Raw genomic sequence first — 57,017 nt, 5'->3', positions numbered from 1 at the left:
TTTTTTAGACCCATTGCCGACGCGTAAATTTCTTTAGGTTTTATAACTTCTACCGTTTTTGGCAGTGCGCCGCTGTGGTCCATTTCCGCGTGGTTAGATATTATTATTTCAATTTTGCTTGGGTCTATTACTGATTTAATGCGGCTCATCATCTCGTCATAAAAAGGCTCTTTAACAGTGTCTATAAGCGTGGGTTTAGCGCCCAGTACAAGGTACGCGTTATAGGTGGTGCCGCGCTTGGTTGAGTAGCCGTGAAAATCCTTTAAATTCCAATCTATAGCGCCTACCCAGTAAACTTTGTCCGTTATTTTAATAGCCTTCATATTTTTGTTACCCCTTAAATGAAATAAGGCCGGGGCGGTTTTGCCCCGGCCTTATATATCATTCTACTTAATTAGTTTTTAGCTGTCCAAAGTCCGTGCAGGTTGCAGTATTCTCTGGCGACAACATGCGTGGAGCGTGTGCAGAAAAACGCTTTTGGCTCGTCGTCAACCTTTAAGTATTTTCTCTGTGTTTTGCCGCATTCAATGCACTGCAGCTCTATCCACTCAATATGATGCTCCGGCGTCATAGGATGCTCTACGGCGCCTATTGTAACCATATAGCCGCCGTCTACTTTTTCAATAACGGGCACATGTTTTTCTTGGGCCGCGTCAACGGTGTTTTCAACCTGTAAAACCATGGGTTTGCCGCAGCAAACAAGCTCCCCTACAGATGCGTGCACAACTTCCACCATATTACCGCAAACACTGCATTTATAAATTTCGTCGATTTTTGTCATATCCTCTCCTCTAGTACCCCTAAACTAACGCTTCGGCCGCGTCTATGGCGGCTTTATAGTCAGGTTCTTTGCTGATGTCTTCAACAAATTCAATGTACTGTATTATCCCCTTATTATCCAGCACATATACCGCCCTTGTAAGCAATGCTGTTTCTTTAATTAATACGCCGTAATCCAGCCCAAAATCAGGGTTTCTGTAATCAGACAGTGTAATAAGGTCTTTAACGTCCTGCGCGGCGCACCAGCGGGCCTGGGCAAAGGGCAAATCTTTGCTAATGGTTAAAAACGTTACGTTTTTATGCTTGGTGGCCTCGTTATTAAAACGTCTTGTTTCTATACTGCACACCGGTGTGTCTACAGACGGCACAATTGACATAATTACAGGTTTGCCTATAAAATCCTGCAGTTTAGCTTCCGTCATATCGTTTTTTATAAGAACAAAGTCAGGCGCTTTGTCACCTGTTTTAAGCTCTTGCCCAAGTATTGTTATGGGTGTACCATTGCTTTTAATATCTCTTGACATAAGTTTAATTCCCCCTGTTTAAGACTAAACCGCCCCGCCATATGGCGGGGCGCATAAAAAAAACTACCAGTTTTCAGCCAATACTTCAAAATGCGCTTGCGGATGGTCGCACGCGGGACATTTTTGCGGCGCGGAGTCACCGGACTGAATGTAGCCGCAGTTAAGGCATCTCCACACTACTTTGCTGTCTTTTTTAAATACTTTACCGTCTAAGATATTCTGCCTTAAGGCTTTGTAGCGTTTAGAGTGCTGTTTTTCCGCAATGGCTATGTGTTCCATGGCGGAGGCTATTTCTTCAAAGCCCTCTTCTCTGGCTACTTTGGCAAAATCAGGGTACATATGTTCCCATTCTTCGTCTTCGCCATCGGCGGCTTCTTTAAGGTTGTCTTCTGTTTTAGAAATTACGCCCGCGGGGAAGCTCCACTTAACTTCTACCGCGCCGCCCTCTAAAAATTTAAACAAGCGTTTGGCGTGTTCTTTTTCCTGGTTGGCTGTTTCTTCAAAAATGTTGGATATTTGCACGTATCCTTCTTTTTTGGCTACGCTTGCGTAGTATGTATAGCGGTTTCTGGCCTGTGATTCACCGGCGAAAGCGGTAAGAATATTTTTTTCTGTTTGTGTTCCTTTAATAGACTTGGACATAAGTATCTCCTCTTATTTTACTGTGAGACTGCCAAATACCCCGCAGTATTTATCTCACCCCTATAGAGTATTATTTATAGCCCAAAAGTTCAAGTGTGTTAGGACCGTCAAACAATTTATTTTATAAAAACAAAATATTTGTGCACATCACCCTCTCCCGGCGCAAGCGCCGATCTCCCCCGTAAGAGGGGGAGGAAATACATAAGTGCCGTTATAGAAGTGAATTTCACAGGATTTTGAGTGGCTTTTTAACTTTTCAGATTCCGGCACACTTGGTGCGGGCACACGGTGGGTGTGGTGGAATCTGAAAAGTTAAAAAGACGCCAAAAGCCGACGAAATTTTATTCCGCTTATTGAAATTAGAGCGAACACAGAGAGCGACATGTTGGAAGACGCGAAGCGCAAACAAAAACCCCTCTCCAGAGGAGAGGGGAAATAAAAAGGCCGCCCAACCGGACGGCCGTATTAATAGGGGAATTTTGAAAGCTGTTATTTTGGCAAAGCCAAAATATTCAAAACCTTTTTTGCAGAGCAAAAAGCACACAAAACCTTGTGTGCGTATTAATAAGACAGATTTTGAAAAGTCGTTATTTTGACGAAGTCAAAATATTCAAAATCTTTTTTTGTGCAACAAAAAAAGGTGCGGGCGGGAATCGAACCCGCGAATAGCAGTTTTGCAGACTGCCGCCTTACCACTTGGCCACCGCACCGTAAATCAAATTGTATATACATTATAGCTTTTTTTATGATAGAGATAAATATCTTCTTATAAAAATAAAAAACTCCCGCAAGTTTTGCGGGAGTTTTTATATACTATTTCTTATAACAGTTCTTTGTTTTCAGGCTTTGTTTCGCAGGCGGCTTCTTCATCATCCTTAACTACGGGCGCTATTCTTGCTATTTTGTCGCCCTCGTCAAGTTTAACAAGCCTTACGCCTTGGGCGTTGCGCCCTACGGAGCGGATTTCCTCGCAGCGTATGCGTACGGCCATGCCGTTCTCGGTAATAACCATTAAGTCTTTGGTTTCGTCAACCAGCTTAATACCCACGACTTTGCCGTTACGTTCCGTTGTTTTAATGGTGATGGTGCCGCTGCCGCCGCGGTTTTGTTTGCGGTATTCCTCAAACTCCGTGCGTTTGCCGTAGCCGTTTTCACATACTGACAATACATCCGGGCCCGGCGCGTCTTTAGGCGCGTGTTCCATGCCTACAACAATGTCGCCTTCGCCCAGTCTTATGCCTCTTACGCCTTTAGCCTGGCGGCCCATAGCGCGGATTTGGCCTTCGTCAAACCTTATGGCTTTGCCGTCGCGTGTGGCTATAATAAGGTCGCTGGCGCCGTTGGTCATTTGTACAGAGGTTAAAATATCGCCCTCTTCAAGACCCATGGCTATAATGCCTGATTTGCGTATGTTGGCGAAATCAGCCAGTTCAACACGTTTTATTGAACCAAAGCGTGTGCACATGGTAAGGAATGTCTCGCCGCTGTTTTTGGGGTCAAAATCCTCAATAGATACGGCTGAGGTAATTTTTTCCTCGTTAGAAATTTGCAGCAGGTTAACAATAGCTTTACCTTTGCTCATACGGTTGCCTTCCGGTATTTCATAAGCGCGCAGGCTAAATACGCGGCCGCGGCTTGTGAACATAAGGATGGTAGCGTGGGTGGAGGTAACAAAAAGATGCTCAATAAAATCTTCTTCTTTTGTTTTGCCGCCTATTACGCCCTTGCCGCCGCGGTTTTGCGTGCGGTAAGTGTCTAACGGTATACGCTTGGCGTAGCCGTCGTTTGATAAGGTAATAACAACGTCTTCCTCTTCAATAAGGTCTTCCATCGTCATGTCTGAAAGTTCGGTAGAGCTGATTTCGGTCTTTCTGTCTGTGCCAAAATCTTTTTTAAGCTGTTTAAGCTCATCCACAATAATGTCTAAAACTTTCTGCGCGTCGCCCAAAATGCCCTGCAGCTCGGCTATTAAAGCAAGAAGTTCTTTCTGTTCTTTTTCAATACCGGCTGATGAAAGCTGCGTTAACTGGTGCAGCCTCATATCCAAAATAGCCTGGGACTGAGCTTCTGATAAAGCAAACTCTCTTATTAAAGAGAACTTGGCTTCTGTAGGGTCTTGCGCTTCGCGGATAATCTTGATAACTTTGTCCAGATTGGCGATAGCTATAAGCAAGCCCTGTAAAATATGTTCGCGTTTTTGCGCTTTGTTAAGGTCAAAGCGGGTGCGGGCGACAACAACTTCTTTTCTGTGTTTGACGTACGCCTTCATTACTTCCTTGATAGGAAGAATACGCGGGCGGCCGTCAACAATGGCAAGCATGTTTACGCTGAAGCTGGTTTGCAGCTGCGTATGCTTGTAAAGGTGGTTAAGCACCACTCTGGCGTCGCCGTCTCTTTTAACTTCTATTACCAGGCGCATGCCGCGGCGGTCGCTTTCGTCGCGGATATCGGCGATGTCCGTTACTTTTTTGTCTTTAACAAGGCCGACAATCGCTTCGATAAGATTGGTTTTGTTAACCTGGTACGGTATTTCTGTAACAACAATGGCGCTTCTGCCGCCTTTGCCGCCCTCTTCAATTTCCGCCCTGGCCTGTACTTTAACGGAACCTTTGCCCGTTTCAAAATAATCAAAAATACCTTTGCGGCCGCAGATAATGGCGCCTGTAGGAAAGTCCGGCCCTTTTATAATCTGCATAAGCTCTTTGGTTGTAACCGCGGGGTTTTTAATTGTTTCGACAATGGCGTCGCAAACCTCGCCCAGGTTATGGGTGGGGATGTTGGTGGCCATACCTACCGCGATACCGCTGGAACCGTTTACAAGCAGGTTAGGCATTTTGGCGGGCAGTACGGAGGGTTCCTGCATGGAGCCGTCGTAGTTGTCGTTAAATTTAACTGTATTTTTGTCGATATCGCCAAGCATTTCCTCGGCTATTTTATCAAGGCGGACTTCAGTATAACGCATAGCGGCAGCCATGTCGCCGTCAACAGAGCCAAAGTTACCCTGGCCGTCTACAAGCGTGTCTCTGAGCGAGAAATCCTGCGCCAAACGTACCAGCGAGTCATAAATAGCTGTGTCGCCGTGAGGATGGTATTTACCCATTACGTCGCCCACTACACGGGCGGATTTTTTGAAAGGTTTGTTATATTTTAAACCCATCTCGTTCATACCGTAAAGTAAGCGGCGGTGAATAGGTTTTAAACCGTCTCTGACGTCCGGCAGGGCGCGGCCTACGATAACGCTCATCGCGTAATCTATGTAGGAGCGTTTCATCTCCTCGCCGATGTCTCTTATTTTAATATCGCCAAACAAATCTGCGTTTGCAGGGGTTTGATTTTCTTTTTCACTCATATTCTAATTAACTCCCAAACCTAAATATCCAAGTTCTTAACTTCAAGAGCGTGTGTTTCGATAAACGCTCTTCTGGGTTCAACTTTATCGCCCATGAGGGTGGTAAAAATTTGTTCCGCGTCGGCCGCGTCCTGTATTTCTACTTTTAACAGGCTGCGTTTGGCGGGGTCCATGGTGGTTTCCCAAAGCTGCTCGGGGTTCATTTCACCGAGACCTTTGTAGCGCTGTATGCTGGCGCCGCTGGAACCGGCTTCTTTTACTTGTTTAAAAAGTTCCGAAAGACTGTAAACGATTGTCTGTGTTTTGCCTGTGTTTACTATAAACAGAGGGTCCTTTTTATCGGCTTCGTTTTCAATCTCGGCGTATTTCTCAAGACTGTAACCGAGCGCTTTAAGTTTGTTCTCATTGGCGAGTAATTTGCCAAATTCAAACAAGCTCTGGTGTTCGGGCGCCAAGTCCTCATCGTTTAATATGCTGATGTCGGTGCCTTCCGCGCTAAGCAGTTCTTTACGCTCAATAATATATTGGTTGGCGTAATCTTGGTATTCTTTGTCTGTGTAGAAATATTTGAACCCGCCGCTTTGCAACGGTATTCTGTACACAGGTATTTGCCCTGTGGAAACAAATGATAAGAAATCTTTAAGCGTAATATTCTTAACATCCATTTTGCCCAAAATTTCTTCCACGTCTTTTAATATTTTAAGGAAGTCTTTTAACTCAGCCGCGCTAAGTTCCGTTTTGTCGGCCTTAGATACGGTAATAGAGTTAATACCCTCTTTAGACAGCCAGTTAACCAGCTGCTCTTCAGTTTTTAAATACTGTTCATTTTTGCCTTTTTTAACTTTATATAAAGGCGGCTGCGCTATGTAAACGTGCCCGGCCTCAATAAGCGGTCTTAACTGGCGGTAGAAGAATGTAAGAAGCAAAGTTGTAATATGCTGGCCGTCAACGTCAGCGTCAGCCATAAGAACAATTTTGTGGTATCTGAGTTTGCCTATATCAAAACCGCCCTCACCCTCGCCAACGCCTGTGCCTAACGCGGAGAAAAGGGTTCTTATTTCCTCGTTAGATAAAATTTTGACAAGCTGCGCTTTTTCAACGTTAAGCACTTTACCTCTTAACGGTAAAATTGCCTGGAACACGCGGTCGCGGCCTTGTTTGGCCGAGCCGCCGGCTGAGTTACCTTCTACTATGAAAATTTCGCATCTTTCAGCGTTCTTTTCCTGACAGTCTGCCAGTTTACCCGGCAATCCGCCGCCCTCAAGGGCGCTTTTGCGTCTGGTAAGATCGCGCGCTTTTCTGGCGGCTTCACGCGCTATGGCGGCGTTTATGCTCTTTTCACAAACAGCTTTGGCTGTTTTGGGGTTTTCTTCAAAGAACGTTTTAAGAGCGTCGCCTACTATAGAGCGCACTACGCCTTCAATCTCGCTGTTGCCAAGCTTGGTTTTTGTTTGGCCTTCAAACTGCGGGTGCGGGATTTTAACGGATAATACCGTGGTTAAACCTTCTCTCATATCGTCGCCGGTAACGTTGATGTCTTTGTTTTTGAGCAGGTTATTATCTTTAATATATTCGTTAATAACACGGGTAAGAGCGGAGCGGAAACCGCTTAAATGCGTGCCGCCCTCAATGGTATTAATATTGTTAACAAATGTATAAATATTTTCTGAATAACTGTCGTTATACTGAATGGCGAAAGAAACATAATTATCAGAAACCTCTTTTGTTATGTAAATAGGTTCCGGGTGAAGAGGTGTTTTGTTGGCGTTAATATATTTAACAAACTGTGAGATGCCGCCCTCATAAAAGAATGTGTGGGTTTTGGCTTCGTCACCGCGTTCATCGGTTAAAATAATTTTTATGCCGGCGTTTAAGAAAGCAAGCTCTCTAAGACGGTTAGCGATAGTGTCGTAAGAGAAAGAAAGCTCGCCGAATATTTCTTTATCAGCGTGGAAAGTAACTGTTGTGCCGTGTTCTTTAGTAGTGCCTATTTCTTTAACTTTTTCTTCAGGTATACCGCGGCGGTAGCGCTGAAAATATTCTTTGCCGTCTTTTTTTACCACTACTTCCATAAGTTCTGACAAAGCGTTTACGCAAGACACGCCCACACCGTGTAAACCGCCGGACACTTTGTACGCGCCGGAGTCAAATTTACCGCCCGCGTGAAGCACTGTCATTACAACTTCAAGCGCGCTTTTGCCTTTAAGTTTAGGGTCTTTAGCGTTGACCATAGGGTCAACAGGTATGCCGCGTCCGTCGTCTACGATAGAGCACGTCATATCATCTTTAATTGTTACTGAAATTTTGGTTGCGCCGCCGGCTAAGATTTCGTCAACGGAGTTGTCCACAACTTCATACACTAAATGGTGCAAGCCGGGCGCGCCGGTTGAACCTATGTACATAGCGGGGCGTTTTCTAACAGCTTCAAGACCTTCTAAAACTTGAATTTTAGAAGAGTCATAATCCTTCTTAAGTTTAACATCTTCTGTCATTTTATCTTACCTCTTGCTCTTGGTATTTGCCTTGTAAACTTTGAAATAAACACATAGCAGAATGTGCTATTTTGACGCTTGCTGCTTGGGTTTACCTTGTAAACTTTGACGTAAACTTATAGCAGAAAGTACTATTTTTAGCGCTTATTCTTTTATAAATAATGCGGCCGGGTGCTGATTAAATTTACTACACAATATCTATTTTTTTTATCCAGGCTTTATCAAAATATTTGTTAAGCTCTTTTATTATATTTTGGCTTTGCCCGGCTAACTCATGCTTGGCGGCCGCTTTGGTTACTTTGACGTAAACGGTATCTTTACTAACCGCGTCTATAACCCAAAATTTTGCCCTTACACCCGCCACTTTTTGCCAAACGGTGCCCAGCACCATAAGCCTGTTTAATTTGGAGGTTAACGGATTAAAGGTGTTATTTAAATCTTTACTCGTATTCCAAATTTTACGGGGTTTGGCGCCTAACCTCACTACGACCTCACGGGCATAATAACGTATTTAAACTTATCTTCACCAACAGCTTCAACCAGGACCGGCTGGGCCGCGTTGATAAAGGAAAATTCCACTGAATCAGATGAAATATTTTTAAGCACCTCAAGCACGTATTGCGGGTTAAAAGATATTTCAAAAGGCTCTGCGGTATACTCAACTTTTACTTCATCCGAAAAATCCATTTTCTGCGAGTTAGACGTAATAGTAAGTAAATTATCTTTTAAAGCGTATTTTACCGTGCCGCCAAGGTCGCTTGCGCAGAGGCTGGCGCGCTTGGTGGAGGCAAAAATTTCTTTATTGTTTGACACAAAGCTCATAGTTTTCTTATTAGGTATAACCTGTTCGTAATTAGGAAAATTACCCTCTATTAAGCGTGATATATAGGTGGTTTGGTCAACATTAAAAGTAACCTGGTTTGAGGAAACGCTTACATTAATATCAGCGTCTTCACCGGGTTTATTAATGGAGAAAAACCTTAAAAGTTCGTTAAGTATTTTTGTAGGTATAATAATTTTAAAATCTTTAATATCACTCATAACAGAGCTGGAGGCTAAAGCCAAGCGTCTGCCGTCAGTGGCTACCACTTCTAACTTATCGCCCGTTTTTACCCATAAAAGGCCGTTAAGCACATATCTGGTTTCCTGCGTGGAAGCTGAAAAAATTGTATGCGATACCATTTGCTCTACGTCTTTTATTTTAAGCGTAAACTCGTTTGTTTTATCTATCTCAGGTATTAAAGGGTATTCTGATTTAGGCGTCCCTATAACCCAAAATTTACTTTTGCCTGATTTTATGTGCACTTTATTATCGCCGTCCACTGTTATATTTACTTCTTTATCATTAGGAAGGTTTTTTAAGATGTCCGACACTTCTTTTAAAGGAATAGTAATGGCCCCTTCTTCCAATATTTCGGCGTTTATGTAATGTATAGACGCCATCTCCATATCAGTGCGCATAAGCTTTATTTTGCCATTTTCAGCTTCCATAAGGAAGTTGTGTAAAATGGGTAAGGTTGCCCTTGAAGATACCCCGGACTGTACAACAGAAATCCCTTCCAAAAAAGTTTCTTTAGTAATATTAATCTTCATCTTATTATTCCTCTTACTATTATGTCCTGTGGATTGTGTTGATAATGTTGATACGCCAATACAAATTTTTTAAATAACTGTTAGTTAATGTGCACAGGTTGTCAGTATTATTAACAGTTTGTTTTAATTTGAGCCTTTTGTGGGTAACAGTTAATTGTTATCCACAGTTTTTTAACGTTTATCCACAGCTTTAATGTCAGCTATGATTTGGTTAATTTGGGCCGCAAAAAATGGGTCGTTCTCTACTTCTTCTTTAATTTTTTCCCTGGCGTGTACTACTGTGCTATGGTCACGCTCAAACTCACGCCCTATTTCCGGCAGTGACATATCCGTAAGCTCTGTGGATAAGTACATAGCTATCTGCCTGGGCCAGGCTATAGAGTGGTTTTTGCGTTTGGAATTAAAATCTATAATATCTATCTTAAAATGCTTTGCCACAACTTTTTTAATGGAGTTTACATTAATAAGCAGGCGGCGTTCTTCCATACTTATAATATCTGACAGTACCTCACGCGCTATAGGTATAGTGGCTGTAACCCCGTGTATATTACAATAGGTTGTGAGCCTAAACAGGCAGCCTTCTAACTCACGTATACTAGCCTGCACACCTTCCGCTATAAAGGCAATCACATCGTCCCCCACATCAAACCCGCTGGAATCGCGCTTTTGGCGCAGTATAGCTATTCTGGTTTCAAGGTCAGGGCGCTTAATTTCCGTGACTATACCCGAAAGCAGCCTGGAGCTTAACCTAGGGTCAATACCCAATTGCTGCGGCGTTCTATCCGATGTAAGAACAATCTGTTTTTTAGATTCAAATAAAGCGTTAAATGTATAAAAGAATTCCTGCACACTGGACTCTTTGCCCGCCACAAACTGTATATCGTCCATTAAAAAACAATCTAAAGAGCGGTGCTTCTTTCTAAAAGCCTCAGGGTTTCTGTTTTGTAAAGATTCTATGTATTCGCTGACAAATTCCTCGCCGGACATATATAAAATTTTAGCCGACGGGTTTTCTTTTAAAATACGGTTGCCTATGGCGTGCAGTAAATGGGTTTTGCCAAGGCCCGGGGTACTATATATAACAAGCGGGTTATTCTCACGCTCACCAAGTTTTTTTACCACAGCCTCAGCCGCTCTAAAAGCAAAACGGTTAGACGGGCCTTCAATAAAGCCCTCAAAAGTGTAATTAGGATTTAAACGGTTTGGAAACGCGCTGGCCGGGGTATGTATAGGTGTGGCCAAAATTTCCCTTATTTCATTTTGTTTTCTTTCATCATTATATATAGTATCTTCCGCTACATTATATTTAACGGTAAGCGCCGCGCCGGTCTCGGCCTCTAAAGAAGATTTTATGGCAGAGGTGTATCTGTCAGCAATAGTTTTAGACCAAAATTTATTTGGCAGCTGCACAGTCAACACACCCCCTTCAATAGTTAATTTGAGGGGTTTTAACCACATTTCGCAAGCCTCTTTGCCGAAAACGGTTTCCATTTCAGCTAAAATGCGGGAATTTAAATCTTCATTTATAATATTATCTGACACTATGTTAATCCAAAATGATTTTATATTAATATACTATATTTTAGCATATTTTGCCTAATTCTGCGTTTTTTTGCGTTTTTATTTTTTTTGGCTGGGTACCCATAGATTTGTTAATTAACCTAATTAAAGCAAAAAATTAAGCAAAAAGCTTAAAAAACAATAGTTTTTGGCTTTTTGCTTAATTTATAATTAGGCTATATATTTATTTACGTTTTCTAAGAGTTGCTGTATGGTGAAAGGTTTGGCGGCAAAGCCTTTTACCTGGCTTATGCCCTCAAACAAATGTTTTGACTCTTCCAAAGCGGAGGCTACAATTATAGGTATGTTTGCCGTATCAGATGAATTGTTTAAAGCTTTGGCAATTTCTATGCCGTCCATACCCGGTAACATAACATCAAGAATAATAAGATTAGGGTTTTCTCTTTTAACAACATCAAGGGCTTCCCTTCCGTTATCGCAGATAACAGCTTCAAAGCCGGAGCGTTCCAACATCATTTTAACCATCTCGGAAATTGACGGTTCATCTTCAATAATAAGAATTTTTTTCATAATATTATTATATACTATTTGCATGGAAAAAAAGCACTTTTTAAGCTCTGTATGGGCAAAATTTTATAATAATAACAAAAAACTCTTTAAAAGGGGCGACAGGGTGGTTGTTGGCGTAAGCGGCGGGGCGGACAGTGTGGTATTGTTGGATTTTTTGGCCAAACTGGCGCAAAAGAACCGTTTTAGCCTGTACGCGTGCCATGTTAACCACGGCCTTAGGGCGGCTGCCGTTAAAGATGAAAAATTTACACAAAGGTTTTGCGATTCTTTAGGCGTAGAGTGCTTTGTGGTGCGTAAAAACGTAAAAGAACTGGCAAAAAAAGAAAAACTAAGCATAGAACACGCCGCCAGAAAGGCCCGCTACCAAGCTTTTGAGGAAGTTTGCAAAAAGACCAAGGCTAATTATATTGCGGTTGCCCACCATTTGGATGACCATGTGGAAACCATACTATTAAATATTTTGCGGGGTACCAGGGCCAAAGGGCTTATGGGTATAGCACGGGAACGCCCTTTAAATAAACAGGTTACCATAGTGCGCCCGCTGCTTGGCGTACGGCGTGCCGATGTTGAGGCTTATATAAAATTTAATAAACTAAAATATGTTACCGACGAAACTAACGATGACGATAAATATACCAGAAACTGGGTGCGCAAAAACCTTTTGCCGGTGTTAGAGCATAAACAGCCGCAAATAAGAGAACATCTAAATCTTATTTCAGAAGACCTTAGGAGAGTTTTACGTGAAGATTGATAACTATAAAGACTACGCGTCACCGCAGGAAATTGAATATATTAAAATGCTGGGTAAAAAACTTGGCGGCAGAAGTTCAAATGTTCTCAGCACAGCGTCTGTTGGTGGCGGGTTGGCGGAAATTTTAAATAATGTGCTGCCCTTTCTTGAAGATTTTGATTTTAATTTACGCAGAATAAACGTGGCTTTTGATAAAGAATTTTTGTCCGTCGCCAGAAAAATTAATGAAGCCCTTAGCGACCCAGCCTTTGATATCACACAAGCCGACCTGGATAAATTTTTTAGTTATAACACTATGGTGCGGGACGCTGTAAAAGAACCGTGTGATTTACTTTTTGTTTATGATCACCCGCCTATTTCAGCTGTGGAAAAGAAAAATTATTCCAAAGCCATTTGGCGCTGCTACCTGGACGTGTCCCACCCGGATCCTTTGGTATGGGACGCGGTTAAGTATTATATAGAACAATACGACGCCGCCGCGTTTTCTTTCCCCAGTTTTTCGCAGGATTTATCTATACCCAAATATTCTATTATGCCCTCTATTGACCCGCTGGCTGATAAAAACAGGGAAATAGAAGAAAGTTATATAGACGGGGTTTTTGCCAAATACGGCATTCCCAGAACCAAACCCGTAATATTACAGGTGGGCCGTTTTGACGCTTTAAAAGACCCTATCGGGGTGTTGGAAGTGTTTAAAGAAATAAAAAAAGAATATGATTGCACTCTTGTGCTGGCCGGCGGTAAGGCGGCGGACGACCCGGGGGCTGTAACAGATTTTCAGGTTGTATCTATGGCGGCCTCTCAGGTACCGGGCGCGCATGTTATTTTAATGGATTATAATGAACTTGAAGTAAACGCTTTGCAGACAGGCGCGGATATTATTATACAAAAAGGTCTTAGAGAAACATTCGGCCTGACATTAACAGAGGCTATGTGGAAAAAGAAAGCCGTGGTAGCGGCGGAGACAGGCGCGCTGCCGCTGCAAATTATGGAGGAACACTCGGGCCTTACTTCTGTCAGTAACGCAAGCTGCGTAGCGCAGGTAAAGCGTTTGCTAAAAGACCCGCAGTTAAGATACACTCTTGGCGTAAACGCGCATAAACATGTAAAAGAAAACTTTTTAATAACAAGACATGTAAGAGATTTATTTATAATGTTCGCGCAGGTTTTAGGCATTTCAATATAAAAGTAAGACAAGCCTAACAAATTAAGTATAATGTTTAGTGTGTTGCTTTACTGGCGGCACAAAAAATTAAATATTCTCAGGGGTATACATGCAATCTAATTGGCTTATGGTGGCCGCGGCCGTGGGGCTTGGGCTTACACACACACTTTTGGCGCCTAATCATTATCTGCCGTTTATTATGATAGGTAAAGCAAGAAAATGGAGTTTATCTAAAACCGTTTTAATAACTTTTTTATGCAGTATGGGCCATATAATAGGTTCTTTGGTAATTGCTTTGGTGGCGGTACTATTTGGCGTGGCCGTCAGCCATATAGAAGTTATAGAGGGTTACAGGGCAAACATTGCGGCCTGGGGGCTTATACTTTTTGGTCTTGGTTATTTTATATGGGGGCTGCGCGCCGCTAAGCATAATCACTCCTGCTGTGAGCATGTGCATACTGATAAAAACGACGTAAAAAGTTTAACCCCTTTTATCCTCTTCATGATTTTCCTCTTCGCCCCGTGTGAAGCGTGGATACCTATAATGATGTTCCCGGCTATTACGGACGTGCCGGTATTTGTATTTTTAGTAGCTTTGGCTTTTGGTTTTACCACAAGTATTGTTATGATGATAACCGTTGCGCTCGGCTACAAAGGTATAGAATTGCTGCCTTTTAAGAAGTGGGAAAAATATGGGCACGCGATAGCGGGGTTTGTTATTTTGGCATGCGGGATATTTGTAGAAGTTATGGGGCATTTGCACCCCCATGCGCACTAATAAAAGCGATAGTTTCGCGCTTTGAGCGCGACTTACTTTTTTTATCGTGAAAAAGATAAGCAAAAATCTCGCCCCGCCTTTGTCGAGCAAGGTGCTTTTAAGGGTTTTTGAATAACTCGTAAAAAATTTGCTGTAGTACTGCAACCTTATAAATTTTTTACTCAGACAGAATTCAAAAAATGCCCTTAAAAACTTTATGATGTTGGCCTCTCCTTGACTGCGGGGCAGGTCAAAGGCACTTGTATGTTAAAGGAAAGATACGGCACTGATTTATTTCAGTGGGCCCTTTCGCTTTGCTTAGGGGACGGCAAAAGGCACTAATTTTATTTTCTATCACGGGATTAATAAACAAACCCCCTCCATAATATTTTGTGGAGGGGGTTTTTGTTAAAATCAAAAAATGGTTGGGATAGGATTCGAACCTATGTAGGGCGCAGCCCGACGGTTTTACAGACCGTTGCTTTTGACCGCTCAGCCACCCAACCATTTACTTATTAAAAGTCCAGAGGCCGAGGCCCCTGGACCACTTAAACAACCAGGTACACTTATTATACCAAAAAACAAAAATAATTAAAAATCTTTGTACAATTTACTGACGGTGTATTATTAAACGGAGCAAATATGAATATTGTAAAACACAACTCAGCCGCGTGGGACAAACAGGTATCTCAGGGTAATAAATGGACGGTGCCGGTGTCCGCGCGGGAAATTGAAGACGCTAAAAACGGCAAAGCAAAATTTTTGCTAACGCCGACTAAACTTGTGCCGCAAAGTTGGTACGGCGATGTTAAAGGTAAAAATATTTTATGCCTGGCCAGCGGCGGCGGGCAGCAGGGGCCATTGTTTGCGGCGATGGGCGCTAACGTAACTGTTTTTGACAACAGCCCCGCGCAATTAGAAAAAGATATTTTTGTAGCGTCGCGAGAAAACTTAAATATTAAAACCGTGCAGGGCGATATGCGCGATTTATCCGCATTTGCCGACGGGGAATTTGATTTAATTTTCCACCCCGTATCCAATTGTTTTGTGGATGATATTTTGCCCGTATGGAAAGAGTGTTACCGCGTGCTTAAGCGTGGCGGCGTAATGCTGGCGGCGTTTGCCAACCCTATCAGTTATATTTTTGATTTTAAACATTGGGACAATACCAAAGAGCTTGTTGTGCGTTATAAAGTGCCGTATTCAGACACTAAACAGCTGCCAAAACACGAACTGGAAGATAAAATAAATAATTGTGAACCGCTAGACCACGGGCACACGCTGGAAGACCAAATAGCGGGCCAGCTGAACGCCGGGTTTGTTTTAACCGGTTTATATGAGGACGGCTCCGGCGGGGATTTGCTGGACCCTTATATAGAGGCATACATAGCCACAAAAGCTGAAAAACATTAATTAAAAAAGCCCCTCTTATGTAAGGGGCTTTTTTGTTTTGCGTTATTTTAAATCTTTTGGTCTCTTACTACTCTTTTTAAAGAATAATTAAGGTCTGACGTAATCGGCTTGCCCTTTATATCCATTTTTCTTAGTTCGTCTTTACTTATAAACTGCCAGTAGTCATACTCCCCTTTAACGCCTTTCTTTATTTTTATTACGCTAAAGTCCGGCCCGCTGGCTTCCCAAGCGGAAGAAATTATATTGTCACCGCTGTTGGTGCCTTTATATAAGGAGTATTCAACCACAGTGTTGTTTGGGTTAAGTTCCAATACTATTTGTATGCCTTCACAATCCGCGCAGGGTATTACACCCGCGAATGTGCCCATATAACCCTTTTTAAGGTCGTCTTCGCTTTTGGGCGCGTTGTTGCAACCCAAAAATGATATCATAGATACAGCTATCAGTACTGCCGCAATTTTTTTCATACATCCCCCTTTGTCCTTTAACTTAATATAGCGCCGTAGCGCTGTGTTGGTTTTTGAGGAAATTTTAAATTTTTTGTGAGGCGCATAGCTAAAGCTATGTAACGAACAAAAAAATTAAAATTTACCAATAAGCAATACAGCCCCGCAGGGGTTGCCCGCAACGATACGGTGCTATATTAAGTTAAAGGACAAGTACAACTTAACAAAAATATTATATAATATATCAAACCGAGTCAATTCTGATAACGGCCAACCACTCCGTTGTCAATTTCACACAAGGTATAAGAAAATAAACTATGACAAAAACATTTCTCCCTTCCGTTAAGGAAGTAGAAACAACCAGACAGTGGCATCATATAGACGCCGCTGGTAAAACATTAGGCAGGATTTCTACAGAAATAGCAGTGCTGCTTATGGGAAAACATAAGAGAACATACACCCCGCATATGGACTGCGGCGACTTCGTTGTTGTTACCAATGTTGGCCAAATAAAAGTTACCGGCAATAAAGCTGAGCAGAAAGTATATTTTTCTCACTCAGGTTATGCCAAAGGCGCCAAAGAAACGCCTTACAAAAGACAGTTTGAAAAAGACCCGACAGTCATTTTAGAGCTTTCCGTAAAAAGAATGTTGGACGAAAACAAACTCCGCGCGCCCAGAATGAAAAGGCTTAAAATGTATGCCGGCGCCGAACATGCTTTTGCAGACAGATTTTCTGCTAAAAAGGCTAAGTAGAGGTAATTTTTTATGGCAAAAACAAAAACAACAAACGTTGGCAGAAGAAAAACTTCTATAGCGACGGCAGAACTTAAAAAAGGCAAAGGTGTTATTTCAGTTAACGCTATGCCTTTAGAACAGTATTTTAACTCTTCAGTTAAATTACAAAAGGAAGTTAAAGCCCCTCTTACAGTCACAAATTCTGAAAAAGAATATGATGTTGTGGCTAAAGTATTAGGCGGCGGTGTTTCTTCACAGGCCGGCGCGGTAAGACACGCTATAGCGCGTTCACTCGCGTTAGTAAGCGAAGATTACAAAAAGCTGGTTAAAAAAGCCGGTTATCTCACAAGAGACCCCAGAATGGTCGAAAGAAAGAAACCCGGTCAGCCCGGCGCAAGAAAGAGATTCCAGTTCTCCAAACGTTAATTTTGGTTGGAACGAGTTTCACAAAACCTCCCCTTACGGGGAGGTTTTTTTGTATACTTCCATTATATCTATGGAGGTTTTATGAAAAAAATAGGGTCTCTGCTTTTTGTGGTATTTTTTTGTATTTTGACGGCTTTCGCGCAGGAAAAAGCCATTAATAACGATAAACTTATAACACAGGTAAAAGAAAATGTTTCTTTCCTTTTTCCGGCTTACGCTGAGCTTAAATTTTTTGAGATGTCCTTTGGCAAAGAAAAAACTGGTAATAATTACTATATGGCAGACGGCAACAAAGATGAGGGGGAAGTGCGCTTAAATTATAGATACTATGACAAAGCTGAAGACGCTAAAGAAAGGTTTGATATAGCGCTGGATGAATTGTCTCCTTTTGCAAAAGAGACTCTTAAGAATAAAAAAATAAACAGAAGAGAGTGCGTTGTTACAAGCAATTTTGATACCGACGAGGGTACATATTTTTCATATACTATTTGCCATGATAAAAACATATACCTTTTCTTTGTAGTTTCTGCAAAAACAACTACGGTAGAGCGTGACACGGCCAGAAGAGTGGCCAGAGTAAATAAAATTGCAAAGAGCTTTAAATTTTTAGATTGAAAATAATTACGGGTTTTTCTAACAAAAGGCTTACATCCTTCGGGCTACCCAGCGCTTTTTTTAATATACAAACCAAAATCCCCAGACGTGGCCTGGGGATTTTTATTTGTATAGTAAAAACAACCGCATAAGAGTATTTTTCTTCCCGGTTGTAAGTATCATTTAAAAAGATATAATTTGCTGGAAGCATGATTAATATATTAATGAGATCATAAATGAAAAAAGGGTTTACTCTGATAGAGCTTTTAGTAGTTGTGTTGATCATAGGCATACTTGCGGCCATAGCATTGCCGCAGTATACAAAAGCTGTAAATAAATCCCGCGCGGCGGCAATGATGGCAAAGGTGGGCACCCTTCAAAGTGCGGTTGAAATGTATAAATTGGAACACAACGCATTCCCCAGTTTTGGCACCCCTCACCCTACAGAACAACAAGTAAGCGATGACTTGGGTATAGATATTAAGCTTGAAAAGAATATGACCTTCACCATTTATACCGCGTATGCCGGGATAAGATATGATGACGGTAAGACACAGTTTTTATAGCTAAAGGATTGCATCCCTCGGACTATCCGGCGGTTGTTTATAGGCAAGGTGTTACATCATGCTTCGCAACATATCCCGCAGACATTCCAAAACAGGAAAAGGGGTTAGACTCATGCCGCGCAATTTGCGGTAAATTAACTCATGATGAAACGGAAAAACACCAATATTGCTTGCTTTAATTAAAATAAATAAAAATCCCCGGGCATGTGCCTGGGGATTTTTATTTTATATACTATATATAAATTTATATTCTATATACAGAGGTTGGTATGAAAAAAGGGTTTACATTAATAGAATTATTAGTTGTAGTCTTAATCATAGGCATTTTAGCGGCAATTGCTTTGCCGCAGTATAATAACGCGGTGGAAAAGTCCCGTGCGGCGGAAGCTGTGCTAAATGTTAAATCTCTTGCCGACGCGGTAGAAAGGCAGCGGCTTGCTCTTGGTGATGGTGTTAGTTTTAGTATAAATGATTTGGATATAGAAAAGCCTAAAGATAAAAATTTTAAATATAAATTAAACCTTACTTTCCCGGTGGATCATGTTATTGCAGAAAGAACGGATAATAAGGAATATTCTATAATACACTTTTTAAATTGGGCAAATTACCCTGAGTATTCTAACCGAACAGTTTGCCGTGCGGCTAAAACCGATACCACAGGGGTAGCTCATTGTAAAAAGATTGGAAGGAACTTGGAAGACTACAGGTATAGAAATGTTGATGTCGTGTCATTCATGGATTAAGCTAAAGTTAGTTTGGCTAACTTATTTCACGTGAAAACAGTTTCTCGATTTTTGTAAAACTAAAATTTACGTCGTAAAAAATAATAAATGAAAAAACCGAACTAAAAAATTAGTTCGGTTTTTTTGTTTTACCGTCGGAGAATCTGCGTGTTTGGCCTGCTTTGACAAAGGGCAATTTTTATGATTTACTATATATTACACGAAATAACGGAGTAGTTTTTAACCCAAAAATCAAACATCTTCGTCGGAGGGAGTATGGGAGAAATAGTAGCAATCGCAAACCAGAAAGGCGGCGTGGGAAAAACCACCACCGCAGTCAACCTTGCTTACGCGCTGGCCTGCCTTAACCAAGAGGTTTTGCTGGTGGATTTTGACCCGCAGGGCAATGCGTCTTCAGGTTCCGGTATTAATTTAAAGGATGGTGAAAAATCCATTTACCATCTTATCACAAAAGGCGCTTCTTTTGATGAAGTTGTAAAAAAGTCCACCAACGAAATGCTGGATATTTTACCCGCGGACAAAGACCTTGCCGGCGCGGAAGTGGAACTGGTAAACGTAGAGGGCAGGGAAAACATGCTCAAGGATGTTCTTGACCCTGTTAAAAAAATGTACAAATTTATAATAATAGACTGCCCGCCCTCGCTAAGCTTGCTTACGCTTAATGCTATGGTAGCGTCTGACAGTGTGATTACACCTATCCAGTGTGAATATTACGCTATGGAGGGGTTGGCGCATTTTATTAACACAACCGCCAAAATTAAACAGTTTCTTAACCCGCACCTTAATATAGACGGCGGGCTTTTAACCATGTATGACAGCAGAATGAACCTTTCCAACCAGGTGCTGCAGGAGATTACCAAGTTTTATGGAGAAAGGGTATATAAAACACCTATTCCCAGGAACATACGCTTGGCAGAGGCACCCAGCTTTGGGCAGTCTATATTTGACTATGACCCCACCTGCCGCGGCGCTGCCGCATATATAGACCTGGCAAAAGAGTTTCTTACCCGCCGCGGCTTTGACGCGGCCAAACTGGAAGGTTTTAAAATAAACAATGTATCGTACGATTTTGGAGGATAGTATATGAGCAGGCAAGCTTTAGGCAAGGGTCTTGACGCCCTTTTAAAACAAACCAAAGATGTTCTGGCGGACAAGCAACCAGCTACGTCCGGCAACAGCGTACAGAAAATTCCGTTGGCAAATATTGTCCCCAACCGCTACCAACCCAGACGCACCTTTAAAGAAGAAGCTTTACAGGAGTTGGCCCAATCTATTAAAGAGCACGGCCTTACCCAACCCATAGTTGTGGTATATGACGCCGGACTTGATAAATATGAAATAGTAGTAGGTGAACGCCGCTTTAGGGCAACCAAGCTAGCGGGATTGAGTGAGATTGAGGCTATTGTCCATACCACTCTTACAGATAAAGAAATGTCCGCCCTGGCCCTTATTGAAAATATACAGAGGGAAGACCTCAACCCTATAGAAACAGCCCTGGGATACAAGAACCTCATACAAAAGTTTATGGTTTCGCAGACTGATTTGGCCTCATACTGCGGCAAGTCAAAGGCGGCGATATCCAACTCTTTAAGACTTTTAGACCTTAATAAAGACATGCAAAAAGGTTTGGAAGAGGGTATTATAACAGAGGGCCACGGCAGAGCGCTGCTTATGGTGGCGGACGCTAAAAAAAGAGATATTCTCTTTGCTAAACTAAAGAGCGGCAAGTTCTCCGTACGCCAGGCTGAACAATTGGCCAGGGATATTAATACCCCTAAACCGGTTAAGGATGTCAAGCGCCCCGTAGAAGTGGCGGACTTTGAAAGCGGTTTACAAAAGACGCTCGGCACCAAGGTAGAAGTAAAATACGGCAGCAAGATGAGCAAAGGCACCTTGGTTATACACTATAATTCCATAGATCAGTTGGAAAATATAGCTGAAAGGCTTAGAACTAAGATGTTATAGTAGCAAAAGCAATAATTTTCACGTGAAAACAAGCCCCCGCTTAAATAAAGCGGGGGTTTGTTCATGCTGTTGAAAAGCACGCGTTTGCTGGTGGTTCCGTATAGGTTCCACCGATGAACAAAAAAAGATGTGTGGGATATCAAATAGTAGAAACAAGCTATCTTTAAATAGAGGGCTTTTTGTGAATCCCCCGGTGGGGCGAGGAAAGCAAACGACAATCTGTGGGAGCGCATTACATGCGTAGCTGGTAAGAGAGGGCAGGGCCTGCATGATACCCCCCGGCTACGCCGGAGAATATTTATTTTATGCTATTGAAAAGCACGCGTTTGCGGATGATTTTCTAAAGGTTTTTCCGCTGAATAAAAATATGTAGGGTATCAGAATGCAATAAGCTGTTACCGTTCCCTCAGCCGTAGGCGTGAGGGTCTCAATCTATTAGTTCATACTGGTATACTTTAGGTGTTACTGCTGAGAGGCGCTTGTATTTTAGCTGCCTCGTTGTCTTTGAGGATCATGTGTTTGCATCCGTGCGATGAAACGGTATAACTTAAGCAAATGGCAGAATTGCGAATAACTTATAGTAGGTGCAGATGTTTTATGCGAGAATATTAATTTATAGTGTTATGATATGTTTTGTAAAAAACTTTTAATAAATTATAAAATCTAAAAAATTAAATATTTAAATAAAACTCAAAAAGTTTTCATGTGAAAACTTTTTAAGTTTTTAAATAAAAATATTTTTGTGGTTTAAAAAACGCCAAAGCTATATTTTTTTATAAAAAACATTAAAATCGGCTAAAATTTGTCTAAAACAGCAAAAACAAAGCAAAACCTTCGTCGAGAAAAACAGAAAAGCCCCAGGAATGCTTTTATTTGGTGTTTTGAGTGCAAAATGGGGCAACATTCGGGAGAGGGGCAAATATTGAGCCAAGCTCAAAATCATTCAAAATCGCCTAAAAACAGGTATTTTAAGGTGGAAATAAGCACATTGCTTAACTAGTCAACTATTTTTAAAAGAAAGTAATATTTTAATTCAATCAAAAAATAAAAACATAATTTTAAAAAAACTGTCTAAACTTACAAAAATAAAAGTTAGCTTTATTAACTTAATAAAACTAACTTTTTAAAATATATGAAATAAAATAAACAATATTATTTGGTTGGTTTCGGTTTTTCTTTTACTTTTTTAGCTTCCGCTTCTTTTTCTAGTTCAGCCAAAGCCGCAATTACTTTTTTATCTTTCATTGGCACGTAATGCTCACGCTCATCCTCTGTCCAAGAAATGCCGCCTATTTGCGCCTTTGCGCTGTGTTTAAGCAATGCTTTTATAACTTCTTAGTTTTGGGCGCGGATGGTTTCAGGAACAATGGCGTAGCCACAAAATATTAGTGCCCACTGCAACAACGGCTGTGTGCGTTAACATGCAGTTATGCTCAAGACCCTTACGCTTACGGCTGAGGGAACGGCAAAGTCTTTTTTAACAACAAACTATTCATCGGAGTAACTTGAGTGTTGCCACCCACAAACATATATTTTTAAGGGTATATAACGAAACCCCCGCTCGTCTGAGCGGGGGTTTCGTTAAAACTTTAGTTATTGTATAACAAGGTTGCCGGTAAACTCGCCTTGTTTAACGGGCACTTTTTTGGTGCCGGCGGGGAAGGCCATCATCACATTGTTAGAACCTTCCAGCTCAATGCTTTTTGAGCCCGGTTTTTTTGTCCATACTGTTTGAATATTGCTGCCGTTGCCCTCAATATCAAGCTTTTTAATTTTGCCTTCGGCTACTACGGTAGAAGCTTTGGCTTCTATGTCTAAGGAGCCGGCTATGGCGGACAGTTTGGCCTGAGAATTTTTGATATCTAAGTTAATCGCTTTTTCAAGGCCGTTAAGCACTATCTGCGTGTCCATGGCGTCAATTTCCACGGGTACTTTAGCCTGCGTGGTTACTATAATATTAGGTTTGCATACGGACGCGGGGGTCTTTTTAGAAATTTTAATTTTCAGCTCCCTTTCATTATCCTGTCTTACTTCTGTCGTGCAGTGTTTAGCGTCCAGGGCGGACACATTGACTGAAGTTGTTTTCCCCTTTACGGCGGTTACGTCAATAGAGCCGCCTGTTGTTATAATTTCAAGTTCTTTTACTTTTTCAAATGTTTGCGCGCTGGCCGCCACGGCAAACGCCATACAAACCGCTGTTAATAATACTTTTTTCATACACCCTCCGCAGTGTTATGCTTGGTAACACTTTAATATATAGTTATTCTAGCTTTTGAACAGCCTTTTTGCAAGGTAAAAAATAAGATTATTTTTGTTCGCTTCGCGGTCCTTGCAGGACGGCGTTCGCTTCGCGTCCCAAATATATCGCTCTCTGCGTTCGCTTAGTTTTCAATAAGCGGAAAGAATTTTCTTCGGATTTTGGCATAATTTCAATTTTCTTTCTTTCACCACACCCACCGTGTTCCCGCACCAAGTGTGCCGAAAGAAAGAAAATTGAAATTCTACTCAAAATCCTGTGAAATTCACTAATATAACTGCACTTATAAAAGCATATAAAAACCCCGCTGTTCGGCGGGGTTTTTATTTTACTTAGATTTCTTTTTACTTATATAGCCCATCATGCGGTATATAAGTTTTGCGGTGTTCATTTCGGTAGTAGAATCATCCTTCTTTTTTGCCGCTTCCACTACGTCAACAGCTACAATGTTTTTCTTTTTAATTACTTCTCTAAACAGGTCCAGCCCCTCATACCAACCAAAACCGCCGGGCTGCGGCGTGCCTGTGGCGGGGATAACACTTGGGTCAAAGCCGTCCACGTCGATAGTAATATAAACATTTTTTGTAAGCTTTTTGAGTACTTGGGGTATTAACTTTTTAATATCTCTGTGCTCATGCATTAAAAATGTTGTTACATTGCCTTTGTTTATGCGGTGCTGCTCGTCTGACCCTACGCTGCGTATGCCTACCTGTACAACAGGTACACGTTGTGAAGCGGGGTATAAAGCGCAGGCGTGGCTGTAAGGCGTGCCGTCATATTCGGCGCGTAAATCAGCGTGCGCGTCAAAATGTAAAATACTAAGGTCTTTATACTTATCAATGTAAGGCTCTGATAAAGCCTGTGTGATAGAGTGTTCCCCGCCGATATAAAAGGGGATTGCCTTGTATTTCATAAGTTCTTTAACGGTGTTCTTAATATTATCAAAAACAACCGGGGTGGAACCTTTGCAATTTATTGCAGTTGTGGTGAAAATGTCGTCTTCCCATGTTTCACGTTTTACTTCTTCGTCCCACAACTCCACTTGGGCGGAAGCTTCCAAAATAGCTTTAGGCCCTAAAGCCGTACCGTGCCCGAATGAGACAGTTTTCTCAAACGGTATCGGCACAACGACGTAACGACAAGAGGCCAGAGAGTTTTGTTTCCTCTCTAGCCCCATAAATATAGTTTTATTTTTTTTCACAAACAATATTGTTATTTTACAAACACTGCTGCTGCTACTACAGTTGTCCATAAACCGTCTACACAAATGGCAGATTGGGTAATGTTGGTTGTTCTGACAATTTTACCGCTCATTTTCCAGATTTCTTCTTTCTGGTTCCAGGTGGTATCATTGTCAAACTCTATGCCTAAGGTTGTTGACAACATGAGTGCCGCCAAGTCTTCTGCATATTCACCGGCCATTTTTTCTGTTTCACCAAAGCTGTGGTGCTCAGAAATGTAACCGTGCGTTTTAGGATCTTTAGGAATAGCTAAGCCTACCGAAGCGGAAATCAAGCGTTTGTGCTCATTGCTTGTGTTTCTGCTTATTACGCAGTGTAAAATCTGACCGCTGCGCAGTGACTTTACGCCCTTAGCAACCGGAATGGTTTTGCAGTGGGGCGGAAAGATACTGGATACAGGCACAATGTTGTAGTTAGCAATCTGAGCGTCGCGTAAAGCTTCCTCAAAGCTTGCTAATTTTTCTTTGTGTCTGCCAATTCCTTTAGTAAGGAATATCTCTTGGGGGACGAAGTGTTCGTACATTTTTTTTATTTTATCCATTAACATGTGATAGTTAATATAATATATAGTATACCATAATGAATAAAAAAATGTAATTTTTTTTACGCTGAATATTTTTCTTCTTGTCCCGTCGTGTTTTTCATGGGGCTATGCGGCGCTTAAAATGATGCTTTTTTACAGGATATATTATGAAAAAAATTGTTTGTGTCTGCTGTATTTTTATATTGACAACAGGAGTGTTTGGTATGGAAAGTAAAATGTTTAATAAAGATGGGGTTTTACACTTTGATTATAAGGCCGAGGCTTTAGCCCCCGCCGAAGCCGCCGCCAGAGAGCAGCTGGAAAAAGATTTGGCCGCGCTGTTAACTATACCGGCCGCTAACAGAACTTTTGAAAATACGGTTATGGGGTACACAAAAGCTTTTGAAAAGTACGGCGACGCCTTTGGCATAGCCATGTTTTTATCTTACGTGTCGCCCGACGAAAAATTAAGAGACTCCGCCACCGAGCTGCAGTCAGTAGTAAGCGCGTATATGGTGGAAGTAGGCACCCGCAAAAACCTTTACAACGCCATTAAAGAATATGCCGACACCAAACCAACCCTTGGTGTGCCCGAGGCCAAACTGCTTGAAGACATGATGATAGGCTTTAGAAAAAGCGGTTTGCATTTGCCCGACGACCAGCTGGCGGCGTACAGGCTTAACTCGCAAAAACGCTCTGAAAATTCTATCAACTTTAGCAAAAACATACGCGACAATAAAGAGTTTGTGCTTGTAACTTTAGAGGAGTTAGACGGCCTGCCGCAGGAGTTTGTTGACCGCTTGGAACGAGTGGACGGCAAATATAAAATAACGCTTAACTACCCGGACTATGTGCCCTTTATGCTTAACAGCAAAAGCGACGAGGCCAGAAAGCAGCTTGAGTTTAAATATGGCAACCGCGGCGGCGAAGAAAACGTGGCTATCTTGGAAGACACACTTAAACTAAGGCGTGAGGTGGCCGTGCTTTTAGGTTATAAAGACTACGCCGATTTAAAATTAGAATACCGCATGGCCAAAAACGCTAAAAACGTAGACGATTTTTTAAACGACCTTTACAAAAAATTAAAACCCTACGGCAAAAAAGAAAAGCAGGAACTTTTGGCGCTTAAAGCTGAAAAAACAGGCGAAAAAAGCAAAGAGCTTTACGGCTGGGAATCCGGCTATTGGGGCAACATGTACAAAAAAATAAATTATGACGTAGACCCCGAAAAAATAAAAGAATATTTCCCCGCAGATATTGTTATCAACGGCATGCTGGATATTTTTGGCAATTTATTTGGCGTAACCTTTACCCCTGCGGACGTCCCCGTCTGGCATAAAGATGTAAAGGCATACAAAGTTGTAGACAGCGATACTAAGCAGCCCGTAGCCTACATTTATATGGACATGTTCCCAAGAGAGGGCAAGTATAAACATGCCGCTTGTTTTGATTTAGTTGGCGGCCAGCAATTGGAAGACGGTTCTTACCAAAAGCCTTTTACGGCGATAGTATCTAACTTTAACCCGCCGTCTCCCGGCGTGCCGTCGCTGTTAAAACACGGCGAGGTTGAGACCTTGTTTCACGAGTTTGGACACGTGCTGCACAACGCGCTTACAACGGCTAAATACTCCGGCCTCTCGGGCACGGCTGTGGCGGGTGATTTTGTGGAAGTGCCCAGCCAAATACTTGAAAACTGGGCGTGGGACCCGCGTGTGCTTAAGCAAATTTCTAAGCATTACAAAACCGGCGAGGTTATTCCGGGCGACGTTATAACAAAACTTATCAACGGTAAAAACGCGTTAAGCGCGCGCGGTTATTTGCGCCAAAACTTTTTCGCGCAGTATGATATGACGCTGCACACCAGCAAAAAATATGTAGACACAACCAAAACATATTTTAAATTGTCCGACAAAATATCTGGCAGCCCCACAACGCCGGGCACATTGCCGCAGGCGGGCTTTGACCATATTATGGGCGGTTACGACGCGGGTTATTACGGATATTTATGGGCGGAAGTTATAGCGCAAGATTTTTTTAGCGAGTTTGAACGCAACGGTATTTTTAACCCTGAAATAGGCAAAAAATTCCGCAAAGAAATATTGTCCGTCGGCGGTACTTATGACGAAGAGGTAATAGTAGAAAAATTCCTCGGAAGAAAAGTTTCCAACAAGCCCTTTATGAAAAGTATAGGTTTAGAAAAATAATAAATATCCCCCGGCTTAGCCGGGGGATATTTATTCTGCGGGGATAGCTCTTATCTGCAAACCATGTTTGAAAAGCGTATTTAAGCAACATTGCTTTTACTTGTCCGTTGCCGTTCCATCGCGCGGCGGAGCGCAGATGGGCTCAAGAACAATGGCGTAGCCAAAATATGAGTGTCTTACACAGCAACACCACCTATGTGCGCCAACACGCCCTTATGCTTGAGACCCTCACGCCTCACGGCGGAGGGAACGGCGGTATGCCATTATTAATTCTTATTTTGCTTTTGTGGAAGGGAAAAAGGTTCTTTCTCCCTTTTGTAAAGGGAGTACGGCGCAGCCGGGAGGGATTTAATGGGGATTTATATCTGTGTGCTCATTAGCCATTGTTTGTAGCGCAGCGTAAGCAGGTTAAAAAAATTTTCTTTAAACTCTTCCATGTCAACCGCGCGGCCTAAAATTCTTTTAACTGACGTTGCGTCCAGCCTTTTGTTTAAATTATTATTTAAATTTATTCCCACGCCTATTACCAGCCAATCAGTAGTATGTGTGCTGGAAGATGTTTCGGTCAAAATGCCGCAGATTTTTAAATATTTTTTTGCGGCGGGGTCGTGCGCCAGCACGTCGTTTGGGAATTTTACTTTAGCTTTAACGCCGTACATTTTAAGTGTTTCCACCACAACCTCGGCCGTCTTAATTGTAAAAGCGGAAGACTGTTCTATCTTTTTGTTGGGGCGTAAAATTAAGCTGAAAAACAGGCCGCCTTTTTGTGAATCCCACGTTCTTTCAAATTGGCCCCTGCCGGCGGTTTGTGTCTGGGTTACTATCAGTGTGCCGTGCTGCGCCCCGTTTTCGGCCATGGATTTGGCTAGGGTTTGGGTAGAGTCTATTACTGTTAAATTTACGGTACGGGTTATCATTTTTTCTTCCTTGTTTTAATGGTCATATTTTTAAGTTCCAGCATGCGGTCGCGCAGGTCTGCCGCCAGTTCAAAGTTAAGGTTGTCGGCCGCGTCTTTCATTTGGCGTTCAATTTCTTTTATCATCTTTGGCAGGCTGCTGGCTGATGGAATGTCAGTAAAAGCGTGCAACGCTTTTAAGCCCTCCAGCTTAGCCGCTGTTTCAAATTCTTTAAGTTCAACCTCCGCCTTTACAATGCTTTGCGGGGTAATGTTGTGCTCTTCATTATATTTAGTTTGTATTTTGCGTCTGCGGTCCATTTCGCCCATGGCGTATTTTATAGAATCGGTCATTCTGTCTGCGTAAAGCACAACCTCGCCATCTACGTTTCTGGCCGCGCGGCCGGATATTTGGATAAGCGTGGTTTGGTTACGCAAAAAGCCCTCGTTGTCCGCGCCCAAAATTGCCACAAGGCCTACTTGCGGTATATCAATACCTTCTCTAAGCAGATTAATCCCAACCAATACGTCAAACTTACCTTGTTTAAACTGCTGTAAAATTTCTATACGCTCAAGTGATTCTATATCAGAATGCAGGTAGCGGGCCTTAACGCCCTTTTCATCAAGATATTCGGTTAAATCTTCCGCTGTTTTTTTGGTAAGAGCAAGAACAAGCGTGCGCTGTTTATTTTTTGTTCTTTCTTCTATTTTAGAAAGAAGGTGCGGTATTTGCCCGTTGGTAGGGTGGACGGTAACCTGCGGGTCCACCAGGCCTGTGGGGCGGATAACCTGCTCCACAATATTATTGCCGCTTACGGTAAGCTCGTAAGGGCCGGGTGTGGCGGAGACAAAAACGGTATCGGGCAACAATGCCTCGTACTCTTCAAATTTAAGCGGTCTGTTGTCTAAAGCGGACGGCAGCCTAAAGCCGAAGTCAACTAACATTTGTTTGCGGGCCCTGTCGCCGTTATACATACCGCGCACCTGCGGTACGGCTACGTGCGATTCGTCCACAAACACTATAAAATCTTTATGTTTTTTAAAGTAGTCAAATAAACATTCCGGGCGGGCGCCTGCGGGGCGGCCGTCAATATGGCGGGAATAGTTTTCAATGCCTTGGCAAAACCCGGCCTGGCGCAGCATTTCTACGTCATACTCCGTCCTTTGTTTCAGGCGGTACGCTTCCAGCGGTTTGCCAAGCGCTTCCAATTCTTTTACACGTGCTTCTTTTTCAATGGTTATGGCGGCTACGGCGCGTTCAATGTCTTCATCTTTGGCCACAAAGTGCTTTGCGGGGTATACCCAGGCTTCTTCAATCTCAGCCAAAATCTCGCCTGTAATGGGGTGTATGTCATATACGGCGTTTACGCCCCTGGGGCCCATTTCAACACGCAGCCCGGCGTCTGCATACGGCGGCAAAATATCTATGTTGGCGCCGCGCATGCGGAACTTGCCAGCGGTAAATTCAATATCACTGCGCTCATATTGGTTTTTTATAAGGATAGATGTTATGGCCTGGCGTGTAAGGGCCGCGCCCTTTTTAAGGTAAAGGCACATTTCTGAAAATGTATCTGGCGAGCCGATGTTGTAAATACTGGAGACAGACGCCACTACAATAACGTCTTTTCTTGTCAAAATAGAGGTGGTGGCTTTAAGACGCATTTGCTCTATGTGCTGGTTGATAGAGGCGTCTTTTTCTATGTAGGTGTCTGTAGCGGGCAGGTAGGCTTCTGGCTGGTAATAGTCGTAATAAGAAATAAAATACTCTACCGCGTTATCAGGGAAAAACTGTTTAAATTCCGCGTATAGCTGCGCCGCCAAGACTTTGTTGGGGGACATTATCAGCGTAGGCCTGTCCAGCTTCTGTATGACATTTGCCATAGTAAATGTCTTGCCGGACCCTGTTACCCCTAACAGCGTCTGCCTGTTTTTACCCTCTGAGATGCTCTTGCAAATTGTTTCTATAGCCTTAGGCTGGTCGCCGGCGGGCTTGAAATTTGATTTTAAATTAAAATTACCCATGTATATATTTTAGCAATTTTGTGTATTGACAATCTTTACAAATAGCCATACAATGGGGGAGTAGGCAGTTGTTACCCTTAACCCAGGAAGTGCATCTATGAAAAAACTAGCATGTTTATTTATGACCGCAGTACTAATCCTAAGCAGTAATTCCCAGGTGTTTGCCCAGGCGGCAAATAATATCAAAGCAAAAGAAGTAACCCAGCAAGACATAGAAAGATATAAAGCAATGAGAAGCAGAGGCTTTAAAGAGCTGGGCGTAAGCGGTGTCGCTTTTAGCGGCTTTGTGGCCATTAAGTTCTTTGTTATCCCCAATAACGCGGTTAATTTGATAACAAGAGCCACTGTAAATGTGGACGGATTTATGGAATCGGCAAGGTTTTTGGGATACCAGACAGTGTCCGACAGAGTTGACGTTGTAAGAAGGAGCATAGGCCCGCAGCTGGAGGCAAATATAGGCAGATATAATTCCCTTAACGCCAACCAGCAAAAATTGGTTGTGCAGTTGGGTGAAAGTTTGGAAAATTATAAAATGTGGACCACCCACTCGGACGCTATTCCTAATACCGATAAAATAAGATACGCGCAAAAAGAGGCCGCAAAAGCCATTGCCGCGGCAAGAGAGTTAAAAGCCAGCGGTATTAGCGCGGACATGGCCAAAGGTTTAGGCGCGATTGAGGCCGAGTTTAGTGTGTTTTCCAAAAATGTAAGTAAATTCCAAAAAGGCGCCAGAGCCCCGTGGGGCGCGGCACTTTTGGGCGCGGTGATTTTTGTGTTCGCGGCTAAAGACTTAATGCTGTCTTACGTGCCCAACACCCCGCCCGCCACACTAAAAGCGGAAATTGAAAAAGACGAAATAGCCCTGTTAACCATGCCCGCCGCCACCGCCGACAAGTACGGCCTGGCCGCACTGCGCAATGAGATGATTAACGGCGCTAATAAATACGCCACTGACCCTGTATACAAACAACAAATGGATATTATGTGGAAAGAAATGGCCAAACAAAATAAGTCTGAAAAGCAGTATAAAGAAGATAAAATAAAAAGGCTTAAAGACACGTCAGAAGTTGATGTGGAGATTAATCTTGAGCACGATAAAGAAGCGATAAAAGCGTCTCTGTTGTCCGCCGGGCTGGACCTTAACACACGCTACGCTATATAGTATTTACAAATAAAACACCCGCACTTAGCGTGCGGGTGTTTTTGTTTAAAATTTATATGGGCAGTACAGGATTTGAACCTGTGACCTATCGCGTGTGAGGCGATCGCGCTACCGCTGCGCCAACTGCCCGTCATTTAAAATTATTCTTTCCGGCGGTCGCGCGTAACTTATTGATACAGGAAACAGGCTTGTTTCCTTTTTTCGCTGCGCCAACTGCCCTGTATTGTTTATATATTTTACCAAATATTTTGCTATTATATATAAGTTATATAAATTATTTCTTGGAGGTACAATCTATGTACGCAGGTTTTTGGAAAAGAGCAGGAGCTATTATTATTGACGGTATTATTATATCCGTAGTACAGGGTATTATACTGTTCATCGTCGGTCTTACAGGCAGCGGGCTTCTTATGAACCTTTTCTCACTCCTCTTGAGCATCGCCGCTATTTGCTACTTTGCTTATATGGAATCTATGCCTAAATATCAGGGCACAATTGGTAAAATCATTCTTGGCATTAAAGTAACGGACCTCAACGGCGGGCAGTTAAACTTTGTACAGGCTTTAATTAGAAACCTTTGCAAAATTATTTCTTCCGTCATTCTCGGCATTGGTTACATCATGGCCGCTTTCACAGAAAAGAAACAGGCTTTACACGACATATTAGCCAAAACCTTAGTAGTAAACAAATAAGTTTTTGTATTAAAGCCCCTGCCGTTAGGCAGGGGCTTTTTTTATGATATTTTCTATGTCTTATTGCACGGCTTTCTAAGTTTCCATTTTTGGCGGATTTTAAATTTTTTGAGGCTCACCGTAGCTACGCTACTTGAATGTCGCCTAAATAAAATTTAAACTCCACTCAAAAATGAAAACGATGTATAAATGAAGCGCGGCACGCTTCTGTTATGGTTATATGGAACTGCACTTATGTTGGCCCCGCCTTGCGGCGGGTCAAAGACATAGCAAATACCAATGGTAAATTTGCTAAAATATTATTGTATTAAAAATGATTATCATTTTTAAAAAAATGCAGGCAATAAATATTTTGCCCGGTTTGCCGTACTAACAACTTTCCTTAACAACAATGCACCCTGCTTTTTGCGGGGGTTTTTTGTATTTATTATAAAACAAAGGGGTAGCTAAATGGATTTTGCTATATTGTTTTCTTCTTTCATAGGTTTAATTTCTATATTAAACCCGGTGGGCAACGTGGCTATATTTTTAGAGCATGTGCAGTCAGACTCGCCCAAAGTACAGCGCGCCATGGCTATTTTAATGGGGCTGGCTATATTTTCCCTTTTGGTATTTTTCTTTTTTACAGGCCGCGCGGCGTTAAATATGTTCAGCATTACAATACCCGCTTTTAGAATTGCCGGCGGTATTTTGATTTTACTTGTAGGCATACGCATGATGCAAGGTAAAAGCAAGTTTTCTAACGAGGGTATACAAACCACGTCTTCCACCGCCAACCCGTTTGAAGAAGCGTCTTTAAAAATAGGCAATATTATAGTGCCCGTAGCCATGCCCTTATTTGTAGGCCCCGGCACAATAACAACGGTTATTTTGTTTTCAGATAAAACAGTAGGCGTGTTAAACTATATTGGCATGATTTTTGTATTGTTAGTATGTTCTGTTATAGTGACAATGTGCCTATTGTCTTCCAGGTTTATTTACAAAATTTTGGGTAATAACGGTATGCAGATAATTATACGCTTTATGGGTATGATTTTATGCGCTATGGCCGTGCAGTTTATGATAGACGGGCTTGCCCAGCTTTTGCCTGTGGGGTTTATCAGCCCTGATTTCGCGCACACGGTTAAACACTAAAATTTTACGGGCAGTTTGCCGCCGGCTTTAGCCTTATCAAAAAGTACGTCCGCGGCCACTGTTTGAAAATCCTCATTAGCGCAGTACGCAAGTAAATGGAACGGAATTTTCTTTATAAATTCCCCATGTATAAACGGGCTGCCAAACGATACCATCACACTGTCTTTTGCAAATTCCAACGCGGCTAAAATATCTTTTGTTTGTTCTTTTGTAAAGTTCACATAACCTTTAAAAGAGGCGTACCCGCTGTAAGACGCTATTAATAATGTATCCACATTGCCGCCTGTATACTCTTGCAATTTGGCGCCGTTGGCGGTAAGCTGTTTGGCAAAAGGTGTGTCTTCAAAATCTTTACAATCCACAGCCATATAATAGACGCTTTGCCCTGCCGTAAACGGCTTTTTGCCGCCTATAGCGGTAAGGCATTTTGGCGCGGCTTCCATAGAATAGGTTGATTTAAAAAGCGAGTGTTCCGGCGTTCTTACCTCAGCCTTAACGTTTTTGGCTATCATCATTTCCTGTGTGGCTATGGAGTTTATAATCTGGTCTTTCCATTTGCCGTCTTGCGGTAAGCTGTTTAAAATTTCTATAGCCTGGTACGGGTCCTCCGGCGCCAGCAAAATATCCACCGTTGCTTCCAGCGCTTTCATAATAGCGGTTTTTTGGTCGCCTATGGCCTTCATTACAAGCGCGTCTGTAAGTATACAGCCTTTGTAGTTAAGCCTTTGTCTTAGCAGGCCCTTAATTGTTTTTTGTGATAAAGAAGACGGCTCTTTATCGTCAATAGACGGTATAAGTAAATGGCCTACCATAATGGAGTCTGAAAAGCGCATAAGGTTGCGGTAGGGCAGTAAGTCAAAGTCGTAAATTTCGTCAAAAGATTTGCTTATTAAAGGCATAGCCAGGTGAGAGTCCGTACTGGTTGACCCATGGCCCGGAAAGTGTTTTAAAGAGTTTAAAACCCCGCCCTGCGACAACCCCGCCATATAGGCTATGCTAAGTTTTGTAACCAGCTCAGGGCTGCAGCCAAAAGAGCGTGTGTTAACAATAGGGTTGCTTGGCGTGCAGGCCAAGTCTACAACTGGGGCAAACACCCAGTCCACGCCAATACTCCTGGCCTGGCGGGCGGTGATGAGGCCCTTTTTCATAGCCAAGTCTTCTTCACCCGCGGCGCCTATGGCCATATTGGAGGGCAAAAGTTCTGTGCCTGTTACCCAGCGGCCCAGGCCGTCTTCATAATCTGCGGCTATTAAAATATTACTGTAGGGGGTGCGGTCTTTAAGGTCTTTAGAAAGGTCTTCAATTTCTTTAGGCGTGCCGCCGTACAGGCAAAAGCCGCCCACGCCCATCTCCGCCCACTTTTGGGCGTCTTCTATTTTTGTTTTACCAAACCAAAATCCAGGATATACTAACCTTGCCGGGTTCATAATAGTTGCTTAACCTCCTTTTATATAGATTTTGCCGCTTTAATTTTGAGGTAAATTTATGTCTTTTTATGCCGCCGCATAGCGTTGGTTATGTAAGGTGTAAAAAGACATAAATTTATCCAAAAGTGACGCGGCCGCTTTGCGGTTAAGCCGCTTTTTTCAAAATTTCACTTTTTTTGCTTCTTGCATAGCGCTAGCTATGCTCGGCGCAAACAAAAATGAAATTTTGAAAAAATCGGATTAACAAAATCTATATAAAAGGAGGTTAAGCAACTACGCTCCCTAAAATTGTTTTTTGCTTTGCGCCTGTGGCGCGCGGGCAATGGTTTGTTTTGCCTTGCAGGGCTAACATTGCCATAACCGCGAAAGCGGCGGCTTCTTTTGCCATAGGATCTACCCCGTATTTAGCGCTGCTTTCTATTTTAGTTCCGGGCAGTAGTTTTGCTATGTTGGCAGTTAACGTTTTGTTATAAACTCCGCCGCCTGAAATTATTACTCTTTTAACACTATACCTTGTTTTTACAAATTTTACTATAGCGCGGGCAATTGTGGCGGCTGTAAACATGTTTAGCGTGGCTAAAATATTGTTTATATTTTTGCTGTTTATTGCGGGGATATTCTTGGCCATATATGCCGCTCCAAATTGCGCGCGGTCCAGCGATTTAGGCGGTTTTTGTTCAAAAAAATTGTCCGCCAGCAGTTTTTCTAGCAGAGTTTCATCCACAGTACCTTTGGCTGCTATTGCACCGCTTTTATCATAGGCTATTTTGCCTTTGGAGTGTTTTTGCAAAACAGAATCCATCAGCGCATTACCCGGGCCTGTGTCAAAACCAAATGTTTTTACCCCTTTGCCAGTTACTGTTATATTTGATATGCCGCCTATATTTAGCAGTACGCTTGGCGCCCCTTTACCAAAAACATATTCATCAAAAAACGGCACCAGCGGCGCGCCTTGCCCGCCAAGTACCATGTCTTTAACACGAAAGTTGTACACTACTTTTAGGCCCATTGCGCTAAGGTAAGCCGGTTCGCCTATTTGCATAGTGTTGGGTGTTTTTGCGTATGGGTTGTGGGTAACAGTTTGGCCGTGCATGCCTACGGCAAAAATATCTTTTTTGTTTATTTTAAATTGTTTTAGAAATTTGTTTACGGTTATGGCGTATTGTTTGCCTATTTCAAAACTTAGCTCGGCAAGTGCGGCCGCTTTTAAATTGTACGCCATAATAAGTTTTTGCTGCAGTGCTTTGGGGTAAGGGTAATTTTTGCAACATATTACTTTAAACGGGGCGTTACTGATTAACGTTGCAGTAAGCCCGTCGGCAGAGGTGCCGCTCATCAGTCCTATTGAATATTTTTTATTCATTAAAAACTTTCCTCAAAAAACCTTTGTTTTGGCGCAGCAATTTTTCGGCCGAGCTTTTAGAAATATTTTTTCTGCCCATTACTATGGCGGTTTTTACGTTGTAAGAGGTTTCTTTCAATAATTTTTCCGCTTTGGCGGGCGGTACTTTTGCCGTTGTTTCTACCAGCCTTTGCGCTCTGCCGCGCAGTTTAATATTGCTGGCTTTTACGTCTACCATTAAATTTTTGTATACCTTGCCGCATAATGTCATGGCGCCGGTGGTAATAATATTTAACGTCATTTTTGTGGCGGTGGCGGCCTTCATTCTTGTAGAGCCTTGCAATACTTCTGGCCCGGTTGGTAAATAGATTGTAACGTCTGCAAATTTTTCAATGCCTTTATTATTGCAGGTAACCAAAACTGTTTTTGCTTTGATTTTTTTGGCCGCTTTAAGCGCGGCAATTACGTATGGCGTTTTGCCGCTGGCGGCCACGCCAAAAACAATGTCGCCCTTTTTAGCCTTGGCCAAAATATCTTTTACGCCTTGCGGGCCGTCATCTTCAGCGCCTTCTTTAGCTTTAAATACGCTGCTTTTTCCGCCCGCCATTATGCCTATAATTTGGGCGGGATCGGTACTGAACGTGGGCGGGCATTCCGCCGCTTCCAAAATACCCAGACGGCCGCTTGTTCCGGCGCCTATAAAAATAATTTTGCCACCTTTGCCAAAACAGTCTGCCGCCAGCCTTATGGCTGCGGCTATTTCTTTTTTCGCTTTACCCACGGCCTTAACGGTTGCGGCGTCTTCCTTGTTAATAACTTCCACTATTTTTAAAGGCGAAAGTTTATCAAGGGCCGCTGTGTTTTTGTTTTGCATTTCCGTTTGGCTTAATGGGTTTTTCTTCATTCAATTGCGTCCGTTAAAATCTCTTGTGTTATTAAATCTTCGGCTTGCGGGGTGTCGTCCAATACTTCGGGCAGTACGGGTGTTTTTACCCACTGCACTACAGCGGGCGTAAGGTAAGTGTCTAACATGTTAGCCCCTTCTCTGTCATATGCGGTGAGGAACGTTACCTTGCCCGGGCCCTGTGTGTTGTAGGCCACGTTGCGTATAAGGCTGGCTTCTAAAAAGTTTTTTCTTACGTCTGTGGCGCAGGCTATAAGCAGCGGTATTTTGGCCACTTTTACACCGGGTATTGTAAGCACGTCGCGGGTATTGGTAGACGGCGTTATAAGCGCCGCGCCGCCAATGTCTGTGTTAAATACCAAAGAGCTTGCCGCCACGTTAGCGCCCAGGCCCGCGCCTAAAATAAAAATATTTTTGGCGGGTATTTTTCTGTTTTTTAAATATTCAACGGCGATGTTTACGTCTTTATACATTCTGTTAAACTGAGAGTTAATGCCCTCTCTTTCAAATTTTGTGTAATGCTGCGGCACCGCGCTTTTGCCGTGGCCTCTAAGGTCGATGGCTAAATAGCCTATGCCTGAGGCCGCAAGATTTTTGGTAAATCTGGTGTAATATGTTCTATTTTTACCCAGGTCAGGCAGCAAAATAACATACTTAGGCTCTTCAAGCGTGGATTGTAAAAACACGCCATTTATTTTCCACTGGTCGTCGGCTTCTAAGGAAACAGGGTCCCCCGCCACAGTGCCGGACTCTACGGCGTCTGCCGGCGGTTTTGGCGCGGGCGGCGTTTCTGTTTTAGCGGCTTCCTGCGCGTAAACTGACACGGCTGCGATTAAAATTAAAAGAGTAAATAATTTTTTCATGTTAACTTACAATTTCTTCCTTTTTAAACCAAAGCGCAATTTCCCTTTCCGCTTCCTGCGGTGTGCCCGATGCGTGCACAGCGTTTTGCATAACGCCGTTTTTAAAGCAGCCAAACTGGCCCCTGATTGTCCATGGGTCGGCCTTGTCGGGGTTGGTGTTGCCTATCATTTCGCGCACTTTGGCCACGGCATTTTCACCCTCGTATACAAAAGCGTACACACGGTGGTTGGTAATATTGTTAAAATCACCCATCATAAATTTGACTACGTTATCAACGTAGGGTGTGCCTGCCAGGTTGTCATAATGTTTTCTGGCAAGGTCGTCAGTGACTACTGCCACTTTGGCTGCGGCCATTTGCAGGCCGAGGGATTCTATACGGTCCAGTATAATACCGGTAAGCCTTTTTTGTATAGCGTCCGGTTTAATTAAAATTAATGTTCTTTCCATGATTTCATTATACATATATTTTGCTCTTGCTGCGGGTGTTTACCTTGTAAACTTTGACGTAAAGTTATAGCAGAGGGTGGCTAAGCGGCAACACAAAGCAATGTAAATATAATAATATTATTATATAGACAATTTTGGAGAATTATAAAAATGGCAAAAAGATTTACGGAAAGAGCGCAAAAAGCGGTACTCATAGCGCAGGAAGAAGCAAAAAGATTTAACCACGACTACGTCGGCACGGAACATATACTTTTGGGTTTGGTTTCTATAGAAGACAGCACGTCTTTTAAAGCGTTATCGCTGCTGGGCGTGGGATATAAACGCGTAAGAGCGGAAATAGAAAAACTGGTAGGCATAGGCGATACTATCATGCTTATGGGGGAAATACCGTTTACGCCGCGCGCTAAAAAAGTTTTGGAATATTCTTTAGAAGAATCCCAAATAACCGGGGCCGATTATGTGGGCACGGAGCACCTGTTGCTTGGCCTTATCCGTGAAGACGAGGGCGTGGCTGTGCGCATATTAGAAGCATTCGGTTTAAACGTAGAAGCTGTTAGAGAAACCGTTTTAGAAATTTCCAGCGCGTCAGGCGCCGCGGAAGCGGAAGAGCGTGACGAGCTTGAAGACACGTTTACCTCCCACGGTGTTGAATATCCGGCCAAAAAAAGCAAAAGTAAAACACCGCTTTTAGACGAATTTGCCCGTGACCTTACCGCCCAGGCCGCCAAAGGCGAGCTGGACCCCGTTATAGGCCGTGAAGAAGAAGTGGAAAGAATAATACAAATTTTAGCCCGCCGCACCAAAAACAACCCTGTTTTAGTAGGCGAACCGGGCGTAGGCAAAACCGCTATAGTGGAGGGTCTGGCCCAAAGAATAGCCGACGGCGAAATTGACGATGTTTTAAACGGCAAAAGAATACTCAGCCTGGACTTAGCGGGCCTTGTGGCGGGGACAAAGTATCGCGGAGAGTTTGAACAGCGCCTTAAAAACCTTATAGCAGAGCTTGAAAAAAACCGCGAAAATATTATTTTTATTGACGAGCTGCACACCATTATAGGCGCCGGCGCGGCGGAGGGGTCTATAGACGCTTCCAACATGCTTAAACCCGCCCTTGCCAGAGGCACGGTGCAGTGCATAGGCGCAACGACTTTTGACGAGTTTAGGCGTAATATTGAGGCCGACGCCGCGCTTGAACGCCGCTTTCAGCCCGTAGTGGTTGACCCGCCAAGTGTGGACGAAACAATTGAAATTTTAAAAGGTTTAAGGGGCGGCTATGAAGCGCACCATAAAGTTACTTTTACCGACGACGCGGTAGAAGCCGCGGCCGAAATATCGGACCGTTATATATCAGACCGCAGCTTACCGGACAAAGCCATTGACCTTTTTGACGAAGCGGGCGCGAGGGCGAGAATAAAAAACTCCGTCACTCCTAAAGAACTTAAGCTTAAGCAAAAAGAGTATGACGCTTCTATCAAAGAAAAAGAAGAAGCCATAGAAAAGAAAGATTTTGAGACAGCCGCCCGCGCTAAAGAAACGCAGGAGCGCCTTAGAAAATATATTGAACACCTTAAAGAAAAGTGGGATAAAGAAAAAGAAACCCAACGCCCGGAAGTAACGGCCGAGGACATCGCGCTGGTAGCGTCCAAATGGACGGGCATACCCGTAACGCGCCTTACACAAAGCGAGACCGACAAAATATTGCATATGGAAGAGTCTATGCACGAAAGCATTGTCGGCCAAGACGAGGCCGTGCGCGTAGTATCGCAGGCTATCAGACGTTCCCGCACTGGCCTGGGCAACCCCAAAAAGCCTATAGGCGGCTTCTTATTCTTAGGCCCTACCGGCGTAGGCAAGACGGAGCTTGCCAAAACTTTAGCATCTTTTATGTTTGGTGATGAAGACGCTATGGTGCGTATAGACATGTCTGAATATATGGAAAAATTTGCAGTGTCACGCCTTATAGGCGCGCCCCCGGGCTATGTGGGCTTTGAAGAGGGCGGGCAGCTGACGGAAGCCGTGCGCCGCCGCCCCTACAGCGTTATAGTGTTGGACGAAATTGAAAAGGCGCACCCGGATATTTTTAACATTTTACTGCAAGTGCTTGACGAGGGTACTTTGACGGATTCTTTAGGGCATAAAGTTAGCTTTAAAAACTCTGTAATTATAATGACCTCTAACGTAGGCGCCAGAGAAATTACCAATAAAGGCGGCGGGCTTGGTTTTGCCCCGCAAAATAACGAAGCGCAAGAGCATGACAAAATGAAACAAAACGTCATGGAAGAGGTTAAAAAAGTTTTCAATCCTGAATTTGTTAACAGAATAGACGAGATTGTTGTGTTCCACTCCTTAAATAAAGAACATTTGAGCGAGATTTTGGACATCAACCTCAAAAAAGTAACTGAGAAATTGCAGGAGAGAGATTTGCATATACTTTTATCTGACAGCGCCAGAAACTTTCTTATAGAGCGCGGGTTTGACCCTAAATACGGCGCCCGCCCGCTGTTGCGCGCCTTACAGCGTGACCTGGAAGACCCATTGGCCGAGGATATTTTGAAAAAGGGCTACCCCAACTGCTCCACAATTATGGCGGATTATGATGAAGCGGAAGCTAAACTTACATTTAAACAATGCGCCGTGCCCGAGAAAGCGGAAGCGGTAAAATAACTGTTGTTAATCTCCCTTTTGTAAAGGGAGAAAAGGACGTGTATCCAGAACCGGAACAATATCCCCTAAGAGGGAGAAGAAAAATATAGACCTGTAAAATAAGATAATTGACAAAATTAAAAAAACAATGTTATAATAGAACAAAAGATAGAACGCATTACAATGTTTCAGTTTTGATTTGTGTAATAATTGCAAAGAGCGAGGTATAAAATGGACGCGAATAAAGCAAAAGCACTTGAACTGGCTATGAGCCAGATTGAAAAAAGTTTTGGTAAAGAAGCAATTTTAAAATTAGGCGCCGGCAGTATTAAAAAAATTGACGCTATTTCCACAGGCGCACTGTCACTTGACCTCGCGCTTGGCGTAGGCGGCGTGCCCAGAGGGCGTGTAATAGAAATTTACGGGCCTGAAGCCGGCGGTAAAACTACACTCAGCTTACACATAGCGGCGCAGGCGCAAAAAGCCGGCGGCGTAGTCGCCTTTATAGACGCGGAACACGCGCTTGACCCTGTGTACGCCAACAGCATAGGCGTAGATGTGGACGAGCTTTTTGTATCGCAGCCTGACAGCGGCGAACAAGCCCTTGAAATTGCAGAAAAATTAGTACGCAGCGGCGCTGTTGATTTAATTATTATAGACTCCGTAGCCGCGCTTGTGCCCAGGGCGGAAATTGAGGGCGAAATGGGCGACGCGCATGTAGGTTTGCAGGCCCGCTTAATGTCGCAGGCTCTTAGAAAATTAACCAGCCTTTTAGCTAAAACCAAAACCAGCATTATCTTTATTAACCAGATAAGGCAGAAAATAGGCATAATGTTTGGCAACCCGGAGACAACGCCGGGCGGTTTGGCCTTAAAGTTTTATTCATCTGTACGTATTGACGTAAGAAAAATTGAAAACCTTAAAAAAGGCGACGAAATTATAGGTACCCGCGTACGCGCCAAAGTAACCAAAAACAAAGTTGCCCCGCCTTACAGACAGGCCGAGTTTACTATGTTACACGGCGAGGGTATTTCAAAGGAAGGCTGCATAATTGATATGGGCGTACAGGCCGGTATTATAGAGAAAAGCGGCAGTTGGTTCCTCTACGGCACGGAAAAGCTGGGCCAGGGAGCCGATAACGCCCGCCAGTACCTTAAAGATAATGTGGAACTTTCTTTAGAAATAGAAAATAAACTTAAAGAAAAGTACCTTGGCCACCACTTTGAAGGTAAAAAGAGTGAAGAAGCCAAAGAAGACGTTGCCCCTATAGTAAAAAAAGGTAAAGGCAATAAATAAATTTGTTACGGCAGCACGGTAGCAACCTCAAGATATTAGTTAACCCCCCGGCAAGAAATTGCCGGGGGGTTGTTTAAGGATCATCCGATTTCTACATTAAATAATTGTTTAATAGGTGCCTTCTTCATGCCTGTAACCGTTGGCAACAAGTTGTTTGCATATTGCTACGCCAGCAGGGTCCTCATAATCATAACAGGCGTTGTCTATTTCACCGGAAGAAGAAATTAAACTTACTAATACATATTTATCCCCAGCGCGAAGCGCCCAGCTTTCGCACCCTGTAGCGAAACAACCCATTTGGTATTTAAAATTTTTAGTTACATAATAACCTTCGCTGTCCCAAGAGCCGCCGGTAAGCTCTATATCTACGGCGTTAGCAAAGTCTTGGTCTAGCAATTGGGGGTTAGGAAACCCATGGGCCATTACATACATTTGCGAGTTGTCGCGAATTGTCTTTAGGTTTGATAACGCCTCGGTAACTCTGCTTTTTTCTACGGCTTTTGTGTATTGAGGTAGTGCAATCGCGGCTAAAATACCAATTATTAATACAACTACCAAAAGTTCTATTAAAGTAAACCCTTTTTTCATGTTTTTTCTCCTAAAATGATTATAGAATATAATTGTACAAAAAGTTATGTGTATTTGTAAGAGGAGTCTGTAGATAGTTTAACTAAACTCACAAGGATTATTGAAGATTTGCCCCCCTGGTTTAATCAGAGGGGGTGTTTTTATTGTATTGAATATTTTTCTTTATAATAGTTTAGCGCTTCTATCATGCGCATGTTATCTTTTGTATTTATGCGCAACTCAAGCTTGCCAGGTTGGGCATAATCTTTTAAAAACAAAAATACTACACCAATAAAAAAAGTGATACTTGCGGCAGACGGGGGTGGGTTATTGTTCCATTGTGGGGAGGAGAAAAAGTAAATAAAAATAAAAGCAGCGCATATAATTATTAACAGAACTGCTAAGAGAACAGCAATATTTTTTCGCTTCTTTGTAATACGCTGATGGGCTTGGAGTGTTAATCTTACACTGAGATTAAGATTAGTTTTTGTTGAAAAAGAAGGTTTTAATAACTGGTTTTTTAATGATTGATCAGTAGAGTATTGCGCATCTAGATCTATTGCTTCTATATCGCTCCATTGGTATTTCCTATTCCAAAATATTAAATGTGAAGGGGAAACCCCAATAAACGTTTTTAGTAAAGCCATTTTTAAAAGGAAGAACGTTATAATCAGCAGTACGCCGCCTATGCCGATACGAAACATTAAAAGTTCTGAGGAAGACGTGTCTTTTGGGGTTACAAATAAAACAAGAATTAAAAGCGGTAAGAGAATAAAAGCTAACAAAAGCATAGTGCGTCTTTCTGAAGAAGGTTTATATATCGCCATGTTTTCCAGCTCAAACGCTTTTTTATCCTCGGTATTTAAATGTTGGTAGACGGCTGACTTTTTGACGTTTTCGGCCTCTTTATTTGTGCGGGAGGATGAAAACGCTGCAGAGATTATGAGGAAAAACGGAACCCCAATAAAAATACCAAAAACTATTATTCCCACCTGCGCCTCCCCGGACGTCTGGGTGGCTAGGATAAGAAATAACAAAATAATGCCCGGTATAATAAAATATTTTTTCATGCCTTCTCCAACAGATTATTTAAAAAATTATATTAAATAATTTGCTTACCGAGAGACTTTTTAGAACAATGGATAAAAAACCTCCCTGATTTTCAGGGAGGTTTTTTTATTTAGATCTTCTTTGGCCGCGGTTTTTTATTTTCATTTTCATGAGTGACGCTTTTAACTCTATTTCCGCCAGTTCAAAGTCTATGTCCGCGTCGTGCGAAGAGAGAGACTGCTTTGTTTTGGCTATCTTCTGCCTTTCAGCTTCTTCGTCCACTTCGCCCGCCAGCGCGGCGTCTTCTGCCAGTACTGAAATATTGTCTTTAAATACCTCGGCAAAGCCGCCCATTACGGCAAACTCTTCCTGCTGGTCGCCGTTTTTATAGCGCAAAATACCGTGTTGTAAGAGCACCACGGCCTTTTCATGGCCCGGCAAAACACCCATTTCACCCTCATAAGCGGGGAACGCTACAAAGTCCACTTCTTTATCTTGGACTATTGGGCGCTCCGGTGTGAGTATTGTTAGTTTAAGTTTCTTCATGTAATGCTCCGCTTTAAACTATATTCCAAATTTTGGTATATAAGCTTAAGCAAAAAGTTGCTTTGCAAAATTAAATCCCTACCCCATCCGGGGTACTCCCTTTACGAAAGGGAGAAAAGGGGTGTACCTTCAAATATAGAACAACTTTTGCCCTTAGGACTTAGCTAGTTGCCCTCGGCCTTGGAGGATTTTTCATGGTTGGCAAGCACGTCTTCTATACCGCCGCACATAAAGAAAGAACCCTCTGAAATATGGTCATATTCGCCGTTAATTAAACCTTTAAAAGCTTTAATTGTGTCCGCCAGTTTAACGTATTTGCCTTTGCGGCCGGTAAACTTTTCACCCACGGAGAACGGCTGGGAAAGGAACCTTTGTATTCTTCTGGCCCTGGCAACAACTTTTTTATCTTCGTCGCCAAGTTCGTCTATGCCTAAAATGGCTATGATGTCCTGTAATTCTTTATACTTCTGTAAAATTTTACGCACGCCCTGGGCAACCTGGTAGTGCTCGTCGCCAATTACTCTGGGGTCTAAAATTCTGGAGGTGGACTCCAAGGGGTCCACAGCCGGGTAAATGCCAAGCTCCACAAGGCTGCGGGAAAGCACTGTCGTCGCGTCCAAGTGGGTAAATGTGGCGGCTACACCGGGGTCCGTCATGTCGTCAGCGGGCACATAAACGGCCTGAATTGACGTAATAGAACCTTTGTTAGTTGATGTAATACGTTCCTGCAAAGCGCCTATTTCAGTGTTAAGTGTAGGCTGGTAACCTACGGCTGAAGGCATACGGCCCAACAGCGCGGACACCTCTGAGTTGGCAAGCACGTAGCGGAAAATATTGTCTAAAAATAACAGCACGTCTTGGCCTTTTACGTCTCTAAAGTACTCGGCCTGTGTGAGCGCTGTTAAAGCTACTTTAGCGCGCGCGCCCGGCGGTTCGTTCATTTGGCCAAATACAAGCACTGTTTTATCTAAAACGGTAGAGCCGTCGGCAAGTTCGGCCCCTTTCATGTCTAACCACAGGTCATTACCCTCGCGGCTTCTTTCGCCTACGCCGCCAAATACGGAGCTGCCGCTGTGTTCACGCGCCACGTTGTTAATAAGTTCCATAATAAGAACCGTTTTGCCTACGCCGGCGCCGCCAAATAAACCTACCTTGCCGCCCTTCATGTAAGGGGCTAAGAGGTCAACTACTTTAATGCCTGTTTCAAAAATTTCAGGGGTTGTTTTCTGTTCTTCTAAGGTTGGCGGTTCGCGGTGTATGGGCATGTTGGCCTGGCCTTTAACAGGTTCACCGTGGTCTATAGGCGCGCCTAAAACGTTAAGCAGCCTGCCTAAGCACGCTTCACCCACAGGTACCGTAAGCGGGGCGCCTGTATCAGTGGCGCTTGCGCCTCTGGCAAGGCCGTCTGTTGGCGATAAAGCCACCGTACGCACCATATTGTCGCCCAGCTGCTGGGCAACTTCGGCCACAATTTTTGACTCGCCTAACGCTATTTCTACGGCGTTATTAATTTTGGGTAATTTGCCCTCTGCAAATTCTATGTCTATAACAGGCCCGATGACCTGTGTTACTATACCTGTACTCATTGTAAACTCCTTAGTATATACTGCTTCAAATCTCTTTTGCGCTTCGCGTCCCGGCTGCTGCGCTCCCTGCGTTCGCTTGGGTTTCATCAGCGGTATAAATTTTCTTCGGATTTTGGCAGATTTTCTATTTTTTGCTCCTCACCGTAGCTACGCTACTTGAATATCGTCGCAATAAAATAGAAAATCTACTCAAACTCCTATGAAAATTTTCTTTAGCAAAAGCACTTTATAAAAGCATGAAAAACTTTTATTTAATTATTAAGCGCTTCCACCGCGCCTACAATTTCCGTAATTTCGTTGGTAATTGAGGCTTGGCGCACTTTGTTAAGTTTTATGCTTAGCGAATCAGCAATCTCCCCGGCGTTTTTGCTGGCGGCGTCCATGGCGTTCATACGCGCGGCAAGCTCGGCCGCTTGTGATTCAAGCAAAATTCTGTAAAAACTGGCTTTTATATGGCGTACCAGCAAATCACGGAAAATCTTTTCTTTGCCCGGTTCATATAAAAAGTCTTCTTCCTGCTCGCCCTCTACGGTATTGCCCTGGGCGATTTCAAAGTTAAAAGGTAAAACACGCTGTTTTACTAAATTCTGGCTGCCCATAGACTTAAAATCGTTATAAATAAGGCAAACCTGCGCCAAGTTAAGGTTTATAAAGTTTTCCATAACAGACTTGCCCAGCATGTCTGCGTGCACGTAACCCGCTTTGGGGAATATGCCCACGGCTTCGTACACAATTTCCACATTAGGCATTTTTAGGCGGGATATAAAATCACGCCCTTTTTTGCCTATGACAAACATTTTTATTTGTTTATTGGGGTGCTCTTTAATAAACGCCAGCGCGGCGCGCAATAGTAACGCGTTAAAAGCGCCGCAAAGGCCTTTATCGGCCGTTATAAGTATTAAGCCTATTGCCCTCTGGTCATCTTCCGCCGGTGTGCCGAAAAATCTTTTTATCTCGGCAAAGTGGGGGTTGCTGTCATTTAAAATATCTTTCTTTAAATCGTCAATAACGCCTTCAAGCGTGAGTGAAAACGGCCTGGCGTCGTTCATGGAATTTTGCGCCCTTTTTATACGCGCGGAAGAGATCATCTTCATCGTCAGCATTATCTGCTGGGTGGACTTGATGCTCTTAATGTTTTGTCTAATATCTCGCAAGCTTTCCATGTTAATTGCCTTGTAAAACTATTTTTTTATGCCGTTTCTTTTGTTAAGCACTTCAACGTATTCCGCTATACCCTGCTCAAGCGTATAGTCCGGCGTGTAACCCAGCTTTTCTTTGGCTAAAGTTAAATCGGCCTCTGTTTTAAGCTGGAAGAACGGGTACGGGTTGTCAATATATTCGGGGTCTAACTGTATCCCCATGTTTTTGTTTAAATTTGTAACAACGTCATTATACGTGCGGGGTATGCCGGTGGCCGCGTTAAACACGCCGCTTTCTTTAGCGGTAAGGGCGCACATATTAATTTTAACGATGTCTTTGATGTAGACAAAGTCTCTCATCTGCTCACCCATTTTAAAAATTTTGGGGCGTTTGCCTTCTTTCATCTGGTTATAAAGCTGGTACATCATACTGGCGGTGTGGCCTTTGTAATATTCGCCGGGGCCGTACACGTTAAAATAGCGCAGGCCTATTATTACCATATCCTGGTGGTCTTCGGCAAACTCTCTTGCCACGTTATCCATAATAGCTTTGGAAAAACCGTAAACGTTTTCCGGCATGGGCACTTGAGTTTCGCTCATGGGGCACGGGTTTTGGCCGTATGTGCCGGCGGAAGAGGCGTAAACAACTCTTTTTATCTCATTGGCGGCGGCAAAGTGGAGAACATTTTTAAAAGCTTCTACGTTTTGTTCCATCATCTTTTTCTGGTCATGAATGGTGGTGTCCGTAATAGCGGCTTCGTGGAAAATGGCGTCAAAGTAAACGTCTTCGGGCATAAATTTAAACACGTCCGCCGCTATAACGTCTCCTTTAAAACCAAGCAGGTTTTTAAAGTTGCCTGAAGAAAAATCGTCAATAACGGTAACTTCGTGGCCCTGGTTTTGTAATTCAAAGGCAATGCTGCTGCCTATGAAACCGGCGCCGCCTGTTACTAAATATCTTTTCTTTTCCATATATTCTCCTGTAAAACCGTTATTTTATTTTTTTGGCGCGGCGGGCGTATCTTGCGTTAAGGAAGCTTTAAACGTTTCCCCAAACGCGGCCAGCGCGCTTTTTAATTTTTCTTTTAAATCATCTGACATTTCTTTAGCGGATTCTAAAGCGGCAAAGGTGTCTTTGGCTTCAGACTTGAAGTACGACACAACCTGCGACTCATAGTTTTTAACTTCTGATACCGGGATAACATCCAAATAACCGTTTGTACCCGCGAAAAGTACCAGCACCTGCTCCGCCACTGACATAGGTTTGTATTGGTCTTGTTTAAAAAGCTCGTTAAGTCTTTGGCCGCGGTTAATTTGCTGTTGTGATTCTTTGTCCAACTCGCTGCCAAACTGGGCGAATGCTTCCAACTCATGGAACTGTGACATGTCAATGCGCAACGTACCTGCCACGGCTCTCATAATCTTTTCCTGCGCGGAACCGCCCACACGGGAAACTGACAGGCCTACGTTAACCGCCGGCTTCATACCGCTGTGGAACAGGCCGCTTTCTAAGTAAATCTGACCGTCTGTAATAGAAATTACGTTTGTGGGAATATAGGCCGACATATCGTTAGCCTGCGTTTCAATAATAGGCAACGCCGTTAAAGAGCCCGCGCCGTTAGCGTCAGACAATTTGCAAGCGCGTTCCAAAAGCCTTGAGTGCAAGTAAAACACGTCGCCGGGGTAAGCCTCGCGGCCCGGGGGGCGTCTTAAAAGCAATGACATTTGCCTGTAGGCTTGGGCGTGTTTTGATAAATCGTCATATATAATAAGTACGTCTCTGCCTTTCCACATAAATTCTTCGGCCATGGCGCAGCCGGCGTAAGGGGCTATGTATAACATTGAGGCCGGGTCAGACGCGCCGGCGGATACTACTATGGTGTATTCCAGAGCGCCAAATTCTGTTAATGTTTGCACAACCTGGGCCACGGTGCTCTGCTTTTGGCCTATGGCTACGTAAACGCAAAGAGTGCGTTTGTCAGCCGGCTGGTTGCGCTGGTTTAAAATAGCGTCAATGGCTATAGCTGTTTTACCTGTCTGGCGGTCGCCAATAATAAGTTCGCGCTGGCCTTTGCCTATAGGTACAAGTGAGTCTATGGCCTTTAAGCCTGTTTGTAAAGGTTGTTTAACCGGGGCGCGTTCAATAACGCCCGGCGCGACTACTTCAAGCGGTCTAGTAGAGGTTGTATTGATAGGACCTTTGCCGTCAATGGGGTTGCCCAACGGGTCAACCACGCGGCCAAGCAGAGCTTCTCCAACGGGCACGTTGATAACCTGGCCTGTTCTTTTTACCGTGTCGCCCTCTTGTATTAAAGAGTCGTCGCCCATAAGCACGCAGCCTATATTGTCATATTCCAAGTTTTGCGCAAGGCCTTTTACCCCGCCCGGAAATTCAAGAAGTTCGCCGGCTACTGCGTTTTTAAGACCGTAAATCTGCGCGATGCCGTCGCCTACCTGAAGTACGGTACCAGTCTCGTTAAGATCAGCCTGCGGAGCGAAGTTTTCTATCTTGCTCTTTATAATGCTGGTGATTTCCTCTGCTTTTAAAGACATATTAAACCTCTAATAACTGTTGTAGTTTTTCTAAATTATGTTTGATGCTGCCGTCTATAACCACGCCGGCGGCCGCTATTTTAACGCCGCCTATAAGGCTGGCGTCTTGCACAAAACTGGCTATAATATTTTTAACTTTAAAGAATTTCTTTAAAGTTGTTTCAATATTTTTTTTCTCAGCTTCGGCCGGGATATGGGCGCAGGAAACGGTGGCTCTTACCGTGGACGTTTCTTTATCCATAATATCTTGCACATTTTCTATTATAGCGTCCAGCAGCGGCAGCTTTTTGTTTTTTATAAGTAAGGTAATAAGGTTTCTTACTATTTCTTTGTTACCTTTAAAAATGTCCTGCGCGGCGGCAATTAACTTGCTTTTTGACACGGCAGGATTAAAAAATACGGGCGCGTTTTGTAACGCGGCGCCGACAGAGCGTAACTCGTCAAGTAACGCGGGATAGTCCCCCGCGGGTACCAGTGCGGTAACGGCCGTAGCGTAGCGTTTGGCTAAAACTCTGTCTGTGTTTTTCATATTATTACGCCTTAAAGTCTTTTTTAGACTCAATATCCGTTAAGATGTTTTTAAGCAAATCAGCGTCCGCCTTAGCGTCCATCTTAACGCCTGCAACTTTCTCGGCGGCTAAAAGGGAAATCTCGGCAATAGACTTTTTAACTTCTGCTAAAGCTTTGTCCTTTTCCGCCTCTATCTGCGCTTTGGCCTGGTCTACTAAAGAGGAAGAGGTTCTCTTGCCTTCTTCTATAATAGACTGTTTTTGCGATTCAGCCAGCGCGGTAACCTGTTGCATTTTAGCCTGTGCCTCAGACGCAATATTTTTGAGTCTTTGGTCAAGCTCGTCCTTTATTTTCTGGGCGTCATCGCGCGCTTTTAACGCCTGCGCTTTGTCTTCGGCTATTTTATTCTCGCGGTCCTCTAATGCTTTTATTAGAGGCTTCCACGCGAACTTGCCGAGTACAAACACAAGCAGAAAAAAGTTGACGATGGTCCATACTAAAAGACCGTAATCCGGGCTAAGCAACTTATCCATTGTTAAATCCTAATTATTTAATTGTTACTAAGAAGGATACGATTAAAGCAAAGAAACCGATACCTTCAATAAGAGCCGCGGCGATAATCATGCTGGTTCTGATATTGCCGGCAGCTTCGGGCTGTCTGGCTATGCCTTCAACTGCTGACGCGCCGATTTTACCAATACCTAAAGCAACACCAAAAGCCGCAATACCTGCGCCGATTGCCGCACCTAAATAAGCTATACTCATAACTTCCTCCATTAATGATGTGAAAACGCTTCACCCGCAAATATCGCGGTAAGCAGCGTAAACACATACGCTTGTATTAAAATAACTAAAATTTCTAAACAGTTAACAAACAGCGCCAAAAGCTCCGCCGGGATAATTGTGGCTATACCCACGGCCTTGCTCATAGCCGCCATAAGAAAAATTAAAAACAAAAAACATATTATCACTATATGCCCCGCTATCATGTTGGCAAATAGACGAATGGCGAGCGCGAACGCTTTAATAAACAGCCCCAGCACTTCCAGCGGGAAAAGCAACGGTACCAAAAACCCGGGAGTACCCCCCGGCACAAAGCTTTTAATATAGCCCCACAGGCCCTTTTCTTTAATACCCAAAAACACTATTAATAGGAAAGACGTTATAGCAAGCCCGCCGGTAACTGAAATAGAACCTGTAACCGTTCTCATCTGCGGAAGCATACCAATAGAGTTTGCTACTAATATAAAGATAAATAATGTGCAGAAGTACGGTGTATATTTCCTGCCCGCTTCGCCGCAGTTCTCAAGCACAATGCCGTCGCGGATAAAAACAACAAGCGCCTCAATACCAGTAAAAACAAGTCTGGGTTTGCGGTACTTAACAATTAAAGGAAGCAAAACGGCAAGCGCCAAGGTTATGCCAAACAGCGTAACCAAGTTGGTAGATAACGGTATTACCCCAAAAAGCGATGTGCCCCAGTGGTGGTCTATAATATGATGGCTAATAGCTTCTTCAATCATTTTTTACTATCCTTCTGTATAGCGGCCTTTATTACAAAATACATCCCCGCCGCAAAACCTAATACTAAAAAAATTATTGTTAGTACCGGAGTAAATTCAAACTTTTTGTCCAGCCAGTAACCCGCCGCGCCAAATAGGCATGTGGTAAGGGTTAATTGTATACCCAGCTGGGTGCTTACTAAAAAATCTTGTTTGTTCATTTTTCAAAAACTTACTGCTCGGTAGAATTATTGTACCAAATTTACACAACTTTTTACAAAAAATATCTTTAGAGAATTAAAAAATTTTTTGCGTGAAAAAGAATGCTACTTTTCTAAAAAATTTCCGCCGCCAGTAAAACTGACCTACTTATATTTATTGTAGGAAACAATTTCCTGCGTGTTTTTGCGCGGTCTTGGCTCCGGTTTTTCAGCGGGATAACCCAGCGCTATTAACAATTCCACCTTTTTTCCGCTGGGCAAATTTAAAAATTTAGCGGCTTTTTTGCTGTCAAACCAGCCTATAAAACATGTGCCTAAACCCAGCGCATCCGCCTGCAAAGCGATGTTCTCGCCGGCGAGGCCTTGGTCTATAAGGTAAAGTTCTGTACGCAGTACCATGTTGCCAACGCGGCTTGTAAAATTGCCTTTGTCTGAAATTACGGCGATAATTACCGGCGCGGCGGCGGCGAACATGGTGTTTTTATATAGCCCGGTAAAAACGGTATTGCAAAAATTGTTTTTTATTTCTTCGTCGTTAAAAACTACAAAATGCCAGGGTTGTGAGTTGCACGCGCTGGGCGCTAAGCGGGCCGCCTCAAGTACGGCTTCCAGCTTTTCCTGTTCAACGGGTTTGGGTTCGTATTTGCGTATGCTGCGCCTGTTAAGTATGGGCTCTAAAATTTGCATAAATTACCTCTTACTTAATTATAGTTTTTTATTATGGGGTTGCATAGAATAGGTTTTTTGTTTTTTCCGCTTTTAGCGTTGGGAAAGTTTCGCGCTTTGAGCGCGACTTCCTTTTTTTATCGTAAAAAAGGAAGCAAAAATCTCGCCCCGCCGTGGTCGAGTAAGGTGTTTTAAGGGTTTTTGAATAACTCGTAAAAAATTTTGCTGTAGTACGGCAACCTTATAAATTTTTTACTCAGACAGAATTCAAAAAATGCCCTTAAAAACTTTATATATTGCCTCTCCTTGATTGCGGGGCAGGTCAAAGGCACTTATATGTTAAAGGAAAGATACGGCACTTATTTATTTCAGTGGGCCCTTTCGCTTTGCTTAGGGGGACGGCAAACGGCACTAATTTTATTTCAAGGGCCCTTTCGCTTCGCTTAGGGAACGGAAACGGCACTTGTTTTATTTCCTCTCCCTCTTAGGGGAGAGGACGTGAGCGTAGCGAGCAGGTGAGGGTGATGTACACAAATATGCTGTTGTTATAAAATAAAGTGCTTTAGTTTAAACCTTACGGCAGAATGTTTGTGTACAATACCCTCACCCCGCCCTCTACAGCTTGATATCTGCATGCTACGCTATCCCCAAAGAGGGAGAGGGAAAAGATTATTTAGCAAGACTTTTGCAGATTTTTTTGAAGTATTTGCCGCGGTCTTCAAAATTTTTAAACTGGTCAAATGACGCGCATGCGGGGGAGAGCAGCAATACGTCGCCTTTTTTGCCGTGTTTAAAAGCGTATTCTACGGCGGTGTCTAAAACTTTGCAGCTTTTTATGTTTTTAAACTCTTTGAGGTCGCGCGATATAAGCGGCGCGGCGGCGCCTATGGTAAGAACTTGTTTGCACTGTTTTTCTATAAACGGCAAAAGCGGGGTGTAGGGCATTTGTTTATCCTGCCCGCCAAGTATAAGAAAAATATTTTTATCCCCCTCCAGCGCTTTAAGCGCTATCATGGTGGATTCCACATTTGTCGCTTTAGAATCATTTATACATTTAATGCCTTTTGCCGTATAAAAATGTTCAATACGGTGCTCCACGGACTTAAAAGAGTTAAAAGCTTTCTGCACGGAAAGCTCGCTCACGCCCATGCCAAGCGCCATTAAACTGGCGGCCATGGCGTTTTCTATATTATGTATACCTATTAATTTGGGTGGACGCAGGTGGACGCCGGAACTGAAAATAATTTCATCTCCGTCGTAAAAAACATGCGCGCGCACTTTATGCAGCGGCGTTGTGGCAAAACAAAACAGTTTGGATTTTATATTTTTAACTGACTTAAGACAGTTCTCATCTGAGCCGTTGGTAACGGCGATATCATTTTCATCCTGAAAGTCAAAAATTTTCTTTTTGGCTTTTACGTACGTGTCAAAACTGCCGTGGTGGTCTATATGGTCTGGCGTGGCGTTAAGCATAGCGGCGGCGTTGGGTTTAAAATAGGTGCTGTCTTCTAACTGGTAGCTGGATACCTCTATTACTATATAATCGCCGGGCGTTACTTTTAGCGCGTAATTAGCCAGCGGGTCGCCAATGTTGCCCACGGTATAAACACGCTGCGTGTTTTTTGTATCTTTGCAATGCTGTTTTAAAATAGCGGCTGTAAGCATGGTTGTGGTTGTCTTGCCGTTGGTGCCTGTTATGGTAAAAACTTTTACATTTTTGGGCAGGAAAGACATGGAAACTTCCAGCTCGCTAAATACGGGGATTTTTAGTTTTTTTGCTTTCTTTAATACGGGGGTAGAGTGGGGGATGCCGGGGCTTTTGACTATAAAAGCACAGTCATAAATTTTATCCGTATGGCCGCCGTGTTCAACTGTTATGTTTTTACCCAAGTTTATTTTTTTGCCGCCTAAATCACGCGCGTCGCTTACTAAAACTTTAAAGTTTTTTGCCGCCAATAATTTTGCCGCCGCCGCGCCTGTTTTGCCAAACCCAAGCACGCAGGCTTTTTTACCCTTAAAATTACTTGCCTTGAACATAGCCAAGCTCCTTTAAAGTATTAATAATATGTTCATGGTCTGAAAAATGTATTTTGCCCGTGGGCAGTATTTGGTAGTCCTCATGCCCTTTGCCTGCTACTAAAAGGATGTCATTTTCTTTACACATGCGTACGCCAAGCGCAATTGCTTCGGCACGGTCCGGTACTATTTGGTAATTGGTGTAGCCCTCCATGCCTTTTAATATATCGTCGAAAATTTGCGCTTCTGGCTCTGTGCGGGGGTTATCGTTAGTTAAAAAAACGTGTGAGCTGTTTTGCACGGCGGCCAGGCCCATGAGAGGGCGTTTTGTGCGGTCTCTGTCGCCGCCGCAGCCAAATACGGTTATGATATTGCCGTGCTTGTAAGGGTTAAGCGTTTCATAGGCTTTCAGCAATGCTTCGGTAGTGTAGGCGAAGTCGACAAAAGTATAAAACGGCTGGCCGCAGTCTACGCGTTCCATTCTGCCGGGCACGCCTTTTAATTTTGGCAGGCCTTGCAGTATTGTTGTTAAATCAACGCCGTAGGCTTCGGCCGCTTTTATAGCGAGGATAGCGTTATATAAATTATGGCTGCCAAGCAGGTTTATGTGCGCGGGCTGGCCTTTATATTTAAAGTCTACCCCGTTAAGAGATTCTTTTACGGCGGAAACTTCTTTTAGGGTTACGGGTGTAATGTTAAGGTTATTTTTAAAAGTGTTTATTAAACGCTGTCCGTAGGAGTCATCTTCGTTAACAATAGCTATTTTTGTTTTTTTAGGGCCCTCGGCTAAGGATATGAAAAGTTTTTCTTTTGCTTTAAAATAGTTTTCAAATGTTTCGTGAAAGTCCAGGTGGTCGCGCTGTAAATTGGTAAAAATGCCGATGTCGTAATTAAGGCCGAACACACGTTTTAACTCAAGCGCGTGTGAAGAAACTTCCATAATAACAACCTTTGTGCCGGCGGCGCGCATTTTATCAAGCATAAAATAAAGGTATAGGGCGACGGGCGTTGTGTTGGGCGCTTTGGCAAAAACTTCGCCGTTAATACGGTAGTTTATGGTGCCTATTACAGAGCACGGCACACCGGCCGCGTTAAAAATACTTTCCAATAAATAGCTTATGCTGGTTTTACCCTTGGTGCCGGTTACCGCTATAAAAAACATATCGTTAGAGGGGTTATTGTAAAATTTAACAGCGGCTTTGGCCATGGCAAGGTCAATGTCGTCCACCTGAAAGTACGGTACGGGGTAAACCTTTCTGGCGGGCTCTGTGGAGACAATGGCTATAGCGCCCTTTTCTATAACTTCATCAATAAAATCATTGCCGTCGACTTTGGTACCTTTAATAGCAAAAAAGATGTCGCCGGGTACCACCAGTTTAGAGTTTTGTGTTATCTCGCCTACCTTGGCGTTACTGTCAATATCAAAAAAATCTTTTAGTATCATAGAAAATCTCGTAAAATATAAAATATGAAAGTTAATAAAACAAAATTGGATAACTTATATAAGAAGTATAACAAAAAAAACTTTGTTAGCCCCGACCCTTTGCAATTTCTATATGATTACCCAAATATTAAAGAGCGCGAAATAGCTGGCCTGACAGCCGCTTGCTTTGCCTACGGCAATGTTAAGCAAATTATAAAAACGGTAAACCATATTTTATCTGTTATGGGCGGGCCGTACAAGTATATTACTACTAAAACAAAAGCGCAGATGGCGGCGGATTTTAAAGGGTTTAAATACCGCTTTACCACGGCGGAACAGTTGGTTAACTTTTTAGCTTCAATTAAAAATATCATAGCCAAATACGGCAGTTTAGAAAACTGTTTTCTTTCCTATTATAAAGACACTCACATAACGGTAGCGGAAGCGCTGGCGGGCTTTGCGGCAGAGCTGCGCTCACACGGCGAAATTGGCACGCTTGTGCCGGACCCGGCCAAAAAAAGCGCGCTTAAAAGGCTTAATCTGTTTTTGCGATGGATGGTCAGGACGGACGATGTAGACCCCGGCGGGTGGAACAGCGTGCCCGCAAGCAAGCTTATAGTGCCACTTGACGTGCACATGCACAGGCTCAGCCGCATGATGGGCCTTACCGCGCGTAACCAGGCGGATATGAGGACCGCGGTGGAAATTTCTTTAGCGTTCGCTTTCTTTTGTAAAGAAGACCCTATAAAATATGATTTTTGTATAACCCGTTTTGGCATACGCGATGATATGGACATAGAGGAAATTAAACGGTAGCGTGGGTAAGACGTGCCGGACATATTTGATATAATAAGGGGTAGGTTAAATGAGAAAACTTTCTTTACCCTAAACTACTGTTGAGGTTTTTATGTCTGAAAGAAAAATTAAGATAGGCGTAATAGGCGCAGGTAAAATAGGCACGTTTCACACAAGAACACTGGCAAAAATGGAAGGGATGGAACTTGTGGGCGTGTGCGACCCTGACTCTATGAGAGCGCAAAAACTTGCTTGGGAATACAATTGCACGCCTTATGAAAATTACGAATCTTTAATCCCGCAGGTAGACGCCGTAGTAGTAGCCGCGCCTACGCCGCTGCACCATAAAATAGGTA

General features: G+C 43.1%; 56 protein-coding genes and 3 tRNA genes (2 of these 59 cut by a window edge). 19 read left to right on the top strand and 40 right to left on the bottom strand.

The genetic code is table 11. The annotated features are described in order from the left end of the window. The 11 genes from AAIR98_RS01465 to AAIR98_RS01415 all read right to left on the bottom strand — a co-directional run. Window positions 1–323, bottom strand: the start of a protein-coding gene (locus AAIR98_RS01465; protein ID WP_423970473.1) for an FprA family A-type flavoprotein. Its footprint begins 877 nt before the window's first position; only the first 323 of its 1,200 coding nucleotides appear in the window; it begins with the start codon at window positions 321–323; the stop codon falls past the left edge of the window. Window positions 324–394: 71 nt separating this feature from the next. Then, window positions 395–781, bottom strand: coding sequence for a desulfoferrodoxin (locus tag AAIR98_RS01460; RefSeq protein WP_423970472.1), 387 nt, complete (start codon window positions 779–781; stop codon window positions 395–397). Between the two features lie 19 nt (window positions 782–800). Next, the gene (tpx, locus tag AAIR98_RS01455) at window positions 801–1,304 is read right to left on the bottom strand and encodes a thiol peroxidase (RefSeq protein WP_423970471.1); all 504 of its coding nucleotides are present in this window, start codon (window positions 1,302–1,304) and stop codon (window positions 801–803) included. 63 nt (window positions 1,305–1,367) lie between these two features. Continuing rightward, window positions 1,368–1,946 carry a rubrerythrin gene (gene rbr / locus AAIR98_RS01450; protein WP_423970470.1) on the bottom strand — a complete coding sequence of 193 codons (579 nt, stop codon included), beginning with the start codon at window positions 1,944–1,946 and terminating at the stop codon, window positions 1,368–1,370. 638 nt (window positions 1,947–2,584) lie between these two features. Beyond that, window positions 2,585–2,656, bottom strand: a tRNA-Cys gene (locus AAIR98_RS01445). A 110-nt stretch (window positions 2,657–2,766) separates the two neighbouring features. Further along, entirely contained in the window at window positions 2,767–5,295 is a 2,529-nt protein-coding gene (gene gyrA, locus AAIR98_RS01440; protein ID WP_423970469.1) for a DNA gyrase subunit A, read from the bottom strand. A 20-nt stretch (window positions 5,296–5,315) separates the two neighbouring features. After that, window positions 5,316–7,787 (bottom strand): DNA topoisomerase (ATP-hydrolyzing) subunit B, encoded by a 2,472-nt coding sequence (gene gyrB / locus AAIR98_RS01435; protein WP_423970468.1) that lies wholly within the window; start codon window positions 7,785–7,787, stop codon window positions 5,316–5,318. A 187-nt stretch (window positions 7,788–7,974) separates the two neighbouring features. Continuing rightward, a complete protein-coding gene (locus AAIR98_RS01430; protein WP_423970467.1) occupies window positions 7,975–8,271 on the bottom strand; it encodes a DciA family protein in 297 nt (98 codons plus the stop codon). Next, window positions 8,271–9,380, bottom strand: coding sequence for a DNA polymerase III subunit beta (gene dnaN, locus AAIR98_RS01425; protein ID WP_423970466.1), 1,110 nt, complete (start codon window positions 9,378–9,380; stop codon window positions 8,271–8,273). The genes AAIR98_RS01430 and dnaN overlap by 1 nt, the downstream gene beginning before the upstream one ends. A 171-nt stretch (window positions 9,381–9,551) precedes the next feature. Beyond that, the gene (gene dnaA, locus AAIR98_RS01420) at window positions 9,552–10,922 is read right to left on the bottom strand and encodes a chromosomal replication initiator protein DnaA (RefSeq protein ID WP_423970465.1); all 1,371 of its coding nucleotides are present in this window, start codon (window positions 10,920–10,922) and stop codon (window positions 9,552–9,554) included. A gap of 189 nt (window positions 10,923–11,111) precedes the next feature. Next, window positions 11,112–11,471 (bottom strand): response regulator transcription factor, encoded by a 360-nt coding sequence (locus AAIR98_RS01415; RefSeq protein WP_423970464.1) that lies wholly within the window; start codon window positions 11,469–11,471, stop codon window positions 11,112–11,114. 22 nt (window positions 11,472–11,493) lie between these two features. Here AAIR98_RS01415 and tilS point away from each other — a divergent pair, with 22 nt between their 5' ends. From tilS to AAIR98_RS01400, 3 genes are all read left to right on the top strand, one after another. After that, the gene (gene tilS / locus AAIR98_RS01410; RefSeq protein WP_423970463.1) at window positions 11,494–12,222 is read left to right on the top strand and encodes a tRNA lysidine(34) synthetase TilS; all 729 of its coding nucleotides are present in this window, start codon (window positions 11,494–11,496) and stop codon (window positions 12,220–12,222) included. Then, window positions 12,212–13,408, top strand: a complete 1,197-nt coding sequence (locus tag AAIR98_RS01405) for a glycosyltransferase (RefSeq protein WP_423970462.1) — start codon at window positions 12,212–12,214, stop codon at window positions 13,406–13,408. The genes tilS and AAIR98_RS01405 overlap by 11 nt, the downstream gene beginning before the upstream one ends. 88 nt (window positions 13,409–13,496) lie before the next feature. Then, on the top strand, window positions 13,497–14,165 hold the full coding sequence (locus tag AAIR98_RS01400) for a hypothetical protein (RefSeq protein WP_423970461.1): 669 nt from the start codon (window positions 13,497–13,499) through the stop codon (window positions 14,163–14,165). A 401-nt stretch (window positions 14,166–14,566) separates the two neighbouring features. On the opposite strand, the gene AAIR98_RS01395 is transcribed toward AAIR98_RS01400, so the two are convergent. Then, window positions 14,567–14,650: transfer RNA gene (locus tag AAIR98_RS01395), tRNA-Tyr, on the bottom strand. A 136-nt stretch (window positions 14,651–14,786) separates the two neighbouring features. Between AAIR98_RS01395 and AAIR98_RS01390 the strand changes: the two genes are divergently transcribed. Continuing rightward, a complete protein-coding gene (locus tag AAIR98_RS01390; protein WP_423970460.1) occupies window positions 14,787–15,557 on the top strand; it encodes a class I SAM-dependent methyltransferase in 771 nt (256 codons plus the stop codon). A gap of 47 nt (window positions 15,558–15,604) precedes the next feature. On the opposite strand, the gene AAIR98_RS01385 is transcribed toward AAIR98_RS01390, so the two are convergent. Further along, complete coding sequence (locus AAIR98_RS01385) at window positions 15,605–16,024, bottom strand: copper resistance protein NlpE (RefSeq protein ID WP_423970459.1); 420 nt, start codon at window positions 16,022–16,024, stop codon at window positions 15,605–15,607. Between the two features lie 296 nt (window positions 16,025–16,320). Here AAIR98_RS01385 and rplM point away from each other — a divergent pair, with 296 nt between their 5' ends. The 7 genes from rplM to AAIR98_RS01350 all read left to right on the top strand — a co-directional run bounded on the left by rplM (window position 16,321) and on the right by AAIR98_RS01350 (window position 21,034). After that, the gene (rplM, locus tag AAIR98_RS01380) at window positions 16,321–16,758 is read left to right on the top strand and encodes a 50S ribosomal protein L13 (protein ID WP_423970458.1); all 438 of its coding nucleotides are present in this window, start codon (window positions 16,321–16,323) and stop codon (window positions 16,756–16,758) included. A gap of 12 nt (window positions 16,759–16,770) precedes the next feature. Further along, window positions 16,771–17,166: a 30S ribosomal protein S9 gene (rpsI, locus tag AAIR98_RS01375; protein ID WP_423970457.1), complete on the top strand. Its 396-nt coding sequence runs from the start codon at window positions 16,771–16,773 to the stop codon at window positions 17,164–17,166. Window positions 17,167–17,247: 81 nt separating this feature from the next. Further along, on the top strand, window positions 17,248–17,781 hold the full coding sequence (locus AAIR98_RS01370; protein ID WP_423970456.1) for a hypothetical protein: 534 nt from the start codon (window positions 17,248–17,250) through the stop codon (window positions 17,779–17,781). 215 nt (window positions 17,782–17,996) lie between these two features. Continuing rightward, the gene (locus AAIR98_RS01365) at window positions 17,997–18,326 is read left to right on the top strand and encodes a type IV pilin protein (RefSeq protein WP_423970455.1); all 330 of its coding nucleotides are present in this window, start codon (window positions 17,997–17,999) and stop codon (window positions 18,324–18,326) included. Window positions 18,327–18,595: 269 nt separating this feature from the next. Further along, complete coding sequence (locus AAIR98_RS01360; protein WP_423970454.1) at window positions 18,596–19,069, top strand: type IV pilin protein; 474 nt, start codon at window positions 18,596–18,598, stop codon at window positions 19,067–19,069. A gap of 255 nt (window positions 19,070–19,324) precedes the next feature. Then, window positions 19,325–20,149, top strand: coding sequence for a ParA family protein (locus tag AAIR98_RS01355; protein ID WP_423970453.1), 825 nt, complete (start codon window positions 19,325–19,327; stop codon window positions 20,147–20,149). A 3-nt stretch (window positions 20,150–20,152) separates the two neighbouring features. Then, a complete protein-coding gene (locus tag AAIR98_RS01350; protein WP_423970452.1) occupies window positions 20,153–21,034 on the top strand; it encodes a ParB/RepB/Spo0J family partition protein in 882 nt (293 codons plus the stop codon). A gap of 1,152 nt (window positions 21,035–22,186) precedes the next feature. Here the strand turns inward: AAIR98_RS01350 and AAIR98_RS01345 are convergent. The 4 genes from AAIR98_RS01345 to AAIR98_RS01330 form a co-directional block, all read right to left on the bottom strand. After that, window positions 22,187–22,354, bottom strand: coding sequence for a hypothetical protein (locus AAIR98_RS01345; protein WP_423970451.1), 168 nt, complete (start codon window positions 22,352–22,354; stop codon window positions 22,187–22,189). A 273-nt stretch (window positions 22,355–22,627) separates the two neighbouring features. Next, window positions 22,628–23,251, bottom strand: coding sequence for a hypothetical protein (locus AAIR98_RS01340; RefSeq protein WP_423970450.1), 624 nt, complete (start codon window positions 23,249–23,251; stop codon window positions 22,628–22,630). 368 nt (window positions 23,252–23,619) lie between these two features. Further along, entirely contained in the window at window positions 23,620–24,492 is an 873-nt protein-coding gene (gene speB, locus AAIR98_RS01335; protein WP_423970449.1) for an agmatinase, read from the bottom strand. An 11-nt stretch (window positions 24,493–24,503) separates the two neighbouring features. After that, complete coding sequence (locus AAIR98_RS01330; RefSeq protein WP_423970448.1) at window positions 24,504–25,073, bottom strand: pyruvoyl-dependent arginine decarboxylase; 570 nt, start codon at window positions 25,071–25,073, stop codon at window positions 24,504–24,506. Between the two features lie 149 nt (window positions 25,074–25,222). On the opposite strand from AAIR98_RS01330, the gene AAIR98_RS01325 reads away from it, so the two are divergent. Beyond that, on the top strand, window positions 25,223–27,259 hold the full coding sequence (locus tag AAIR98_RS01325; protein WP_423970447.1) for a M3 family metallopeptidase: 2,037 nt from the start codon (window positions 25,223–25,225) through the stop codon (window positions 27,257–27,259). A 359-nt stretch (window positions 27,260–27,618) separates the two neighbouring features. Here AAIR98_RS01325 and AAIR98_RS01320 read toward each other — a convergent pair whose 3' ends face one another. Together AAIR98_RS01320 and uvrB are read right to left on the bottom strand one after the other, a co-directional pair. Further along, window positions 27,619–28,176 (bottom strand): biotin--[acetyl-CoA-carboxylase] ligase, encoded by a 558-nt coding sequence (locus AAIR98_RS01320; RefSeq protein WP_423970446.1) that lies wholly within the window; start codon window positions 28,174–28,176, stop codon window positions 27,619–27,621. Further along, complete coding sequence (gene uvrB / locus AAIR98_RS01315) at window positions 28,173–30,176, bottom strand: excinuclease ABC subunit UvrB (protein WP_423970445.1); 2,004 nt, start codon at window positions 30,174–30,176, stop codon at window positions 28,173–28,175. Before uvrB ends, AAIR98_RS01320 begins: the two co-directional genes overlap by 4 nt. A 97-nt stretch (window positions 30,177–30,273) precedes the next feature. Here uvrB and AAIR98_RS01310 point away from each other — a divergent pair, with 97 nt between their 5' ends. Beyond that, window positions 30,274–31,338 carry a hypothetical protein gene (locus AAIR98_RS01310; RefSeq protein ID WP_423970444.1) on the top strand — a complete coding sequence of 355 codons (1,065 nt, stop codon included), beginning with the start codon at window positions 30,274–30,276 and terminating at the stop codon, window positions 31,336–31,338. Between the two features lie 57 nt (window positions 31,339–31,395). On the opposite strand, the gene AAIR98_RS01305 is transcribed toward AAIR98_RS01310, so the two are convergent. Beyond that, a tRNA-Val gene (locus AAIR98_RS01305) sits at window positions 31,396–31,467 on the bottom strand. A 167-nt stretch (window positions 31,468–31,634) separates the two neighbouring features. On the opposite strand from AAIR98_RS01305, the gene AAIR98_RS01300 reads away from it, so the two are divergent. Then, window positions 31,635–32,030 (top strand): RDD family protein, encoded by a 396-nt coding sequence (locus AAIR98_RS01300; RefSeq protein ID WP_423970443.1) that lies wholly within the window; start codon window positions 31,635–31,637, stop codon window positions 32,028–32,030. 450 nt (window positions 32,031–32,480) lie between these two features. Next, the gene (locus tag AAIR98_RS01295; RefSeq protein ID WP_423970442.1) at window positions 32,481–33,164 is read left to right on the top strand and encodes a MarC family protein; all 684 of its coding nucleotides are present in this window, start codon (window positions 32,481–32,483) and stop codon (window positions 33,162–33,164) included. On the opposite strand, the gene AAIR98_RS01290 is transcribed toward AAIR98_RS01295, so the two are convergent. The 5 genes from AAIR98_RS01290 to AAIR98_RS01270 all read right to left on the bottom strand — a co-directional run bounded on the left by AAIR98_RS01290 (window position 33,161) and on the right by AAIR98_RS01270 (window position 38,163). Next, window positions 33,161–34,591 (bottom strand): glycoside hydrolase family 3 N-terminal domain-containing protein, encoded by a 1,431-nt coding sequence (locus tag AAIR98_RS01290; protein ID WP_423970441.1) that lies wholly within the window; start codon window positions 34,589–34,591, stop codon window positions 33,161–33,163. The two genes, AAIR98_RS01295 and AAIR98_RS01290, sit on opposite strands and share 4 nt — an antisense overlap. Window positions 34,592–34,856: 265 nt before the next feature. Then, window positions 34,857–35,954, bottom strand: coding sequence for an anhydro-N-acetylmuramic acid kinase (locus tag AAIR98_RS01285; protein WP_423970440.1), 1,098 nt, complete (start codon window positions 35,952–35,954; stop codon window positions 34,857–34,859). Next, window positions 35,947–36,837: an N-acetylmuramic acid 6-phosphate etherase gene (murQ, locus tag AAIR98_RS01280; protein WP_423970439.1), complete on the bottom strand. Its 891-nt coding sequence runs from the start codon at window positions 36,835–36,837 to the stop codon at window positions 35,947–35,949. Before murQ ends, AAIR98_RS01285 begins: the two co-directional genes overlap by 8 nt. Beyond that, entirely contained in the window at window positions 36,834–37,700 is an 867-nt protein-coding gene (locus AAIR98_RS01275) for an alpha/beta hydrolase (RefSeq protein ID WP_423970438.1), read from the bottom strand. The genes murQ and AAIR98_RS01275 overlap by 4 nt, the downstream gene beginning before the upstream one ends. 1 nt (window position 37,701) lies before the next feature. Further along, complete coding sequence (locus AAIR98_RS01270; protein ID WP_423970437.1) at window positions 37,702–38,163, bottom strand: nucleoside-diphosphate kinase; 462 nt, start codon at window positions 38,161–38,163, stop codon at window positions 37,702–37,704. 135 nt (window positions 38,164–38,298) lie between these two features. On the opposite strand from AAIR98_RS01270, the gene AAIR98_RS01265 reads away from it, so the two are divergent. Together AAIR98_RS01265 and recA are read left to right on the top strand one after the other, a co-directional pair. After that, window positions 38,299–40,812: an ATP-dependent Clp protease ATP-binding subunit gene (locus AAIR98_RS01265; protein WP_423970436.1), complete on the top strand. Its 2,514-nt coding sequence runs from the start codon at window positions 38,299–38,301 to the stop codon at window positions 40,810–40,812. Window positions 40,813–41,022: 210 nt separating this feature from the next. Then, the gene (recA, locus tag AAIR98_RS01260) at window positions 41,023–42,087 is read left to right on the top strand and encodes a recombinase RecA (RefSeq protein ID WP_423970435.1); all 1,065 of its coding nucleotides are present in this window, start codon (window positions 41,023–41,025) and stop codon (window positions 42,085–42,087) included. A gap of 108 nt (window positions 42,088–42,195) precedes the next feature. Here the strand turns inward: recA and AAIR98_RS01255 are convergent, their stop codons facing one another. From AAIR98_RS01255 to AAIR98_RS01185, 15 genes are all read right to left on the bottom strand, one after another. Further along, window positions 42,196–42,675 carry a type IV pilin protein gene (locus AAIR98_RS01255; protein WP_423970434.1) on the bottom strand — a complete coding sequence of 160 codons (480 nt, stop codon included), beginning with the start codon at window positions 42,673–42,675 and terminating at the stop codon, window positions 42,196–42,198. A 140-nt stretch (window positions 42,676–42,815) separates the two neighbouring features. Next, window positions 42,816–43,724 carry a hypothetical protein gene (locus AAIR98_RS01250; protein WP_423970433.1) on the bottom strand — a complete coding sequence of 303 codons (909 nt, stop codon included), beginning with the start codon at window positions 43,722–43,724 and terminating at the stop codon, window positions 42,816–42,818. Between the two features lie 106 nt (window positions 43,725–43,830). Next, window positions 43,831–44,250 carry an ATP synthase F1 subunit epsilon gene (gene atpC / locus AAIR98_RS01245; protein WP_423970432.1) on the bottom strand — a complete coding sequence of 140 codons (420 nt, stop codon included), beginning with the start codon at window positions 44,248–44,250 and terminating at the stop codon, window positions 43,831–43,833. A gap of 164 nt (window positions 44,251–44,414) precedes the next feature. Then, window positions 44,415–45,836, bottom strand: a complete 1,422-nt coding sequence (gene atpD / locus AAIR98_RS01240) for a F0F1 ATP synthase subunit beta (RefSeq protein WP_423970431.1) — start codon at window positions 45,834–45,836, stop codon at window positions 44,415–44,417. Between the two features lie 251 nt (window positions 45,837–46,087). Further along, the gene (gene atpG / locus AAIR98_RS01235; protein WP_423970430.1) at window positions 46,088–46,999 is read right to left on the bottom strand and encodes an ATP synthase F1 subunit gamma; all 912 of its coding nucleotides are present in this window, start codon (window positions 46,997–46,999) and stop codon (window positions 46,088–46,090) included. Window positions 47,000–47,017: 18 nt separating this feature from the next. Beyond that, complete coding sequence (gene rfaD, locus AAIR98_RS01230; RefSeq protein ID WP_423970429.1) at window positions 47,018–47,947, bottom strand: ADP-glyceromanno-heptose 6-epimerase; 930 nt, start codon at window positions 47,945–47,947, stop codon at window positions 47,018–47,020. Window positions 47,948–47,971: 24 nt separating this feature from the next. Beyond that, complete coding sequence (gene atpA / locus AAIR98_RS01225; RefSeq protein ID WP_423970428.1) at window positions 47,972–49,528, bottom strand: F0F1 ATP synthase subunit alpha; 1,557 nt, start codon at window positions 49,526–49,528, stop codon at window positions 47,972–47,974. A 1-nt stretch (window position 49,529) separates the two neighbouring features. Further along, the gene (gene atpH, locus AAIR98_RS01220) at window positions 49,530–50,057 is read right to left on the bottom strand and encodes an ATP synthase F1 subunit delta (protein ID WP_423970427.1); all 528 of its coding nucleotides are present in this window, start codon (window positions 50,055–50,057) and stop codon (window positions 49,530–49,532) included. A 4-nt stretch (window positions 50,058–50,061) separates the two neighbouring features. Then, complete coding sequence (atpF, locus tag AAIR98_RS01215) at window positions 50,062–50,571, bottom strand: F0F1 ATP synthase subunit B (protein ID WP_423970426.1); 510 nt, start codon at window positions 50,569–50,571, stop codon at window positions 50,062–50,064. A 13-nt stretch (window positions 50,572–50,584) separates the two neighbouring features. Beyond that, window positions 50,585–50,803, bottom strand: coding sequence for an ATP synthase F0 subunit C (gene atpE / locus AAIR98_RS01210; RefSeq protein ID WP_423970425.1), 219 nt, complete (start codon window positions 50,801–50,803; stop codon window positions 50,585–50,587). Window positions 50,804–50,814: 11 nt separating this feature from the next. Further along, window positions 50,815–51,561 (bottom strand): F0F1 ATP synthase subunit A, encoded by a 747-nt coding sequence (gene atpB / locus AAIR98_RS01205; RefSeq protein WP_423970424.1) that lies wholly within the window; start codon window positions 51,559–51,561, stop codon window positions 50,815–50,817. Continuing rightward, on the bottom strand, window positions 51,558–51,761 hold the full coding sequence (locus AAIR98_RS01200) for an AtpZ/AtpI family protein (RefSeq protein ID WP_423970423.1): 204 nt from the start codon (window positions 51,759–51,761) through the stop codon (window positions 51,558–51,560). The genes atpB and AAIR98_RS01200 overlap by 4 nt, the downstream gene beginning before the upstream one ends. A 144-nt stretch (window positions 51,762–51,905) precedes the next feature. Further along, window positions 51,906–52,448 (bottom strand): nitroreductase family protein, encoded by a 543-nt coding sequence (locus tag AAIR98_RS01195; protein WP_423970422.1) that lies wholly within the window; start codon window positions 52,446–52,448, stop codon window positions 51,906–51,908. A 648-nt stretch (window positions 52,449–53,096) separates the two neighbouring features. Next, entirely contained in the window at window positions 53,097–54,464 is a 1,368-nt protein-coding gene (gene murD / locus AAIR98_RS01190) for a UDP-N-acetylmuramoyl-L-alanine--D-glutamate ligase (protein WP_423970421.1), read from the bottom strand. Further along, window positions 54,448–55,887, bottom strand: coding sequence for a UDP-N-acetylmuramoyl-L-alanyl-D-glutamate--2,6-diaminopimelate ligase (locus AAIR98_RS01185; RefSeq protein WP_423970420.1), 1,440 nt, complete (start codon window positions 55,885–55,887; stop codon window positions 54,448–54,450). Before AAIR98_RS01185 ends, murD begins: the two co-directional genes overlap by 17 nt. Before the next feature lie 24 nt (window positions 55,888–55,911). Between AAIR98_RS01185 and AAIR98_RS01180 the strand changes: the two genes are divergently transcribed. Both AAIR98_RS01180 and AAIR98_RS01175 read left to right on the top strand, forming a co-directional pair. Further along, the gene (locus tag AAIR98_RS01180; protein WP_423970419.1) at window positions 55,912–56,682 is read left to right on the top strand and encodes a TIGR02757 family protein; all 771 of its coding nucleotides are present in this window, start codon (window positions 55,912–55,914) and stop codon (window positions 56,680–56,682) included. Window positions 56,683–56,773: 91 nt separating this feature from the next. After that, on the top strand, window positions 56,774–57,017 hold the beginning of the coding sequence (locus tag AAIR98_RS01175) for a Gfo/Idh/MocA family protein (protein WP_423970418.1). The gene runs 830 nt beyond the window's last position; only the first 244 of its 1,074 coding nucleotides appear in the window; it begins with the start codon at window positions 56,774–56,776; its stop codon lies off the right edge, out of view.

The organism is Elusimicrobium simillimum (assembly GCF_049639735.1).
Lineage (GTDB): Bacteria > Elusimicrobiota > Elusimicrobia > Elusimicrobiales > Elusimicrobiaceae > Elusimicrobium > Elusimicrobium simillimum.
The sequence above is the reverse complement of the archived record's forward strand: the minus strand, read 5'-3'. Positions and strand labels throughout refer to the sequence as shown.

Bases quoted from the DNA above. Each gene is read 5' to 3' on its own strand.
- AAIR98_RS01265 (WP_423970436.1), top strand. From the start codon at position 38,299: ATGGCAAAAAGATTTACGGAAAGAGCGCAAAAAGCGGTACTCATAGCG.
- atpE (WP_423970425.1), bottom strand. From the start codon at position 50,803: ATGAGTATAGCTTATTTAGGTGCGGCAATCGGCGCAGGTATTGCGGCT.
- atpD (WP_423970431.1), bottom strand. From the start codon at position 45,836: ATGAGTACAGGTATAGTAACACAGGTCATCGGGCCTGTTATAGACATA.
- AAIR98_RS01350 (WP_423970452.1), top strand. From the start codon at position 20,153: ATGAGCAGGCAAGCTTTAGGCAAGGGTCTTGACGCCCTTTTAAAACAA.
- AAIR98_RS01365 (WP_423970455.1), top strand. From the start codon at position 17,997: ATGAAAAAAGGGTTTACTCTGATAGAGCTTTTAGTAGTTGTGTTGATC.
- tpx (WP_423970471.1), bottom strand. From the start codon at position 1,304: ATGTCAAGAGATATTAAAAGCAATGGTACACCCATAACAATACTTGGG.
- AAIR98_RS01310 (WP_423970444.1), top strand. From the start codon at position 30,274: ATGAAAAAACTAGCATGTTTATTTATGACCGCAGTACTAATCCTAAGC.
- AAIR98_RS01355 (WP_423970453.1), top strand. From the start codon at position 19,325: ATGGGAGAAATAGTAGCAATCGCAAACCAGAAAGGCGGCGTGGGAAAA.
- rpsI (WP_423970457.1), top strand. From the start codon at position 16,771: ATGGCAAAAACAAAAACAACAAACGTTGGCAGAAGAAAAACTTCTATA.
- uvrB (WP_423970445.1), bottom strand. From the start codon at position 30,176: ATGGGTAATTTTAATTTAAAATCAAATTTCAAGCCCGCCGGCGACCAG.
- AAIR98_RS01270 (WP_423970437.1), bottom strand. From the start codon at position 38,163: ATGTATAATGAAATCATGGAAAGAACATTAATTTTAATTAAACCGGAC.
- atpF (WP_423970426.1), bottom strand. From the start codon at position 50,571: ATGGATAAGTTGCTTAGCCCGGATTACGGTCTTTTAGTATGGACCATC.
- AAIR98_RS01300 (WP_423970443.1), top strand. From the start codon at position 31,635: ATGTACGCAGGTTTTTGGAAAAGAGCAGGAGCTATTATTATTGACGGT.
- AAIR98_RS01290 (WP_423970441.1), bottom strand. From the start codon at position 34,591: ATGAACCCGGCAAGGTTAGTATATCCTGGATTTTGGTTTGGTAAAACA.
- AAIR98_RS01360 (WP_423970454.1), top strand. From the start codon at position 18,596: ATGAAAAAAGGGTTTACATTAATAGAATTATTAGTTGTAGTCTTAATC.
- atpA (WP_423970428.1), bottom strand. From the start codon at position 49,528: ATGTCTTTAAAAGCAGAGGAAATCACCAGCATTATAAAGAGCAAGATA.
- dnaN (WP_423970466.1), bottom strand. From the start codon at position 9,380: ATGAAGATTAATATTACTAAAGAAACTTTTTTGGAAGGGATTTCTGTT.
- AAIR98_RS01460 (WP_423970472.1), bottom strand. From the start codon at position 781: ATGACAAAAATCGACGAAATTTATAAATGCAGTGTTTGCGGTAATATG.
- murQ (WP_423970439.1), bottom strand. From the start codon at position 36,837: ATGAAGAAAAACCCATTAAGCCAAACGGAAATGCAAAACAAAAACACA.
- AAIR98_RS01325 (WP_423970447.1), top strand. From the start codon at position 25,223: ATGAAAAAAATTGTTTGTGTCTGCTGTATTTTTATATTGACAACAGGA.
- rbr (WP_423970470.1), bottom strand. From the start codon at position 1,946: ATGTCCAAGTCTATTAAAGGAACACAAACAGAAAAAAATATTCTTACC.
- AAIR98_RS01295 (WP_423970442.1), top strand. From the start codon at position 32,481: ATGGATTTTGCTATATTGTTTTCTTCTTTCATAGGTTTAATTTCTATA.
- AAIR98_RS01185 (WP_423970420.1), bottom strand. From the start codon at position 55,887: ATGATACTAAAAGATTTTTTTGATATTGACAGTAACGCCAAGGTAGGC.
- AAIR98_RS01285 (WP_423970440.1), bottom strand. From the start codon at position 35,954: ATGAATAAAAAATATTCAATAGGACTGATGAGCGGCACCTCTGCCGAC.
- rfaD (WP_423970429.1), bottom strand. From the start codon at position 47,947: ATGGAAAAGAAAAGATATTTAGTAACAGGCGGCGCCGGTTTCATAGGC.
- AAIR98_RS01340 (WP_423970450.1), bottom strand. From the start codon at position 23,251: ATGAAAAAAGTATTATTAACAGCGGTTTGTATGGCGTTTGCCGTGGCG.
- AAIR98_RS01180 (WP_423970419.1), top strand. From the start codon at position 55,912: ATGAAAGTTAATAAAACAAAATTGGATAACTTATATAAGAAGTATAAC.
- murD (WP_423970421.1), bottom strand. From the start codon at position 54,464: ATGTTCAAGGCAAGTAATTTTAAGGGTAAAAAAGCCTGCGTGCTTGGG.
- AAIR98_RS01250 (WP_423970433.1), bottom strand. From the start codon at position 43,724: ATGAAAAAATATTTTATTATACCGGGCATTATTTTGTTATTTCTTATC.
- AAIR98_RS01400 (WP_423970461.1), top strand. From the start codon at position 13,497: ATGCAATCTAATTGGCTTATGGTGGCCGCGGCCGTGGGGCTTGGGCTT.
- AAIR98_RS01255 (WP_423970434.1), bottom strand. From the start codon at position 42,675: ATGAAAAAAGGGTTTACTTTAATAGAACTTTTGGTAGTTGTATTAATA.
- AAIR98_RS01385 (WP_423970459.1), bottom strand. From the start codon at position 16,024: ATGAAAAAAATTGCGGCAGTACTGATAGCTGTATCTATGATATCATTT.
- AAIR98_RS01390 (WP_423970460.1), top strand. From the start codon at position 14,787: ATGAATATTGTAAAACACAACTCAGCCGCGTGGGACAAACAGGTATCT.
- atpG (WP_423970430.1), bottom strand. From the start codon at position 46,999: ATGGAAAGCTTGCGAGATATTAGACAAAACATTAAGAGCATCAAGTCC.
- AAIR98_RS01330 (WP_423970448.1), bottom strand. From the start codon at position 25,073: ATGGATAAAATAAAAAAAATGTACGAACACTTCGTCCCCCAAGAGATA.
- gyrB (WP_423970468.1), bottom strand. From the start codon at position 7,787: ATGACAGAAGATGTTAAACTTAAGAAGGATTATGACTCTTCTAAAATT.
- AAIR98_RS01200 (WP_423970423.1), bottom strand. From the start codon at position 51,761: ATGAACAAACAAGATTTTTTAGTAAGCACCCAGCTGGGTATACAATTA.
- recA (WP_423970435.1), top strand. From the start codon at position 41,023: ATGGACGCGAATAAAGCAAAAGCACTTGAACTGGCTATGAGCCAGATT.
- atpH (WP_423970427.1), bottom strand. From the start codon at position 50,057: ATGAAAAACACAGACAGAGTTTTAGCCAAACGCTACGCTACGGCCGTT.
- atpC (WP_423970432.1), bottom strand. From the start codon at position 44,250: ATGAAGAAACTTAAACTAACAATACTCACACCGGAGCGCCCAATAGTC.
- AAIR98_RS01275 (WP_423970438.1), bottom strand. From the start codon at position 37,700: ATGAAAAAATTATTTACTCTTTTAATTTTAATCGCAGCCGTGTCAGTT.
- AAIR98_RS01320 (WP_423970446.1), bottom strand. From the start codon at position 28,176: ATGATAACCCGTACCGTAAATTTAACAGTAATAGACTCTACCCAAACC.
- atpB (WP_423970424.1), bottom strand. From the start codon at position 51,561: ATGATTGAAGAAGCTATTAGCCATCATATTATAGACCACCACTGGGGC.
- AAIR98_RS01370 (WP_423970456.1), top strand. From the start codon at position 17,248: ATGAAAAAAATAGGGTCTCTGCTTTTTGTGGTATTTTTTTGTATTTTG.
- AAIR98_RS01415 (WP_423970464.1), bottom strand. From the start codon at position 11,471: ATGAAAAAAATTCTTATTATTGAAGATGAACCGTCAATTTCCGAGATG.
- gyrA (WP_423970469.1), bottom strand. From the start codon at position 5,295: ATGAGTGAAAAAGAAAATCAAACCCCTGCAAACGCAGATTTGTTTGGC.
- rplM (WP_423970458.1), top strand. From the start codon at position 16,321: ATGACAAAAACATTTCTCCCTTCCGTTAAGGAAGTAGAAACAACCAGA.
- tilS (WP_423970463.1), top strand. From the start codon at position 11,494: ATGGAAAAAAAGCACTTTTTAAGCTCTGTATGGGCAAAATTTTATAAT.
- AAIR98_RS01195 (WP_423970422.1), bottom strand. From the start codon at position 52,448: ATGCAAATTTTAGAGCCCATACTTAACAGGCGCAGCATACGCAAATAC.